At 45.8% G+C, this 56,357-nt stretch carries 62 protein-coding genes (2 of these 62 running past the window's edge); 16 read left to right on the forward strand and 46 right to left on the reverse strand.

Annotation, left to right across the window (positions count from 1 at the left end):
• The 5 genes from QL234_RS00740 to QL234_RS00760 form a co-directional block, all read left to right on the forward strand.
• Positions 1–2,289, forward strand: partial view of a TonB-dependent receptor gene (locus QL234_RS00740; protein WP_281555959.1) — the 3' portion only. The gene continues 327 nt to the left of window position 1, outside the view; only the last 2,289 of its 2,616 coding nucleotides appear in the window; the start codon falls outside the window, past its left edge; it ends in the stop codon at positions 2,287–2,289.
• A 261-nt stretch (positions 2,290–2,550) separates the two neighbouring features.
• A complete protein-coding gene (locus QL234_RS00745) occupies positions 2,551–3,612 on the forward strand; it encodes a helix-turn-helix domain-containing protein (protein ID WP_281555960.1) in 1,062 nt (353 codons plus the stop codon).
• Positions 3,613–3,786: 174 nt separating this feature from the next.
• Positions 3,787–4,446: a c-type cytochrome gene (locus QL234_RS00750; RefSeq protein WP_281555961.1), complete on the forward strand. Its 660-nt coding sequence runs from the start codon at positions 3,787–3,789 to the stop codon at positions 4,444–4,446.
• 24 nt (positions 4,447–4,470) lie between these two features.
• Positions 4,471–5,847: a cytochrome c peroxidase gene (locus QL234_RS00755; RefSeq protein ID WP_281555962.1), complete on the forward strand. Its 1,377-nt coding sequence runs from the start codon at positions 4,471–4,473 to the stop codon at positions 5,845–5,847.
• A gap of 13 nt (positions 5,848–5,860) precedes the next feature.
• The gene (locus QL234_RS00760) at positions 5,861–7,426 is read left to right on the forward strand and encodes a parallel beta-helix domain-containing protein (protein WP_281555963.1); all 1,566 of its coding nucleotides are present in this window, start codon (positions 5,861–5,863) and stop codon (positions 7,424–7,426) included.
• Positions 7,427–7,485: 59 nt separating this feature from the next.
• Here the strand turns inward: QL234_RS00760 and QL234_RS00765 are convergent, their stop codons facing one another.
• Complete coding sequence (locus QL234_RS00765) at positions 7,486–8,103, reverse strand: ankyrin repeat domain-containing protein (RefSeq protein ID WP_281555964.1); 618 nt, start codon at positions 8,101–8,103, stop codon at positions 7,486–7,488.
• Between the two features lie 269 nt (positions 8,104–8,372).
• On the opposite strand from QL234_RS00765, the gene QL234_RS00770 reads away from it, so the two are divergent.
• From QL234_RS00770 to QL234_RS00780, 3 genes are all read left to right on the forward strand, one after another.
• Positions 8,373–9,950 carry an ATP-binding protein gene (locus QL234_RS00770; protein WP_281555965.1) on the forward strand — a complete coding sequence of 526 codons (1,578 nt, stop codon included), beginning with the start codon at positions 8,373–8,375 and terminating at the stop codon, positions 9,948–9,950.
• Positions 9,951–10,155: 205 nt separating this feature from the next.
• Positions 10,156–10,860, forward strand: coding sequence for a TetR family transcriptional regulator (locus QL234_RS00775; protein ID WP_281555966.1), 705 nt, complete (start codon positions 10,156–10,158; stop codon positions 10,858–10,860).
• A 182-nt stretch (positions 10,861–11,042) separates the two neighbouring features.
• The gene (locus tag QL234_RS00780) at positions 11,043–13,052 is read left to right on the forward strand and encodes a neutral/alkaline ceramidase (protein ID WP_281555967.1); all 2,010 of its coding nucleotides are present in this window, start codon (positions 11,043–11,045) and stop codon (positions 13,050–13,052) included.
• Between the two features lie 115 nt (positions 13,053–13,167).
• Here QL234_RS00780 and QL234_RS00785 read toward each other — a convergent pair whose 3' ends face one another.
• From QL234_RS00785 to QL234_RS00810, 6 genes are all read right to left on the reverse strand, one after another.
• Entirely contained in the window at positions 13,168–13,959 is a 792-nt protein-coding gene (locus tag QL234_RS00785; RefSeq protein ID WP_281555968.1) for a PhzF family phenazine biosynthesis protein, read from the reverse strand.
• Positions 13,960–13,985: 26 nt separating this feature from the next.
• On the reverse strand, positions 13,986–14,303 hold the full coding sequence (locus QL234_RS00790; RefSeq protein ID WP_281555969.1) for a hypothetical protein: 318 nt from the start codon (positions 14,301–14,303) through the stop codon (positions 13,986–13,988).
• Between the two features lie 28 nt (positions 14,304–14,331).
• Complete coding sequence (locus tag QL234_RS00795) at positions 14,332–15,084, reverse strand: alpha/beta fold hydrolase (RefSeq protein ID WP_281555970.1); 753 nt, start codon at positions 15,082–15,084, stop codon at positions 14,332–14,334.
• An 8-nt stretch (positions 15,085–15,092) separates the two neighbouring features.
• On the reverse strand, positions 15,093–15,980 hold the full coding sequence (locus QL234_RS00800; RefSeq protein ID WP_281555971.1) for a DMT family transporter: 888 nt from the start codon (positions 15,978–15,980) through the stop codon (positions 15,093–15,095).
• A gap of 61 nt (positions 15,981–16,041) precedes the next feature.
• Positions 16,042–16,482, reverse strand: coding sequence for a GNAT family N-acetyltransferase (locus tag QL234_RS00805; protein WP_281555972.1), 441 nt, complete (start codon positions 16,480–16,482; stop codon positions 16,042–16,044).
• A 92-nt stretch (positions 16,483–16,574) separates the two neighbouring features.
• The gene (locus QL234_RS00810) at positions 16,575–17,066 is read right to left on the reverse strand and encodes a hypothetical protein (RefSeq protein ID WP_281555973.1); all 492 of its coding nucleotides are present in this window, start codon (positions 17,064–17,066) and stop codon (positions 16,575–16,577) included.
• A 187-nt stretch (positions 17,067–17,253) separates the two neighbouring features.
• Here QL234_RS00810 and QL234_RS00815 point away from each other — a divergent pair, with 187 nt between their 5' ends.
• Both QL234_RS00815 and QL234_RS00820 read left to right on the forward strand, forming a co-directional pair.
• Positions 17,254–17,958, forward strand: a complete 705-nt coding sequence (locus QL234_RS00815) for an AraC family transcriptional regulator (protein WP_281555974.1) — start codon at positions 17,254–17,256, stop codon at positions 17,956–17,958.
• Between the two features lie 114 nt (positions 17,959–18,072).
• The gene (locus tag QL234_RS00820) at positions 18,073–19,002 is read left to right on the forward strand and encodes an EamA family transporter (protein ID WP_348650693.1); all 930 of its coding nucleotides are present in this window, start codon (positions 18,073–18,075) and stop codon (positions 19,000–19,002) included.
• Positions 19,003–19,120: 118 nt separating this feature from the next.
• Here QL234_RS00820 and QL234_RS00825 read toward each other — a convergent pair whose 3' ends face one another.
• From QL234_RS00825 to QL234_RS00840, 4 genes are all read right to left on the reverse strand, one after another.
• The gene (locus tag QL234_RS00825; RefSeq protein ID WP_281555975.1) at positions 19,121–21,664 is read right to left on the reverse strand and encodes a carbohydrate-binding protein; all 2,544 of its coding nucleotides are present in this window, start codon (positions 21,662–21,664) and stop codon (positions 19,121–19,123) included.
• A gap of 93 nt (positions 21,665–21,757) precedes the next feature.
• The gene (locus tag QL234_RS00830; RefSeq protein ID WP_281555976.1) at positions 21,758–24,205 is read right to left on the reverse strand and encodes a TonB-dependent receptor; all 2,448 of its coding nucleotides are present in this window, start codon (positions 24,203–24,205) and stop codon (positions 21,758–21,760) included.
• A 243-nt stretch (positions 24,206–24,448) separates the two neighbouring features.
• Positions 24,449–25,744: a sugar MFS transporter gene (locus tag QL234_RS00835; protein ID WP_281555977.1), complete on the reverse strand. Its 1,296-nt coding sequence runs from the start codon at positions 25,742–25,744 to the stop codon at positions 24,449–24,451.
• Between the two features lie 133 nt (positions 25,745–25,877).
• The gene (locus QL234_RS00840) at positions 25,878–28,487 is read right to left on the reverse strand and encodes a glycoside hydrolase family 3 N-terminal domain-containing protein (RefSeq protein WP_281555978.1); all 2,610 of its coding nucleotides are present in this window, start codon (positions 28,485–28,487) and stop codon (positions 25,878–25,880) included.
• A gap of 514 nt (positions 28,488–29,001) precedes the next feature.
• On the opposite strand from QL234_RS00840, the gene QL234_RS00845 reads away from it, so the two are divergent.
• The 3 genes from QL234_RS00845 (at position 29,002) to QL234_RS00855 (ending at position 31,480) form a co-directional block, all read left to right on the forward strand.
• Positions 29,002–29,613, forward strand: a complete 612-nt coding sequence (locus tag QL234_RS00845) for a hypothetical protein (RefSeq protein WP_281555979.1) — start codon at positions 29,002–29,004, stop codon at positions 29,611–29,613.
• 95 nt (positions 29,614–29,708) lie between these two features.
• Positions 29,709–30,767, forward strand: coding sequence for a histidine kinase (locus tag QL234_RS00850; protein WP_281555980.1), 1,059 nt, complete (start codon positions 29,709–29,711; stop codon positions 30,765–30,767).
• Positions 30,764–31,480, forward strand: coding sequence for a LytTR family DNA-binding domain-containing protein (locus QL234_RS00855; RefSeq protein ID WP_281555981.1), 717 nt, complete (start codon positions 30,764–30,766; stop codon positions 31,478–31,480). The genes QL234_RS00850 and QL234_RS00855 overlap by 4 nt, the downstream gene beginning before the upstream one ends.
• On the opposite strand, the gene QL234_RS00860 is transcribed toward QL234_RS00855, so the two are convergent.
• The gene (locus QL234_RS00860; RefSeq protein WP_281555982.1) at positions 31,473–32,699 is read right to left on the reverse strand and encodes a helix-turn-helix domain-containing protein; all 1,227 of its coding nucleotides are present in this window, start codon (positions 32,697–32,699) and stop codon (positions 31,473–31,475) included. The genes QL234_RS00855 and QL234_RS00860 overlap by 8 nt on opposite strands.
• Positions 32,700–32,917: 218 nt before the next feature.
• Positions 32,918–33,547, reverse strand: coding sequence for an OmpA family protein (locus tag QL234_RS00865; protein WP_281555983.1), 630 nt, complete (start codon positions 33,545–33,547; stop codon positions 32,918–32,920).
• A 260-nt stretch (positions 33,548–33,807) separates the two neighbouring features.
• Between QL234_RS00865 and QL234_RS00870 the strand changes: the two genes are divergently transcribed.
• The gene (locus QL234_RS00870; RefSeq protein ID WP_281555984.1) at positions 33,808–34,047 is read left to right on the forward strand and encodes a hypothetical protein; all 240 of its coding nucleotides are present in this window, start codon (positions 33,808–33,810) and stop codon (positions 34,045–34,047) included.
• A gap of 97 nt (positions 34,048–34,144) precedes the next feature.
• On the opposite strand, the gene QL234_RS00875 is transcribed toward QL234_RS00870, so the two are convergent.
• Positions 34,145–34,837, reverse strand: coding sequence for a hypothetical protein (locus QL234_RS00875; protein WP_281555985.1), 693 nt, complete (start codon positions 34,835–34,837; stop codon positions 34,145–34,147).
• A 280-nt stretch (positions 34,838–35,117) separates the two neighbouring features.
• Between QL234_RS00875 and QL234_RS00880 the strand changes: the two genes are divergently transcribed.
• Positions 35,118–35,819 (forward strand): hypothetical protein, encoded by a 702-nt coding sequence (locus QL234_RS00880; RefSeq protein ID WP_281555986.1) that lies wholly within the window; start codon positions 35,118–35,120, stop codon positions 35,817–35,819.
• A gap of 170 nt (positions 35,820–35,989) precedes the next feature.
• Here QL234_RS00880 and QL234_RS00885 read toward each other — a convergent pair whose 3' ends face one another.
• From QL234_RS00885 to QL234_RS00900, 4 genes are all read right to left on the reverse strand, one after another.
• Positions 35,990–36,202: a hypothetical protein gene (locus tag QL234_RS00885; protein WP_281555987.1), complete on the reverse strand. Its 213-nt coding sequence runs from the start codon at positions 36,200–36,202 to the stop codon at positions 35,990–35,992.
• A 320-nt stretch (positions 36,203–36,522) separates the two neighbouring features.
• Positions 36,523–37,365 (reverse strand): hypothetical protein, encoded by an 843-nt coding sequence (locus tag QL234_RS00890; protein ID WP_281555988.1) that lies wholly within the window; start codon positions 37,363–37,365, stop codon positions 36,523–36,525.
• Between the two features lie 191 nt (positions 37,366–37,556).
• Complete coding sequence (locus QL234_RS00895) at positions 37,557–38,048, reverse strand: nuclear transport factor 2 family protein (RefSeq protein ID WP_281555989.1); 492 nt, start codon at positions 38,046–38,048, stop codon at positions 37,557–37,559.
• A 284-nt stretch (positions 38,049–38,332) separates the two neighbouring features.
• Positions 38,333–39,202 carry a LysR family transcriptional regulator gene (locus QL234_RS00900; protein WP_281555990.1) on the reverse strand — a complete coding sequence of 290 codons (870 nt, stop codon included), beginning with the start codon at positions 39,200–39,202 and terminating at the stop codon, positions 38,333–38,335.
• Between the two features lie 113 nt (positions 39,203–39,315).
• Here QL234_RS00900 and QL234_RS00905 point away from each other — a divergent pair, with 113 nt between their 5' ends.
• Positions 39,316–39,681 carry a DoxX family protein gene (locus QL234_RS00905; protein ID WP_281555991.1) on the forward strand — a complete coding sequence of 122 codons (366 nt, stop codon included), beginning with the start codon at positions 39,316–39,318 and terminating at the stop codon, positions 39,679–39,681.
• Between the two features lie 154 nt (positions 39,682–39,835).
• On the opposite strand, the gene QL234_RS00910 is transcribed toward QL234_RS00905, so the two are convergent.
• From QL234_RS00910 to QL234_RS01045, 28 genes are all read right to left on the reverse strand, one after another.
• Entirely contained in the window at positions 39,836–40,213 is a 378-nt protein-coding gene (locus QL234_RS00910; protein ID WP_281555992.1) for a hypothetical protein, read from the reverse strand.
• Positions 40,214–40,250: 37 nt separating this feature from the next.
• Positions 40,251–40,742: a hypothetical protein gene (locus tag QL234_RS00915; RefSeq protein WP_281555993.1), complete on the reverse strand. Its 492-nt coding sequence runs from the start codon at positions 40,740–40,742 to the stop codon at positions 40,251–40,253.
• Between the two features lie 35 nt (positions 40,743–40,777).
• Positions 40,778–41,017: a hypothetical protein gene (locus tag QL234_RS00920; RefSeq protein ID WP_281555994.1), complete on the reverse strand. Its 240-nt coding sequence runs from the start codon at positions 41,015–41,017 to the stop codon at positions 40,778–40,780.
• 395 nt (positions 41,018–41,412) lie between these two features.
• Positions 41,413–41,784, reverse strand: coding sequence for a hypothetical protein (locus tag QL234_RS00925; protein ID WP_281555995.1), 372 nt, complete (start codon positions 41,782–41,784; stop codon positions 41,413–41,415).
• Positions 41,785–41,868: 84 nt separating this feature from the next.
• Positions 41,869–42,222, reverse strand: a complete 354-nt coding sequence (locus QL234_RS00930) for a DUF1428 domain-containing protein (protein ID WP_281555996.1) — start codon at positions 42,220–42,222, stop codon at positions 41,869–41,871.
• Between the two features lie 115 nt (positions 42,223–42,337).
• Positions 42,338–42,880: a GNAT family protein gene (locus tag QL234_RS00935; RefSeq protein WP_281555997.1), complete on the reverse strand. Its 543-nt coding sequence runs from the start codon at positions 42,878–42,880 to the stop codon at positions 42,338–42,340.
• A gap of 317 nt (positions 42,881–43,197) precedes the next feature.
• The gene (locus QL234_RS00940; RefSeq protein WP_281555998.1) at positions 43,198–43,692 is read right to left on the reverse strand and encodes a T6SS effector amidase Tae4 family protein; all 495 of its coding nucleotides are present in this window, start codon (positions 43,690–43,692) and stop codon (positions 43,198–43,200) included.
• Positions 43,693–43,791: 99 nt separating this feature from the next.
• The gene (locus tag QL234_RS00945; RefSeq protein ID WP_281555999.1) at positions 43,792–44,196 is read right to left on the reverse strand and encodes a hypothetical protein; all 405 of its coding nucleotides are present in this window, start codon (positions 44,194–44,196) and stop codon (positions 43,792–43,794) included.
• A gap of 70 nt (positions 44,197–44,266) precedes the next feature.
• Positions 44,267–44,848: a hypothetical protein gene (locus tag QL234_RS00950; RefSeq protein WP_281556000.1), complete on the reverse strand. Its 582-nt coding sequence runs from the start codon at positions 44,846–44,848 to the stop codon at positions 44,267–44,269.
• A 73-nt stretch (positions 44,849–44,921) separates the two neighbouring features.
• The gene (locus tag QL234_RS00955; RefSeq protein WP_281556001.1) at positions 44,922–45,239 is read right to left on the reverse strand and encodes a DUF1493 family protein; all 318 of its coding nucleotides are present in this window, start codon (positions 45,237–45,239) and stop codon (positions 44,922–44,924) included.
• A gap of 77 nt (positions 45,240–45,316) precedes the next feature.
• The gene (locus QL234_RS00960; protein ID WP_281556002.1) at positions 45,317–45,679 is read right to left on the reverse strand and encodes a hypothetical protein; all 363 of its coding nucleotides are present in this window, start codon (positions 45,677–45,679) and stop codon (positions 45,317–45,319) included.
• 58 nt (positions 45,680–45,737) lie between these two features.
• Positions 45,738–46,124 carry a hypothetical protein gene (locus tag QL234_RS00965; RefSeq protein WP_281556003.1) on the reverse strand — a complete coding sequence of 129 codons (387 nt, stop codon included), beginning with the start codon at positions 46,122–46,124 and terminating at the stop codon, positions 45,738–45,740.
• A 488-nt stretch (positions 46,125–46,612) separates the two neighbouring features.
• Complete coding sequence (locus QL234_RS00970) at positions 46,613–46,921, reverse strand: DUF6678 family protein (RefSeq protein ID WP_281556004.1); 309 nt, start codon at positions 46,919–46,921, stop codon at positions 46,613–46,615.
• A gap of 139 nt (positions 46,922–47,060) precedes the next feature.
• Entirely contained in the window at positions 47,061–47,519 is a 459-nt protein-coding gene (locus tag QL234_RS00975; protein WP_281556005.1) for a hypothetical protein, read from the reverse strand.
• A 55-nt stretch (positions 47,520–47,574) separates the two neighbouring features.
• Positions 47,575–47,868, reverse strand: a complete 294-nt coding sequence (locus QL234_RS00980; RefSeq protein WP_281556006.1) for a hypothetical protein — start codon at positions 47,866–47,868, stop codon at positions 47,575–47,577.
• Between the two features lie 131 nt (positions 47,869–47,999).
• A complete protein-coding gene (locus QL234_RS00985) occupies positions 48,000–48,308 on the reverse strand; it encodes a hypothetical protein (RefSeq protein WP_281556007.1) in 309 nt (102 codons plus the stop codon).
• Positions 48,309–48,404: 96 nt separating this feature from the next.
• Positions 48,405–48,686 carry a hypothetical protein gene (locus QL234_RS00990; RefSeq protein ID WP_281556008.1) on the reverse strand — a complete coding sequence of 94 codons (282 nt, stop codon included), beginning with the start codon at positions 48,684–48,686 and terminating at the stop codon, positions 48,405–48,407.
• Between the two features lie 107 nt (positions 48,687–48,793).
• Positions 48,794–49,018: a hypothetical protein gene (locus tag QL234_RS00995; protein WP_281556009.1), complete on the reverse strand. Its 225-nt coding sequence runs from the start codon at positions 49,016–49,018 to the stop codon at positions 48,794–48,796.
• Positions 49,019–49,215: 197 nt separating this feature from the next.
• Positions 49,216–49,815 carry a DUF1629 domain-containing protein gene (locus tag QL234_RS01000; RefSeq protein ID WP_281556010.1) on the reverse strand — a complete coding sequence of 200 codons (600 nt, stop codon included), beginning with the start codon at positions 49,813–49,815 and terminating at the stop codon, positions 49,216–49,218.
• 25 nt (positions 49,816–49,840) lie between these two features.
• Positions 49,841–50,665 carry an AHH domain-containing protein gene (locus tag QL234_RS01005; protein ID WP_281556011.1) on the reverse strand — a complete coding sequence of 275 codons (825 nt, stop codon included), beginning with the start codon at positions 50,663–50,665 and terminating at the stop codon, positions 49,841–49,843.
• A 402-nt stretch (positions 50,666–51,067) separates the two neighbouring features.
• The gene (locus tag QL234_RS01010; protein ID WP_281556012.1) at positions 51,068–51,697 is read right to left on the reverse strand and encodes a hypothetical protein; all 630 of its coding nucleotides are present in this window, start codon (positions 51,695–51,697) and stop codon (positions 51,068–51,070) included.
• Positions 51,698–51,816: 119 nt separating this feature from the next.
• Positions 51,817–52,143 carry a hypothetical protein gene (locus tag QL234_RS01015; protein WP_281556013.1) on the reverse strand — a complete coding sequence of 109 codons (327 nt, stop codon included), beginning with the start codon at positions 52,141–52,143 and terminating at the stop codon, positions 51,817–51,819.
• A gap of 92 nt (positions 52,144–52,235) precedes the next feature.
• Positions 52,236–52,541, reverse strand: a complete 306-nt coding sequence (locus QL234_RS01020; protein WP_281556014.1) for a hypothetical protein — start codon at positions 52,539–52,541, stop codon at positions 52,236–52,238.
• Between the two features lie 72 nt (positions 52,542–52,613).
• Positions 52,614–53,075 (reverse strand): RDD family protein, encoded by a 462-nt coding sequence (locus tag QL234_RS01025; RefSeq protein ID WP_281556015.1) that lies wholly within the window; start codon positions 53,073–53,075, stop codon positions 52,614–52,616.
• Between the two features lie 96 nt (positions 53,076–53,171).
• On the reverse strand, positions 53,172–53,996 hold the full coding sequence (locus QL234_RS01030) for a DUF2971 domain-containing protein (protein WP_281556016.1): 825 nt from the start codon (positions 53,994–53,996) through the stop codon (positions 53,172–53,174).
• Positions 53,997–54,086: 90 nt separating this feature from the next.
• Positions 54,087–54,623, reverse strand: a complete 537-nt coding sequence (locus QL234_RS01035) for a hypothetical protein (protein ID WP_281556017.1) — start codon at positions 54,621–54,623, stop codon at positions 54,087–54,089.
• A 45-nt stretch (positions 54,624–54,668) separates the two neighbouring features.
• On the reverse strand, positions 54,669–55,088 hold the full coding sequence (locus QL234_RS01040; RefSeq protein WP_281556018.1) for a DUF6559 family protein: 420 nt from the start codon (positions 55,086–55,088) through the stop codon (positions 54,669–54,671).
• A 134-nt stretch (positions 55,089–55,222) separates the two neighbouring features.
• A protein-coding gene (locus QL234_RS01045; protein WP_281556019.1) for a Fic family protein crosses the window boundary here: on the reverse strand, positions 55,223–56,357 show its 3' portion. 269 nt of this gene lie beyond the right edge of the window; 1,135 of the gene's 1,404 nt are visible here — the last part of the coding sequence; the start codon falls outside the window, past its right edge; its stop codon occupies positions 55,223–55,225.

Here is a 56,357-nt window from a genome sequence, read left to right on the forward strand (position 1 = left end):
CGCGGTATCAAGAGTATCAACATCAGTGTCGGCGGCGATCCCTCCACCGCGACTTTCTATGATGATGTCTATATGCCCAGGGCTGCGCAAAACGTGATGTTTTCCGATATGGCGCGTATTGAAGTACTCAAAGGCCCCCAGGGCACGTTATTTGGCCGCAATGCCGCCATGGGGGTGGTAAATATGGTGCCTAAGTCGCCGTTTGCCGACTTTGACAGCTTTGTCAAAACCACCTTAGGCACAGATAACCTGCGCCGCTTTGAAGGCATGGTCAATATTCCCTTGAGTGAAAACGTTTATATGCGTGCCAATGCCTTAAGCAACTCACAGGACGGTTTTGTCGATAATCTTGCCCGTCCCGAGTGGAACCAGGATAATAAGGTTTGGGATCTGGGGGCGAAAAACCATGATGCCGCCCGTATCGCTTTTTTATGGCAAATTTCCGAAGTCACCGATTTTCAGCTGTCCTACGACTGGGATGATCTCAAGCAGGCCTCTTCCATGGCCATAGGCACCAGCGAGTATGCCTATAACGGTGGGGAGAACCCCTTTGCCTTCAAGGCGGAAAATGATGTCGAAGACGGCACCGAATCCCGGGATATGTACGGTATTACCGCCAAATTCAATCATGAATTTAACGATCAGCTGTCGATGAAATATGTGCTCAGTTACCGTGACTGGGAGACAGAAAACCGCGAGGATGAAGACGGTACCGCGGATATCACCCGCTACTTCGATACCAATAACCTTGAAGACTCAGATATCCTCTATACCGAACTGCAATTGAATTATGTTGACGATAGAATCAATGCCGTGGCAGGATTTTCTTATTCAAAAGAGAAGGTGAAGCAAACCACTCAGCTGCATATGACAGGCGATACCGCAGCCCGGTTGGTGACGGGGGATTTAAACAACTTTATCCGCCAGGGATTTGCCGAACAAATCGCCGGGGAGATCGGCGGCAGCAGCGATGCCCACGCCGAGGCGGCTTTTGGCCCCGGGGTGACCTTTGACGGTGCGGTAGAAGCTTTCTACCGTGCCAGCGACTTCCCGATGGATCACATGTGGCAGGCGGATGAATGGGCCAATGCCCTCAATACCTTGGGCTACGCCGATGCCATTATGGCCGGCATAGGTATGCCGGGCCAGGCACTGACCGCCGATGTCGTGACGGCCACCGGCGATGTGACCTATGATATCGTGGCCCAGCAGTTGGGCATTGCCGAGATCTTCGGTCCCAGTTATTCCGGCGCCTTCTGGCAGGAGAATATCCACAATACCGGTGATTTTACCAACTGGGGTATATTTGCCGATGTCGACTACAGCATCACCGATGACTGGAATGTGATTGCCGGCCTCAGGTACTCCAAAGATAAAAAAGATTTTACCTGGTTGATCCCGCAAAATTCCTATGCCGCCGATGGCTTGCGCCCCGGGGTCAGCAACCTGATCTTTATGCCGGTGGACATGCGCGCCGATGATGAATGGGACAAGATCACCGGCCGTTTGGTCACCAGTTACCAGCTCAGCGATGATCATATGGTGTTTGCTTCCTATTCTACCGGTTATAAATCCGGCGGCTTTGACTCCCTGACCCCGAGTGAAACCTCGTTTGAACCGGAAGACACCACTAACTATGAATTGGGTTATAAAGGCATTTTATTCAATGCCCTGGTGGCCAATGTCAGCGTTTATTACCTGGAGTTGGATAACCTGCAAAATACCGTCGACTCCAAACAGCCGGGCAGCCCGCAGGCGGTGCCGACCATTATCAATGAAGACAGGGAAATTACCGGGCTGGAATTGGACCTGCGCTGGAGTGTCAGCGACAGCCTGATTTTGGGCATGGTTTCTGAAGTTCGCAGCACGGAGAATATCACCCCGGAATTTTATAACGGCGAAGGGGATCTGATTGCCGCGCAGAAACGCTCCCACGACGCCAGCGCCAACTATACCCTGACCCTGGACTGGATGCCGGACTTTGGTATCGGCACCACCAATTTCCATGTCGATTATGTTTACCTGGAAAATATCAATGACCAGCAGGTGGGTCTGGAAGATTATAAAAAGGCGGTGCCAGAATACTTTAAAGACACCAAGAACTTAAATGCCCGCTTATCCTGGGCCAATGAAGATGATAATTTTGAGTTGGGCCTGTGGGGGAAAAACCTGCTGGATGAGCAGGTTATTACCGACATTGGCGGCCTGACCGCGGATGTGATCGGCACCCCCCATGGCCGTATCAACCGCGGTTTTGAGGCGGGTATCGACATGAAATACAGTTTTTAGCCCGGGAAGCGTCAGTAGCTGCTAAGGCTGATGTATCTTATTGGCGTCAACGGCCGGCATTTTGTCGGCCGTTTTTTTAAGTTTCCTTTCTTGAAATTAGTGTTTAGTATGTTGGAGGAAAATTATTCACCTTGAAGCGTTTTTATACGGCAAAAGCAGAATATTTTTCTCTGGAGTGAGCTGCGGCTTAAGTATTTTTACAAAAGTACTTAAGCCGCAGCTGTGATAGATAATAAAAACTAATCAGCAGAATGGAATTAAATGACTGTTTTTGGAATATTTTTTGCCAGTATCGCCTTTGCGCAACTTATGATGGGCAGTTTGTTACTGACGCCCTTGTGGAAAACCAACCAGTCTATCCGTCTTTATATGCTGCTGATGGTGTGCTGCTGCTGTTATCTGACTAAGGTTATTTTTGCCCCGGTTGCGTTTGGTTCTTTTTTCTGGTGGCTGGAACTTGTCGGCGGTAATGCCCTGCCCGGGGTGTTCTGGCTGGTCAGCCTGAGTGTCTTCGGCGACCATGTCATCTTAAAACGCTGGCAATATGCCTTGGCTTCCCTGACTTTGCTGATCCCTTTTGTCACCACCACCTCGCAAATGCTGTTTTCCTACGATATCAATGACTTTGCCACCCTTGCCGCGACCATTAAATATGGCGGTACCTTGCTGGAGCTGTTGTTTATCGGCCATGCCCTGCTGATTGCCGTCAGCCACTGGCGCGGCGATCTGGTGCAGGAGCGCCGCTATATCCGCGGCGGGGTGATCAGTGTCTCCGCCTTGTATATTATCCTGGTGATCATTAACGATGAAATTTTCAAGTTCCAGTGGCCGGGAGTGGAGCTGCTCAAAAGCGGGGTGATGGCGCTGCTGGTCACGGCCATCAACTTCTTTTTGTTTACCCTTAAAGGTTCAAGTTTATTTGAAACCGTCAAACAGCCGCAGCCCGATACCTGTGTGCCGGATGCAAGCGCGCATGAGTTGCCCCGTATTATCGACGCCATGGAGCAGGATAAACTCTACCGCCAGGAAGGCATGACCATTGCCGGCCTGGCCAAAGCCCTTTCCATTCATGAATACAAGCTGAGAAACTTGATCAACGGTGAAATGAATTACCGTAATTTTAATGACTTTCTCAACCATTACCGCATTCGAGAGGTGACCGAAAAGCTGGCCCAGCCGGCTTTTAGCCAGACGCCGGTATTAACCCTGGCATTGGAAAGCGGCTTTCGCAGTTTAAGCTCTTTTAATAAGGCGTTTAAAAATACCCACCAGCTGACCCCGACCGAATACCGGAAAAAAGTTCTGTCTTCCGCCCCGGTTTAACTTTGTTGCCCGGTGTTAGCCGAATTCGTCAGTATCGGGGGAATTCGTCAGTAAAACCGGCTGAATTTGCAGGAATACGTCAGCTTTTTTTGGAAAATACGTAGGTTTTCCACGCGCGGGAATTCTATATTTTTAGCTCTCAAGTTTTTTATACCAACAAGAGCAGCTAAGACCATGCCGATAATAATACGCCCGACCCGCCTTTTTTGGCTTTGTTCCCTTTTAGTTTTTTCTTTATTGCCGCCTAAACCTGCTGTTGCCAAGGGGACGCTGGCCCCCGGCGATATCAGCACGGCAAAAGCCTTATATCAAAGTTGTCAGGCTTGCCATGGGGAACAGGGACAGGGAAACCCGCTGTTGAAAAGCCCGGCACTGGCAGGTCAGTTCGCCTGGTATATCAAGCGGCAACTTCAGCATTTCCGAGCCGGGCTCAGGGGCAAAGACGGCGACAGCTTAGGCCAGCAAATGGCGGCTATAAGCCGTCAGTTGAAAAGCGAAAAGGATATTGAGCTGCTGGCAGCTTATATTGAAAGCTTGCCCGGCAGTGCCGGGGCCAAAGCGGCCCCGGACGTTAACAATAAAAACGGTTATCGTTATTACCAGGGAAAGTGCGGCGCCTGCCACGGCAGCGAAGGACAGGGTAATGCCGCCTTTAATGCCCCGAAACTGACCGGACAACAGGGGGAATATCTGTTGAGGCAGATGAAAAGTTTTACCCAGGGTAAACGCGGCGCGGATAAACAGGATAAGTTTGGCCGGCAAATGGCGATGATGGCGAAAAGCGTCTCAGCGCAGCAGCTCAGTGATATTGTCAATTACCTGGTAACCCGCTAGGTAAATGCCGGAGGTGCTCAGCTGATGAAAAAAATCACTAAGTCCAGCCTGGTTGTGTTAACTGCCGCACTGACCTTTAGCGGGTGGTTTACGGGAGTTTCGCATGCGGGGGTTTTTGTCTGGGGGGATTCCGGGATTGCAACCCTGGATATGGCATCCGCTGCTACAGCAGCGGCGCTGGATAATACCAGCAGTGAACTCTCCGGGAATGTTGCCGGGCAGAGGCCTTTTATTTTATCTTCAAGTTGCCCTGCCAGTTTCGAATTGACCGGGCGCGGCGATTGCAGCCTGGTGACCCGCTACCAGTTTTACGACTCGGTGCAGCAAAGGGGGGTAGGCGGCACCCAAACCGCTTTGCCAAAGCACAGGTCCGGTTTTACGGCGCAGCAAATTGACTTGGGCCGTTATCTGTTTTTTGATCCTTTACTGTCAAAAGACGGCAGCTTGTCCTGCGCCAGCTGCCATCATCCCGAGCTGGGCTTTAGCGACGGCCTCGGCCGCAGCATAGGCATCACCGAAAAGCCGACGGCCAGGGGAGCGCCGAGTTTATGGAATATGACCTTTTTATCCAGCTTTTTCTGGGATGCCAGGGCAAATACCCTTGAGCAGCAGGCACAAGGGCCTTTATACGATAAAAAGGAAATGGCCAATACCCCGGTGCAGCTGCTCGCCAGTATCCGCAGCAATGCCTATTATCCTGAGATGTTTGCCCAGGCGTTTCCCGGTCTTGACGGACCGACCCTGGAGCAGCTTTATAGCGCACTGGCCGCCTTTCAAAGTTCGCTGATTTCCCTCAACAGCCGTTACGATCAGTATGCCCATGGTTTTCACCAGGCATTAACCGATGATGAAATTGCCGGTTTGAATGTCTTTCGCTCTTTTGTCGCCCGCTGCGCCGAATGCCACCAGCCGCCTTTATTTACCAATAACCAGGTGGCGGTCATAGGCACCCCTGAGCCCGACGGCCTGCCTTTTGACAGCGGCGCCGAAAAAACCTTTAACAGCGCCAAACTCAGGGGCGGCTTTAAGGTGCCCAGCCTGAGAAATATCAGCAAAACTGCACCTTATATGCATTCCGGCAGGTTTGAGCGCTTACGCGATACGGTGGAGTTTTATAACAAGGGACGCGGCCATGCAGTGCCGAAAAACGAGCAATTGCAGCTGCACTGGCATATCTGGGAGCCGAAACTGACGGATGAAGAAATGGATCGCCTGGTGGATTTTCTCGGGGCGTTAACGGATGAAAGCCTGTTGCCGCAGATCCCCCAAGTGTTGCCGTCGGGGTTACAACCGGTTCAGTCGTTGTCCTTGGCGGAAACAACAAGAGAGAAAAAAGCGCTTGCAACAGAGACGGTTGCAACGATAACAACAAGTAATGTAACCATAAATCAGGGAAACTGATAACGGAGGGGATATGAAAATAAGGCGGACTTTCACCACGCTGTTAATCGCCCTGGCGTTTACCGCCGGGATCGTTTGTGCCAAATACCTTAACGGCAGCGGGCACAGTAATCTCCCGGCCACAAGCGGCAGTGAGGGGGCAAGTTATCTCGGTTACCAGCATGGGGGAGCCAAGGGGGATAAGGCAGAAAATAACAAGGCAAATAGCAACAAGGCAAAAAGCAGCAAGGCAAGCGCGGTGTCCCGCCGCAGCCGTGAGGGCAAAGTCCATGTGGTGGAAGACGGCGATTCGATCATGGCGGCGGTAAAGGCGGCGAGCCCCGGGGATACCATACAAATTTTCCCCGGCAATTATCACGAAACCATCTACATAGATAAAGACGATATCCGCTTGATTGGCGTGATAGAGGCAGGTGAACGTGCGACCCTGGACGGCAAAGACTTGCTCAACGATGCTATTTTATATTCAGGCAATAATATCGTGGTGGAGAACTTAAAAATCACCCGTTATAAAGGCAACGGCATTATGGGGCAGGCGGGCAATAATTTTGAGATCCGCAACAACATTATTGTCGATACCGGGGTGTACGGTATTTTCCCCCAGCTGGGCCAAAACGGCATCGTAGAATTTAATGTCATCTCGGGTATCGAAGATGCCGCCATTTATGTCGGCATGAGTGATAATATCCATGTTGCCCATAACGATGTTTTTGACAGCGTTGCCGGGATCGAAATCGAAAACTCCCGCCATGCGATCGTGGAAAACAATTATGTCCACAACAATACCGGCGGCATCCTCGCCTTTATCACCCCGGGGCTGCCGATTAAAACCACCTATGATGTCATCATCCGCAATAATTTTGTCATCGGCAATAACCATAAAAACTTCGGCGCCCCCGGCTCGACCGTTTCCGGGATCCCGGCAGGTACGGGGATTTTGATCATGGCGGCGGATGAAGTTATCGTCGAAGGCAATATTATTTCCGATAACAAAACCGCAGGCATTATCATTACCGACCACGACAATGCCGCCAATATCACCTTAGATCCCGAATCGGATCCCAGCCCGGATAAGGTGATGCTGCTGGACAATACCATGATCAATAACGGTTATGATACCTTGGATGAAGTCAAAGTACTGATGCTGACTGAGTTCAAAAGCGGCAATCCGGATATTGTCAGGGTAGGGCAGAGCCGTGACAGCTGTATCCTTAATCCGCAGCGTTATTTTACCCTGGGGCTGGGCAAGTGGAAAAAATGTGATTTCAGCCATACCGCGGCAATAGATACCTACCTTTTGGATGAGCCGGTACCGGCGCGGGAGATAGACCCGTCGGAGCGGGGCAAGGTGGTTTATCTCGGTATTTGCACCGGCTGCCATACCTACACCGGGCGCATGATAGGGCCGCCGGTGGAAATTATCCAGGCGCTGTATATGGATAATCCCGAGGGACTGGCCAACTGGATTGAACAACCCACCAAGAAACGTGAAGATTATCCGCCGATGCCGCCGCAAAACTACCTGGACAAGGAAACCCGGCTGGCGGTGGCCAGGTATATGTTGAGCGCTACAAATTAACCCGTTAGCCCTCCCCCTGAACAAACGGTTTCAGGGGGATAAAATCCGGATGGGGCTTATTAGCTTTTTGCTCCCATGCCCAACAGGTATTCGCGGATTGCCGGATCTTTTGCAGCGCTTAGCGGGCTCCTCAAGGTGGTGCCGTTTAAGGTCCTGGCCCTGACTGCCAGGTTAACATCGGCGCCGTTTTCCACTAAAAATTTGACCATCGCCAGGTGGCCGTTGCGGGAAGCGGTAATCAAGGCGGTTTCATCGTCGGGAGCCACGGCATTGATGTCGGCGCCGCGGTTATAGAGCAAGGCAGCTGCCGCCACTTGGTTTTCCATGGCGGCAGGGGTTAGTGCCGTACCATCGCTCTTGGTTATTTGATTCACATCCGCCCCCTGCCGTAACAAGGTATTGAGCATTTCCAGCTTGCCCTGCCTGGCGGCGATGATCAAGGCAGTGCCGTCGCCGGGAATCAGTTGGTTAACATCCAAGGTGGAATTAAGCAGTGTCGTTAATGCCTGTTGGTCATTGTTGCTAATGGCTGTTATCAGGCCATCCGCTACGCTGTCGCTGCTACGGACAGGCGATTGGCCTGAAATTGAGTGTGTTGGCTTATCGTGTGAAAAACTGGTGGTGGCAACCAAGGCTAAGCTTAAGGTGAACACGGTAGCCGGGAGTAATATTTTCATTGTTATTATCCTTTTATGTTGCTGGCAAAGCTGCTGTTATAGATAAAGTCGCCGTCAACGGGAATAAAGTTTGAAAATTTCTCTGTTATTTCTTTTTATTGTTTGCCGGTGGCACCGCCGGTAAAAAACATGAGCAAAAAGCAGTAATTCCTTGATTGTGTATAATTAACGCTAATTGGTATTGACTTTCTGTTATTACCTGCCTTAAATGGAACAAGATTAGGCAGGTACCATGGCTTACTTTTATTGAGGTCTATTGAGCTATTTTGATGAGTAAAGCACTGTTTTCCAATAACAAATTAAGTCAGCGGGTATTGGTTTATATTTTGCTTTGCAGCTCTGTGCTATCTTTATGTACTACCTCGGTACAACTTTATGCCGATTATAATGATGATTTATCCGCGTTAAAACAACGCTTTGTCAATATTGAAATCAGTTATATCCCCTCCATTGCCACCAGTCTCTGGGACTTTAACGAACCTTTAGTGCAGCAGCAAATTCAGGGCATAGTACAGCTGCCGGATATCCGTTACGCAAAAATCGTCACCGGCTTAGGTAATATTTATGAGTTCGGGGATCCGGATGTCGTGGCCGAGGACGACATGGAATACCCGGTTTTTTACGGGGATAATGATATCGGTACCTTGAAGGTGTTCGCCGATTACCAGGATATTTACCAGCGCTTGTGGCAAAGGGCCGGCTTTATTATAACCTCAGAATTTATCAAAATTTTTATTGTTGCCCTGTGTATTGTTTTTATCGTTCACTTGCTGATCACCCGCCACCTGTACCGTATCACCCATTATTCGCAGGAGTTAGGCAGCGATAACCTCAATACCGAATTAAGCCTGTCGAACCGCCCGGGTAAAAAAGATGAGTTAGATCTGCTGGTGGATGCCATTAATGATATGCGCCTGACGTTAAAAAGCGATATTCAAAAACGGGAAGTGGCGGAAAATGCCCTGATCCAGCTTAACGGTGAGCTGGAAGTAAAAGTGTTTGACCGCACCGCCAAGTTAGAGCACAGCAATAAACAATTGCAGCAATCGCTGGATGATCTGACCCTGGCAAAAGATCAGCTGGTGCAGTCGGAAAAAATGGCTTCCCTGGGGCAGCTGGTGGCGGGGGTTGCCCATGAAGTCAACACGCCTTTGGGGATTTGTGTCACCTCCATTACCGCCCTCAAAGAAAAAGTCGACGCATTAAAGCGGGCGGTGGACTCGCAGGAACTCACCAAGTCACATTTGTCCACGACCTTAAATGTGCTGACCGAATACCAGTTGATCATTGAGCGCAGTTTGAATAAATCGGTGGAGCTGATCCGCGGTTTTAAATCGGTGGCGGTTGAACAGCATACCGATCCCGAATTGAAGATTAATTTGTCCCGCCAGGTGCATGATATAGTGAACACGGTCAAAACCATGTTTAAGCATAAAAAATATCAAATTCACCTGGATATAGATCCCGAACTTTCCCTGGTGACCTACCCCAGTGCCTGGAACCAGATCTTAACCAACTTTTTAATGAATTCTCATGTCCACGGCTTTGAAGGGCGGGATACCGGCAATATTTCCATCTCTTTCACCGAAGAAGATGGTTACCTGACCTTGCTATATAAAGATGATGGTGTCGGCATCAATAAAGGTATTAAAAAGCAGGTTTTTGATCCCTTTGTGACCACCAAGCGCGGCCAGGGAGGATCCGGCCTCGGGCTTAATATTGTATTTAACCTGGTCGATGCCAAACTTGGCGGTGTTATCAAATGCCTGGATGTCGACAAAGGTTGCTGTTTCCAGGTCCGGGTGCCGATAGTGCATGCCGACTCTAAAAAGCTTGCCGACGCCTAAATTGCCAATCCGTTAGCGATTGCTTCATCCCGCTTTCAGCTGAGTGTTTTATTTTTCTTTCTTGCCACTGCCGTTGTAGTTCCACCTTTATTCTCTTTTGCCGTCAGCAATTGGTTCTTAATTTTTTATGATGAAAAATGTGACAGGTTGTCACTTTTTGGTTACTCTTAAGCTAATTGGACAAAAAGTAGTCAGGTGAGCGGACGTGTCAGCAAGCATAATAAGAATCAATCCAAAGCAGCAGCGCAGCCAAAGCCGGGTCAGCAAGATACTGGAAATCGCCGGTGAGTTATTCGAATGCCGCGGCCTGGATGCGGTGACATTATCGGATATTGCCACTAAGGCGGAGATCACCCGCAGCTCTTTATACCGTTATTTTCCCGACAAGAATGCGGTCATTAAGGCGCTGGCCCAGTTACATATGGATAGACTCAAACAGGAATTTGACCGCCTCTTTTTGCCGGAAAAGCCTGTGCAAGGGGGACTGGAAATAAGTCAGCTTCAGGCGGGCAGTGTTATAGCGAGCGGCGATCACAGTGAGCATCAGCTGGGCCGGCAACAACTGTTGGCAAGCGTTGATAAGATCATAGATGTTTATGCCAACTTTTATTGTCATCAGCCCGGGTTCAGTGCGGTATGGGGGGCCATGGCCAGCATTCCCGAACTGCAGGTGCTTGATGATCAGGAGTTGCATTATCACGGCCTGGTATTCTATCGGCAAACCCGGCAATTATTTCCCAAGGTCAGCGAAGCACAGTTAAGGATCATCAGCACTATGTTGCCCAGGGCGGTGGGGGCGGTGTTACGTCTGGCGATGTCGGCAACACCACAAGAGGCAAAGGCTTATATTGAAGAAGCCAAGCAAATGGCGAAGGCGTATTTATTGAGCATTTTCGAGCAACAGGGGTGATCAGAACCACAGGCGGATAAAACAGATAAAAATACCAGGGAAGAGCGGTAATAAGGGAAGTAAGAGGTACTTATTTTTTCTCTGAAGATTAGCACAGTCTTTCGGGCCGGGAGTCCACCTATAAGACATGCTCCCGACTCCCGTTAGCGGCCGGGAACATGACAAGCTAACAGGAAGAAAAAATGAAAATAATAAGGACGAGCATCAGGAGAATAGTACCTGCGGCATTACTTGCCTGCGTTGGTGTTACCCAGGCGGGGGACTTTCAAATAGGCCGGGGCATACATGATATTACCGGGCCGGCGGCAGAAGTCGGTATGTTGGGGTATGCCGACCTGGAGCAGATCAGCTCAGGTATCCATACCCGGTTGCATGCCCGCGCGTTTATCATTGCCGAGCATGACAATGTCAACCAGCGGGTGGTGATGGTCAGTGCCGATCTCGGTATGCTGACCCAGTCGGTGAAGCAAGGGGTGGTGGCCAAGCTCAGGCAAAAATACGGCGATCTCTATCTCGATGCCAATGTGATGTTATCCCCCACCCATACCCATTCGGGTCCCGGCGGCCTGTCTCATTATGCCCTTACCAACCTGACGTCTTTGGGTTATATCGAACAGAACTATCATGCGGTTGTTGACGGCATAGTCGCGGCGATAGATCAGGCGCACCAGGAGCTGAGCCCGGGGGAAATTAAAATCAACCAGGGCGAGTTGTACAATGTCAGCATAAACCGCAGCGATGAAGCTTACCAGGCCAATCCGGCGGCAGAAAAAAGCCGTTATGACGACAATGTCGAACATACCATGACCCTGCTGAAATTCACTAAAAATAACCAGGATTATGCCCAGTGGAACTGGTTCCCGGTGCACCCTGTGTCTATGAGCAGCAGCAATACCCTGATCTCTGCCGATAACAAGGGTTATGCCTCTTATCTTTTTGAGCGGGACATGGGCCTGGATTATCTGAGCAAGCAAGGTTTTGTCGCCGCTTTTGCCCAGGCCAATGCCGGGGATGTCAGCCCCAACTTAAACCTTGACGGCACCGGTCCCGGCAGCACTGAGCTGGAAAGCACACAAATTATCGGCCAGCGCCAATACGATAAAGCGAAAGCGCTTTATTTAAGCGCCAGCCAAAACCTGGGCGGCGATATCAGCTACCGCCATACCTTTGTTGATTTCTCCAAACTGGCGGTGGCTGCTGAATATTCAGGGGAAAGCGCCAGCAGCACCTGTGATGCCGCCTTAGGTTATGCCTTTGCCGCCGGCACCGAAGACGGTAAGGGGCCGGACTGGTTTCATGAAGGGGATAACAGTGCAAACCCGCTGTTTACTATGGTGACTTCCCTGATTGCCGTGGCCCCGGACTCGCTTCGGGAATGTCACGCGGAAAAAGAAATTCTGCTGGCAACGGGCTTGGTAGAGCCTGTGCCCTGGACCCCGGATGTGTTGCCGTTGCAGCTGCTGAAAATAGGCCGCTTGGCGGTGGTTGCCCTGCCGTCTGAAATCACGACCATGGCGGGACGCAGGTTAATGGCAACGGTAAAAGCCGAGCTGGCGGGCGAGGTTGATCATGTGGTCTTGTCCGGCCTGGCCAATACCTATGCCGGTTATGTCTCCACCCGGGAAGAATATGCCGCCCAGCATTACGAAGGCGGCCATACCATTTTCGGCCCCCATACTTTGGCGGGTTACCAGCAGGAATTTACCAAGCTGGCGCGGGCAATCAAGCAAAATACCCAGGTGGACGCCGGACCGGCGTTAAGGGAGTTGGCGGATCAGCAGCTGACCTTCCAAACCGGTGTGGTCTTGGATAATACCCCGATCTTTACTTCTTTTGGCGATGTTCATCAGCAGGTGAATTCCAATTACGGCAAAGGACAAACGGCTTTTGTCAGCTTCTGGACCGGGCATCCGAAAAATGATTTAAAAACCCAAAGCACTTATCTGGAGGTGCAAAGGAAAGTGGCGGGGAGCTGGCAAAAAGTCGCCGATGACAATGACTGGGAAACCTTTTACCGCTGGAAGCGTATCGATCCCGTGTGGGGCAGCTCGCGTGCGGAAATTTCCTGGAATATCCCTGCAGATGCCCCAAGCGGGGAATACCGCATCTTGCATTACGGCGCCTATAAAAACGGCTGGACCGGCAATATCCACCACTTTACCGGCAAATCCAAATCCTTTAACGTAAACTAGCCGCAAGCCGGCTCAGTAAGTCATATTAAAGCTAAGGTGAACATGCCTTAGCTTTAATTACAGGAAGTAATGTATGTCATGGGCTCAGGACGAGCAGGAATGACGATTTGTAGTATTACAAGTTTATTTCCCCGGCCATATAATCGACGGCGCCGCCGGTTAATAATACCCGATCGCCTTTGAGCTCGCAGGTGAGCTGGCCGGTGCGTTCGGATAACTGTTTAGCGGTTAACAGCTTGCGCTTTAACCGGGCCTGCCAGTAGGGAGCAAGCTGGCAGTGGGCGGAGCCGGTCACCGGATCTTCATTCACGCGATACTTAGGGTAAAAACAGCGGCTGACAAAATCGACATCATTTCCGGGCGCCGTCACTATCACCCCCCTTAAATCCAGGTTATACCAGGCGGCATAATCCGGGGTAAGGCTTTTGACTTCTTCTTCATCATTGAGGACAACCAGGTAATCGGTGCCCGCCAGTACGGCTGTCGGTGTTATTGTTAATCCGGCCAATAATGCCATCGGCGGAGCAACCTCCCTGGATGCAGAGGCGGGAAAGTCCAGGCAATAACCTCCGCTCGCCTTGGTTACCTTCAGCTCGCCGCTTCGGCTTTTAAAGCGGATTTCCGGCTCGTTAAAACCTAAATGTTGATATAACACATGGGCGCTGGCCAGGGTGGCATGACCGCACAGATCTACCTCACCCTTAGGCGTGAACCAGCGAAGCTCGATGCCTTGTTCACCGTTATTTTCACCCGGCACGATAAAAGCGGTTTCCGATAAATTATTGGCTGCGGCGATTTTTTGCAGCAGTTCGTCATCAAGCCAGTGGCCTAACGGACAGACCGCGGCGGGGTTACCTTCGAAGACTTTGGCGGCGAAAGTGTCTACCTGATATATGCTTATTTTCATTTTTTACCTGCTGTTAACTGAAGTGGTTATTCCCGGTACCAAACCGTCACCAGGCCATCTGAGTCGCTTACCGAATGGGAGATGTTGATCAGTTGCTCCGGCTTTAAAGTAGACGCAAATGCACTGGCACTGGTAAATAACTCGTCCCAGTTGGCAAAGGCACCGCGAAAAATTTTATAGGTGACCGAGTGGGGCTTTGAAATATAGAGCTGCGCATTTGGAAATGAATGGCTGGGGTTTTCTTTTGTGGTATTGCTCACACCCTTGGCACAATTGCATTTCCAGCAAACCTCGAAGCTGTCATCTTCGACATCGGTATTGCAGTTTTGACATATCCAGGTCATTTTTCTCTCCATTTAGCTTATGGGGCCGCTACTTTAAGAAAGCTTGAATAACTTGATAATACTTGGGATATTGAGAAATATCATTGTGATCGGCATTTTTTATTAATGCTACCTGAGGTTTCAGGGGGGTATAAGCGGTGACCAGCTTATCGCTGTGCACCCGGGCTATGACCCTGTCATGTTCGGCAATCACCAGCAAGACTTTAGCCTTGATGTCTTTACTTCTGGCGGCAGAATTATATTTGTCTTTTAGCAGATACTTCATCGGATAGATGGGAAACTGTGCCTGGGCGACAGCCTCTATGCTGGCAAAAGGGGTCACCAGCACCAGGTGGGAAATATCCCGCTCGGCTGCCAGGTAGCTGGCGATGCCGCTGCCTAAGCTGCGGCCGATCACGCCAATACTGGTATGTTGCCCGGTAAGCTGATCATAAATGGCCAGGGCATCGCTATAAAGCCCCTGTTCATTCGGGCTGCCGCTGCTGCCGCCGTAGCTGCGGTAATTTACCAGGTAAACACTGTAGTCCGGTAATGCCCGGGTAAAGTCAACGGCGTTAAAGGCTACAGCTTCGGCATTGCCGCCAAAATATAACAGTGCCTTTTTCTGGCCGCCGTTGACCAGGATGGTTTTAATGATCTGTCCCTGGTTGGCAAATTCAAGTTCCGGGTAGCCGTGATCGACGGCGCCGCGCGGGAAATAAATCAAGGTACGCTGCATCACAAACAGCAAGCTGCCCAGGGCGAAATAGATGATCAGTACAGAGCAGAGTAATTTCAGCATAAGTTTTACTATAGCTTATCGGGGATAGCAGCTTGCTGTTTGTCTGTTTGCTGAGGCTTTTGGGCGGCAGGTTTCGCCAAGTTAATTAGGTTGCCCGTTAGCATCAGAGCCGCGCCGACAAAAAGCGATAAACCGACCTCTTCCTGATAGAGCAGGCCGCCGATCAACGCGATTAACGGCAGGCGTAAAAAATCCAGGGTAACCACAGTGGTGACCTCGGTTGACAGCATCGCCCGGGTGATACAGTAATGGGCGCTTAAGGCGGCCAGCCCCATCAGGGCCAGCCACAGCCACTGTATGCCTTGGGGCCATTGCCATTGGGGCAGGGCAAAGCACAAGGCAATAGGCAACTGCAGCAAAGCCATATAAAACAGGATAGCGACCGGTTTTTCCGTGCTGGAAAGGGATTTTACCGCAGTATGGGCAAGGGCGTAACAGATGGCCGCCGCCAGGGCAATTAAGGCGCCGATCTCGAACATGGCAACCCCGGGCTGGACTATTATCAGCACACCTAAAATGCCTAAAGCGATAGCGGCTGATTTGCGTAAGGTGATTTTTTCCTTAAGTACCAGGGCGGCAATCAGGGCGGTCCACAGCGGTACGGTAAATTCCAGCGCAAACACCTCTGCCAGCGGCAGTAGGCCCATGGCTAAAAACCAAAAATATTGTCCGGCAAAGTGAACCAGGTTTCTAAAACCGTGCAGGGGCAGCCGGTTGACCCTGATAAGTGATTTTTCTTTGATAAAAAACAGCACCAGGGTGATAAAGATCAGACTCATCAGGCTGCGGAAAAACAGCATGGGCGTAATAGCCAAGCCATCGCTGAGTTCCCTGCCGCCTATTGCCAACAGGCAAAAGGAAGCGATTGCGCCCGACATCCATAAAAAGGCATGCATTTAATATTACTCCTGATGAAGAAAACTTAGTGGGTAAACGGCATTTAACAATGGCTGCGGCTTAGACAAACTTACACATGCCCAGGCCTAAGGTTTCTCCGCACCTGTCCCGGTAGCCGTAACGGCGGTAAAAGCCTTCCTTTCCTTTAGCGGCGAGCAACCCTATGGTGGCACCTGTTGCTGCTGCGGACAACAGGTAGTCTTCTATCTGTTGCATGACGATATGCCCCAGCCCGCGCTGCTGATAACCGGGGGCAACGATCACATCCTGGATATAGAAAAACATGGCGCCATCGCCGATTACCCGGCCCATGGCGATGAGCCTATCCTGCTCCCTGAGGGTCACATGAAAAAGGGAGTTGGCCAGGCTGATTTCGGCCATCTTTTCATCGGTTTTGCCCCAGCCGATTTTTTCTCTCAACGCGGCAAATTCAGCCACCGAAGGGCTTAAGTGGCTGATGGTGAAATTTTCTGTTTTGCTTTGTATTAAAGTATCGGTCAACGTTTTTCCGGATGCGCTTGCCAAGTCAATGAAAGAAAACTTTTATATCAGATAATATCTGCAGCTTCAATCCGGCTTTGCAGGGCAAAGCTTCACTTCTTGTTATGGCTTGAAGTCTGCCCGGTTTTTCCCGTCAAACCGTCGAGTTTGGCCAGTACGAATTTTTCCGAATAACCGGCAATAATGGACCAGGCGATCATTTTATAAAAATCACCATTTTCTGCCAGGGTGACGCCGCCCCGTAATACCGCCATACCGGATTCGAACTCTCCCTCGATATTGATAAATTTGGGAAAAAGATCGCCGCTGACCATGCCGGATAATAACAGCGACATCAGGATCAGCGCGATAAGGGCACCTACCACAGGTTTAAAGCAGACGATTATGGCGGCATCGCTCAAACGTTTGGTTTTTTCTTCGGGGGAGAGGCCGCGTATTTCGACATGCTCGCGCACCGTAGCCCCTAAGGCGCCAAAGGCCAGGATCAGTATCGGAATGGGGGCATCTTTATCATTATTCACCCAGGCCATGGCAAGGGTTAACAGCAGGATAACAACAATAGTAACATAATGAAGGGCTTTCATAGCGGGCTCCCTTTGCCGGTTATCGGGGGATCTTGGTGCTTTGCCTGAATAAAAGTTTAGTGCTTGTGATAAAGTTTATTGCTCAATCTATTAATTTGTTTACACTTTTGTTTTTTATTAACTTATCTGCGGGCTGTTTATCTTTGGCTGTGAAAGATAAACAGCTCCTAGCATCCGCCGGGTTTATATGGATCATTTTTCAATACGTGCTTACAGCAATGAAATGCGGGGCCATTACCATGAGCACCACCAGCTGGTATTGCCCCTGCATGGTTCCATTTATATTTCGGTAGCGGAGTTTTCCGGCCTGGTCAGCCCGGGAGATTGCGTGGTGATCAAAGCCGGACAAAGGCATGATTTCAGGGCCCCGGAGGAGGCGCGCTTCCTGGTGCTCGATACCGATCGCTTGCCCGCTAAGCTGATGTCATTTGGTGAGGCAAAATTTGCTGTTAATGGTCCGCTGATGTCCTTTATTCATTTTATCGAGCAGCAATTGCAGCACCAGGTGAACCAGGCATTGGAATCGTTAACATATGAACTGTTCCAGCAACTGCTGGCACAGCAAAGCTGCGTCCGGCGGATAGATAAAAGGCTTGAGCAGGTGCTGGATGTTATCAGCCAAGATCTTAGCCGGGCACATTCGTTAACGGCCCTGGCCCAAGTGGCCTGCTTAAGTGTGACTCAGTTTAAAAAGGTCTTTAAAGACAGTTTAGGGGTCAGTTTCCAGGTTTATCTCACCAGGCAACGTATGGAAAAGGCTAAGGCCCTGCTCACCCATACCGATATACCGATAAGCCTGATCGCCGAGCGGGTGGGCTACCAGAATGCCTCGGCGTTTAGCCGCAGGTTCAGGCAGTACTTCGGCAGCAGCCCGAAAACCTTTGCGCACTAGTTTGCTTTAAAGTGCACAGCTGCGTCTTTTGGGTTGGTAAAAGCGTCTTATCTGCACACACAAGTGGAGAAAATTTGTCAACAATATCGCCACGGTAACTTTTATAGAAATTTTATGATGGCGACAATTTATGGTGTCCTGGCAATTGTGATGTGGGGTGCGCTTGCCTTGCTAGGTGTTAATACTAAGGCTATTCCGGCATTTCAATTGCTGTTTCTGTGCTTTTTTATTTCTTCTTTACTGATGTTTGTCAGGCGTTTTTTAATCGGGCTGCCGCTGTTTTTAAAACCGGGGATGACCTTGGTGCAGTGGCTTTTCGGCACGGGGGCGTTATTCGGTTTTCACTTCTGCTATTTTATCGCCCTTAAACACGCTCCGGCGATAGAGGTCAGTTTGATTTGCTACCTGTGGCCGGTATTGCTGGCCATGCTGCTTGCCGGTAAAAACAGCCTGCTCAGGGCTCTAACCGGTGGTGCTTGCGGTTTTGTCGGTATCGCTTTTATTATCCTTGGTGATGCCGGTATGGCCTTTAACCCTGACTATATTTTCGGTTATTTACTGGCGGCAGCCTGTGCCCTGATATGGTCAAGCTATTCCTGGTATCTGTCTAAATCCAGCGGTGAGCTTGATGATATCGGCTGGTTATCCCTTGCTGTTGCCCTGTTGTCTTTGCTGGCCCATTTCTTTTTCGATACCGGGCAGCAGGCAAGCAGTCAGTGGCTGTTTGACCGGGAGCAATGGCTGGGCATTGTTTTATTGGGGCTGGGACCGGTAGGCGGGGCTTTTTATTTGTGGGATCTCGGGTTGAAAAAAGGCAATAAAAAATTATTGGCCTCCTTAAGTTTTGCCAGTCCTTTGCTCTCTTCTGTGCTGCTGGCGCTGGCGGGTTATAATGCCTGGTCTTTGAATATTTTAATTGCCTTAAGCCTGATCTTACTCGGTGCTTATATTTGTAATAAAAAACAGGCCAATCCCAGTCGGGTGGCGTGTCCGACAAACAAACAGGGGCTGTCGGCCGGGCAGGCTGATAGCAGTGGCTTTTGACTTTATTAAAATGGAGACTTGTTACATCAGGCTTGCCGGGATGGGAAGAAAATACAGATAACCGGCAGGAGAAAAACCGGTTATCTGTATTGTGCTTTTGCTGTGCGTTACGCCCGGATTAATTTTTGCTGAATTTAATCCAGTTCAGGTTCCATTCCTGGCCGTTGGAATTTAACCTTATGGTGTGCTCACCTTCAGGCAGGGTTACCGTGGAAGTGACCGTGATATAATCCTGCCAGCCGCCGGTGGCGGGTACGGTTACAGTATCCAGCACTTCATCGCCGATAAGCAGGCTGAACCCATCGCTGCCGGGCACAGTCGCCAAACGGTACTCCACGGTATATTCCCCGGCGCTGTCGATTTTCACGTCATAATCCACCCAGCGGTCTATCTCGAAATGACCGATATTGGAGCCGCCGCCGTTATCGCCGCTGCTTTCCGTCTGTACGCCGGGATGGGCGCTGGTATAGTTTTCCGCTTCGATTAGTCCCGGGATCGAGAAGAAGCTCGGGCCGCTGGCGGCTATTTCGCTGCCGTAACCTAAGTCGATATCATTGAAGGCGGCGACATAATAATAGTAAGTGGTATCGCCGCTGGTGATGGTATCGTTATAGCCGGTGCCTGTGGTTTCACCAATGACTTCAAAACCTGAGCGGGAGGCGGTGCTGCGGTAAACCTTATAACCGTCAACGCTTCCTTCGGATGCGCTCCAGCTTAAGCTGATGGCATCTTCACTTACCGTTAAGGCCAAGTCTGCCGGTTTGCCGGGAATGTTAGTGAAAATTTCCGGTGCCTGCTCGGCGGTCATGGCATCGACGACATAGTCGTTGATGATGTAATCCATAGTGCCGAAGGCGGCAAAATAGCTTTCAATCTCTTCCTTGCTGGAGCTGTTGACATCTATGCTGGCAAGGGAGCGTCCTTGTACGTCTACCCATTCCTGCGGCATATCCGGCACCAGGTATATTTCCGCCCACATATCATTGCCGCCGGCGCCGTTGTCTTTAAACTTGCCGCTCAGGGTATAGGACTGGCCGCCTTCTACCTGCACCGGCTGGTAGATCAGGCTATGGTTACCGGCGGCAGAGGTGATGCGCAGGGCTGCCCCGGTGTCACTGCCGGCAAATGCCCCGGCGTTATAGTTAAAGTCGTAACTGCGGGGATCCCCCCACAGGGATAACTCGGTCCAGCCGCTATTGCTGCCGAAATTCCCGTTGAGCAAGATATCTTCACCGCTGGCATCATGGGTGAGTTTGATATCGTCATAAATCACGTCCGAGCCGTTAAAGGCGCCGGTTTTGATCACCAGGTACATGGTTTTGCTGCCTTCGCCGGAATAAGGCGTGGTGCTTTTTGCCGGGCCGCTACAGGCCTCAGCGAAGGTGCTTTGCCAGTCGTTGCAGGACCAGGTTTCTGCCTTGGCCAGCAGCTGATCGCCGTTATTGGTCACCAGGCCCCATTGGCCGTTGCCTAAACCGCCGGCAGGGGAAGTGGTTTTATAGGACCAGGCGGTTGCCGCCCAGTTGAGATCGTTGAAGGTATCAAAAGTTGCCCGGGTGATGGGGCCGCCAAGCTCTCCCAGTCCGGTCCAGGGCTGTAATTCACCCACCAGCAACGGGGTGTAAACGTCCCGGGCCTGTTTGGCCCAGTCGCATACGCCGGTGGCGCCGTTTTCACCACAGGTAAGCCAGTCGCGGTGCACTTCATAACCGATTTCTCCCCAGCCGAAAATACCCGGGTATTGATGGATTTCAAAGGCGACATTGCTCATGCCTGAATCGAAGGGATCGCCGTAGGCTTCTATGCCGCCGGAGTTATGGCCGGGTAAAATCACGATATGGTTGTTATCTACTTCACGTACCGCCTGGTAGAGTTCAATACTGAAATCTTTTAGGGTTTCGGCATCTGTACCCCAAGGTTCGTTTAACAGGCCGTAACCGGCAATTGCCGCTTCATCTTGGTATTTGGCCGCGATTTGCTGCCATAACCAAACGGTGCGATCCCGGTATTCCTCATTTTCCCATAACTGGTTCTGCCCTTCGCGGCCGGTATGCTGTTCTAAGCCCTGGCGGCCTGCTGCGCCGTGCAGATCTAAAATCACATAAAGTTCGCGTTTTTTGGCTTCAGCAATGGCCCAGTCCAAATAGTACCAGGCATCGGCTTTTAAGGTTTTCGGGTTGTTGTCGTCTTCGAGCAGGCTATAGAGAAACGGGATACGCACCAGGTTAAAGCCGCTGTCCTTAATGACGTCCCAGTCGTTTTCGGTGATCCAGTTATCCCGAAATACCGTCATCAGGCGTTCTTTTTCTGTTTCGCCAAAACGTTCGCTGAGTTTTGCTTCCAAACTGTACTGGTCGGGAATATTTTCCCCCAGCGGGTTATCGCTCATTTCCAGCATCCACATTTCCATTGCCAGCCAGTTACCCAGGTTGATGCCGCGCAGGGAAACCTTTTGATCCTGCTGGTTCATCCAGATGGTGCCGTTTTGTTTTAGCAGGGAATAACTTTCCTGCTGGGCTTGCGGCTGCTCATAGGGGGAAGGGGTGGGGGTGATCGCCCCGGGGGCATCGCTGCCGCAGCCGGATAACGCCGTGATCAGCGTTAAAGCTATTGTTGATAGGGTCAGGTTTTCAGGTGTGATTTTTTTAATACTTTTATTCATCACGTTTTCCTTATATCTGTTTTCTTGTCTGATTTTGTCATAGGGCATAGCCAGGCTGTCGGAACATCTTTGTCCCGACAGCCTGCCAGAGGCTTAGAAAGAAGTGTTAAAGCGGATACCGAAGGTTCTTGGCGGCGCATAGCGGCCGGGGTTGCCGGCGGCAGTGCCGTTATCGAAGGACACGCTGGAGCGGGTCATCTTATCGGTGACATTATTGATATAAAGATCCAGTGACCAGTCGCCTTCGGCCGGGTAGAACTTCATGCCTAAGTTGGCCTTGGTATGGGCTTTTTGTCCGGCGGCATCGTTGCCATAGTAGGTACCGGTTTGCTCGACATCGTTGATCATATTGTTGATGGCGCTGGATACCTGGTTCTGGTCGGTAAAGTAGACATCATCGACATAACGGACATTTAACCTCGGGATATAGTCGCCGTGATCTGTGCTAAAGGCCCAGCTCAGGTTGGCGCTGAACTGCAGCTCGGGTGACTGGGGCAGGGTATTGCCGCTTAAGTCGTATAATCCCGCCTCTGGTCCTTCGGTGATAAGCGCGTTGCCCGGGTTATCGCCGCCGTTGTCGGAGACATAATCGGTATAGCTGGCATCCAAATAGGAGCCGGAAAAGTCCAGGCGCCCCGCTTCACCGAATAACCAGGTGACTTCCGCTTCAATACCCTTGATTTCGGCGGCGGCGACATTGGAGTTCACTATCTGGTTTTTGTCTTCGTCAAAACCTGAGCGGATCAGATCTTCATAGTCGATGAAAAACGCCGCCAGGTTGACCCGGACATCGCCGTATTTTGTGCTGATATCGGATTTGGAGCCGATTTCATAGCTGGTGCTGTTTTCCGGTTTGGTGGACTGACCGCCATCCTGGATCACCCCGGCGCGGTAGCCGGTGCCGACACTGGCATAGACTAAATGATCTTTCATTTGATAATCGGCGCGCAGCAAATAGGTGGTTTTGCTGGACTCATCTTCAATATCGTTGCGCAAGGTGGCGGCACACTGGTTGCGGGTACGCTCCAATCCGGTGTAGTCGTCTAAACCGTCGGCGCCTTCCATGCCTGTGGTATTGTTGAGAAAGTCTTCAAACACCGAAAGCTGGCTACCGCCTAAGGTCGGACGGATAAACTCATTGTTGCAATCCTGAATATTGCGGCCGCCGCGGTCATATTTTAAATCGTCGGTGTAGCGCACCCCACCGGTCAGGGTAAGCTCGTCGGTCAGGCGGTAACCCAGCTGCAGGAAAGCCGCTTTAGATTCTGCGCCGCGGGCGGGCTGGATAAAGGTATTGCCCCCCTGCAACCAGGAACCCTGGCCGTCAAAGTCGAAGCGGATATTGGTTTCTTCCTCAAAATAATATAACCCTGTGGTCCAGCTCAGCGGCCCGCCGTCGGTATTTTGAATTTTAATTTCATGGCTGCTGGCGTCCGAGTACTGGTATTCGGTGCGTCCTTCCTGGAAGCGGGAGGTCACCCCGGCATCCTGATCTACCACCTGATGGCGGTCCAGTTGGCTGAAGCCGGCGATATATTCGATATTGATGCCGTCGGTGATGTCATAGCTCAAAGTTGAACGCCAGACATCTGAGGTTAAATCCAGGGAAACCGGCGAGTCGATAAAGGCGTCGAAGTTATCCTGCTCCACCAGTACCGGGTTTAACAAGATGCCGTGGTTGCCCTGATCGGAAAAGGTCTCAAAGGAGGCGGTCCAGGTCAGATCATCGCTGATATTCCATAAACCGGTCAGGCGGGCGGAGCGGACATCGGTATTGTTAAGCTTGGTATTGGTATCCGCCACCCGGCCGATATCAAAGCCGCTGTAGTTGTGCTCGCTGCCCCTTGGATCTGTGTCTATGGCATTGACCCAGCCGTCATCCCTTTCGATATAACCTGCCAAACGAAATGAAAGGTTACCGCTGACAGGGATGGTGACGCCGCCGGACATTTGCTGGCGGTTGTAATTGCCATAGGTCATCTGAAAATCCCCTTCGAAATCTTCGCCGGGTTTTTTGGTATCGAGCAGCAGGGCGCCGCCGGTATTGTTGCGGCCGAACAGGGTGCCCTGGGGGCCACGCAAGACCTGGATACCTTCAAGATCATACATGAGTGCCAGCGCTCCCTGGGCACGGGCGGCATAGACGCCGTCGACATAAACGCCAACCCCCTGGTCGCCGGTTTCTGTCGGGTTATTGGTGCCGACGCCGCGGATATAGACTTTAATATCCGACTGATCTTCCTGGCCGGAAACCACCAGGCTGGGCACGAAACCTGTCAGGTCGGTGACATCGACAATACTATGCTCGGTTAAGGTTTCCTGGCTCATGGCGGTAACCGCTATCGGCGTGGTTTGCAAATTGCCCACCCGGCGTTCGGCGGTGACTTCAATTACTTCTATTTCACGGGTTTGGTCTGTCTCCGCTTCGGCGGCGTGGACAAGTGCCGGCGTTGCGCAAACACCTGTGATTAAGGCGCAGCGGATGGCTTTAGATAAAAAACTGATGTTATTTAAAGCCCGGCTTATTGAATGCTTACTCATACTACTCTCCCCAGTTAGGTCATTCTTATTGTGCTTACCCGCAATAAAGCCCTATGCCTTTTTCACTGGACATGTGATAAGCATATTGCATTGCGGGCGTTAAACCCAATCCCTGGCTGTTTACGGTGTATTCCAGCCTTAGAGAACACCGCTCAAACTCGTTGGTTTTGAACTTAGTTGTGAACTTCAATGTTCATCTTTTTACTGTTATGGTTTTACAGGTCATCTATTGCCTGTTCCGGCTCAGCTGCTTTTGGCTTTTGAGCCGAACAGGCCGTAGTAGCCGATATAGAGGTAACAAAGCAGCGGCAGGATAAAGGACAGCTGGATGCCGATGTTATCCGCCAGTATGCCTTGCAGCAGCGGCACTATAGCCCCGCCGACAATTGCCAGGCATAAGATGCCCGAGCCCTGGCTGGTGTGGTGTTTTAACCCCCTTAATGCCAGGCTGAAGATGGTGGGGAACATGACGGAGTTAAATAATCCCACCAGTAAAATGGCGTACATGGCGATATGGCCGGACAGGCTCATGGCGATAACCACCATGGCAGTTGCCAGCAGGGCGTTCACCGCCAGCAGCTTACCGGCAGGGACTTTTTGCATGATGATGGCGCCGATAAAACGTCCGACCATAGCGCCGCCCCAGTAATAGGCGATGAGGGCCGCCGCTTCGGCTTCAGCCATGCCGGCGATATTGTCTTCACCGAGGAAGTTGATCAAAAAGCTGCCGATGGAGACTTCCGCACCGACATAAACAAAGATGGCGATAGCTCCCAGCATCAAATGGCGGTGAGACCAGATGCCCGGCACGTTTTTCTGCTGTGTTGTTTGTTGCTGGTGGCTGGCGATCACCGGCAAGTTCAAGCGGGAAAAAATAAAAGCCAGCAGCATCAGGCTAAAAGCCAGCATCAGGTAAGGGCCTTGCACAGCTTGGGCTTCCTGTGCCTTAAACTGGGCTTCGCTAAGTTGTTCCAGCCCTGTGGTCGCAGCCGTTAAGATCAGTACCGCGCCGAACAACGGGGCAACTGTGGTACCCAGGGAGTTAAACGCCTGGGTCATGGTCAGCCGGCCTGAGGCGGTTTCACTGCTGCCCAGGGCAGTGACATACGGGTTGGCGGAAACCTGCAACAGGGTGATGCCCGAGGCCATAATAAACAAGGCGCCGAGAAATACCGGGTAGGCCTGTAAAGCGGCAGCCGGGTAAAACGCCAGGCAACCGACACCTGCGATAATCAAGCCGAACACTATGCCTTTTTGATAACCGATTTTACGCACCAGGCGCCCTGCCGGCAGTGAAACAATAAAATAGGCGCCGAAAAAACAAAACTGGATCAGCATCGCTTGGGTATAGGACAGGGAAAAAACGTTTTTTAAGTGGGGAATAAGGATATCGTTTAAGCTGGTTAAGAAACCCCAGATAAAAAATAAACTGGTTAATGACACCAGGGCAAAGGTATATCCCGTGTGCTGATCATCTTGCCCCTGGCTTGAGGTATTGCCGTCGAGTCTAGCCTCATCGGGTGAAAATGTGCCGGCCATAAGTGCTCCTGCTTGATGGTTGCGCCGCCTGAGCCTTGGCATCAGGCGGCATTGGTCGGCGCTTCCCTTAAGGGAAGCGCTGATTAAGGTTGCTATTAAAAAATCGTTAGTTAAGAAATGAAGACTTCAAGCATCAATTGGCGAACAGGTTGCAGTTTGCCGTTTGCCCGCCTTTGGCGATACGGACATTGGCAATACTGAATTTCACCGCCGTGCTGCTTTGAAAAATCAGCGGTTTAGTCACCTGCTCAGGCTTTAAACCTGTCTGGCTGAAACAGGACATGTCGACTGCCATTTGCTGCCATTGGGTGACCGGCAGTGCCTGTAATTGCTTGCTGATATCGACTTTGGCTGCGCAGTTTTCGCCGCAGGCCATGCCTAAAAATACCGCGGCACCCGGGGCTGAGCTGACTTTGATATCAAACACCAGCCGGCCGTTTGCCAAATCGAGTTGCGTCAAATCTATGTGCTGCTCGCCTTTCAGGTAAACAGAGGCGCTGGCATTGCCCGACCAGGTAAATTCCCGGGTATCTTCCTGTTTTTTCCAGTCGACGGAATCAAAAATCAGGTTATCCGAGCCCGGCGTGGTGGCGTAATTGCCGGTCACCAGCAGCTCAGGGTTGGCGGCATCTGCCAGGTAAAACTCCAGATTGTTTTCCGGGCGGCGGTTAAACAGGCCGTAGCTGTTTTCGCTGTCGGCACTGGCGGTTTGTAAACTGCTTTTTTCGTTAAGATCGTTGTTGACGGTTAACGTATCTTGATAGTTCAGGCCATAGCCGTAACTAAACAGCGGCTGGTAATTTGCCGTTTTACTGTTTACCCCGGAAAAGTTCAGACTGTTCTGGCCGTCAGATGCCGGCCAGGAAAACGGCAGCTTACCGACAAAGTCATAATTGATCTCGCCATTGGCCTTGCTAAAGAGTACCTCGCTTACTCCGCGCCCTTCAGATCCCGGCAACCAGGCGGCGACAAAGGCGTCTGACTGGTTCAGCTCGGCATTGACCCACAGCGGACGGCCGGAGATGAACACAGAGATCACTTTAATGCCCCGGGCTTTTAATGATTTCAACAGCGCCAGATCGGTTTTATTACCTGCCTGGTGTTCAATGGTGGTGATATCGCCGTCATATTCGGCATAGGGCTGCTCGCCAAAGACCACCACGGCGACATCGGGTTTTTGTTTGAAGCTGGCATCTGTGCTTAATTCAACATTGCCGCCGGCTTTGGTTACCTGGGCTTTTATACCGTCAAAGATAGAGCTGCCGCCGGGGAAGTCGCTGTTGCTATTGCCGGTGCCCTGCCAGGAAATGGTCCAGCCGCCGGACTGCATACCGATATTGTCGGCGCCGGAGCCTGTGACCAGGACGTTTTGTTTGGGGGGGAGCGGTAAAATGTTGTCATTGTTTTTCAGCAATACCAGGGACTCTCGTACCGCCTGGCGGGCAATATCCCTGTGAGCCTGTGAGCCGATAATATCATTGCCGTTATCGGCCAGTCGGGTGGCGGGCGATGGATTGTCGAATAAACCGGCGCGCAGTTTCACCCTTAAGATGCGGCGCACGGCGTCGTCTACCCGGGATTGCTGGATAGTGCCGTCGGCCAGCTGTTTCAAGGTATTGTGGTAAAAGGCCTTCCAGTCATCCGGCACCATAATGATATCGACCCCGGCATTGATGGCGAGGGCGCAGCTGTCGTTGCTGCATCCGGGGATCTTGCCGTGGCCGTTCCAGTCGCCGACCACTAAGCCGTCAAAACCCATGTGATCTTTTAATACCCCGGTCAGCAGGCTTTCGTTGCCGTGCATTTTACTGCCGTGCCAGCTGTTGTATGAGGCCATGACGGTTTGTACCCCGGCTTCAAGGGCTGAAAAATAGCCCTGGGCATGCAGGTCGATCAGCTCTTGCTCACTGCTGAGGTTGTTGCCCTGATCTTTACCGTTTTCTGTGCCGCCGTCGCCGAGGAAGTGTTTTACCGTACTGATGACATGTTCGCTGTCAAACTGGGTTTTGCCCTGCCCCTGTAAGCCGGAAACAATCTCTGCGGAGTAACGGCTGACGATATCCGGATATTCGGAATAACTTTCATAGGTACGGCCCCAGCGATCATCCCGGGCAACTGCCACTGTCGGCGCAAAGACCCAGTCGATACCGGTAGCGGCCACTTCGCTGGCGGTAGCGGTGGCGATCTGATGGATTAATCCCGGGTTATTCATGGCCCCCAGGCCGATATTATGGGGGAAGATAGTCGCGCCGATAACATTGTTATGGCCGTGTACGGCGTCTGTGCCCCACATGGTGGGAATGGTGGAGCCGTCCAGGCTGGCGTCGACGGAAGCCTGGTACATGTCTTCTGCCAGTTGTACCCAGTCGGATACTTTGGCGTGTTTGTCATTGCCCGGGAAAGCGCCGCCGCCGTTAAGGTAGGAGCCGAAACCATACTGGCGCATGTCGGCAACCGTCATCGAGCGGATTTCCGGCTGTACCATCTGGGCAATTTTTTGCTCGTTGGACATGGTGGCGATCAGGGTGTCGATGCGGGTTTCCAGCAGCTGACTTTTTTCAACCCGGTGAATATCTTTCGGCCATAATGCCTTGCTGGCGATGCCCTGGCTTTCAAGTGTCGAATCTGCGGCTTGTTGCTGACTGTTCTGCTGCTGGCTGCCGGGTTCTTGCTTAGCAGTTAAACAGGCGGTGACGGTTAATGTGCTCAGCGCAACCACAGTCAATTTGGTGCTGATATTCATGCTTTACTCGACTCCCTTTTTCTCTGTTAGAAATAGTTGTTGTTTTTGCACTTGCGGTTTTTCTATCAGGATTTGATCAACAGCTTTCGTTAAAAGGTTTCTGCTTTTTCAGAAAGCCGTGTATGAACCGGCAAGATAATTTGTTACTGCCAGCATTCTAGGTTTGGCGTGAACAACTTGTCGTTCCAAAAGGGGGAAATACCCTTAATCAGAACGTTCGGGTAAGGATTCGAACGTTTTTGCTTGTTTTATGTTGTTGATATTTAGCTGTTTATTTTTATTGGTAAGGTTGGGGGACTTTACCCCCTGTAAAGGGCTTTTGGCTTGGAAATCGTTTGAAAAAACCTTGCCCGCATGAATATTTTATCTCTTTCGGGTGATGTTTTTATTATTTCGTTAAGGGTTTTTAACCGTTCATCCTGTTCTCTGACCTTTCATCATGTTTCACCCTGAAATGAAAAAAACTCAATTATAGTGCCAGCCATCAAGCAGATATAATTACTTTAGGAACATTATGAAATCTATTCGTTTTACTCTACCACTTGCCGCGGCACTTTTTGCCTTAAACGTGAATGCTCAAGATGCCGCTATTGAACTTGCAAAGCCGGAAGCGGGGCAGTTTTCCCTGGGGGCCGGTGCCGTTAAATTTGATGGTTTTAGCGGCAGCGGCTACCAGTTATCCCTTAACAAAGAAATGTTTACTTTTGGTGATGATGAAGAGTATTTAAACAAGGGCAAGGCTTATCTCCAGGTAAATTATTTATCGACCCATGAAGAACATCGGGGAGGAGATGCTTTTTATAAGCAGACCGAGTTGCTGGTCGGCTTTAAAAAACCACTTAATAGCAGCCATCAGTTGTTTGTCGAGCTCGGGGATATCGAGCAGGATTTTGAGGTAAACCAGGGGGAGCAGTGGCAGCAAAGAGGCGACCTGTACCGGGTGGGGCTGCAAAGTGCGATTACCCCCAAAATCAATGTCCGGTATGCGCTTGAGCACAGAAGCCTGGATGATGAAGATACCGGCTTTAATCTGGAATTTACCGGACTTAACGATACGGTTGCCGTGTTTTACCACAAAGTGGCCGAGTTTGAATCTTACGGGGTTAATTTTAATATCCCTTTTTAATTCAGCAGCATTAATGATATAAAGCAAGCGAATTAACCCCGACCAGATGATGCCCTTGGCATTATCTGGCGCTAAGTTTGATGGATTAAAGGTCAATGAAATCCAGTTTTATATATTATCTGCTGCAACTTGTTACTTTTATACTGCTCATCGTGATGAGTGCCGGTATCATGAATCTGGTGGCACCCGATACCTTACTTGAGCGCAATAATCAGATAAAAATCGTGTTAGAGGCCTTGTTTGTCGTGGTGCTCAGTCATTTTGTTATCCGTTTGGGCTATAAAAAAATTAACTTATGGCTGGGACAAAAAAAGCATGCCTTGCTAACCCTGTTGTTATTGTCTTTTTTCGCCGCCTTGCTTAATTTCGGCGGTCAACGCATAACTTCACCTCTGTTCCCGACTTCCTTGTCGGAAGAGTCAATAAAAGTTGAACTGAAATCGGGGCAGCAAAGAGACTTTGTTGCTAAAAAAGATCAGTATTTGCTGGCTTTTGCCTCGGACTGGGTGGTGTTTATTTTCTGGAGTATCGCTTATTTGGCCTTAACCAATAGTCGCGACAAAAAGTTATTAGGGCAACAATTGCAGAATCAGCAATTGAAAAGCCTGATGAATCAGTTAAATCCCCATTTTTTGTTTAATGCCATGAATACCATACGCGGCATGATATATGAAGATCAGGACAAGGCGGCAGAGCTGTTAACCCAGTTGTCAGAATTATTCCGTTATAACCTCTCCAGCGGGGTCAAGGTTGCCGCCACCCTTAAAGACGAGCTGGAAATCTGTCAGAGTTACCTGGATATTGAGCAATTACGTTTAGGTGAACGGCTGCAAATCAAACAAGAGATAGCCACCAATACCCTGGATGCCCAACTGCCGGGCATGGGTTTGATCACCCTGGTGGAAAACGCGGTCAAACATGGTATTGCCCCTTTACCTGCAGGCGGGGTGCTGGCCATCTCTGCCAGCAAGGAGCAAGAACAAGTGGTGCTGACCATCACCAATCCTTACCAAGAAGATTATCAGGCCAGCGGCACAGGGACCGGGTTGCTCAACCTGACCCAGCGGCTGAACCTGATGTTTGGCCGCCAGGCCCAGCTGCTTAAAACTACTTCAGAAAATGTTTTCCAGGTTCAGTTAAGGTTTCCGGTATGACAATTAACGCAATAATCATTGACGATGAACGGCTGGCGCGCAGTGAACTTAAACGTTTGCTGACGCCCTATCCTCAGGTTGAGGTGATCGGTGAAGCAGAGAATATTATCTCGGGTTATGAGCTGGTAAAAAGTGCCAAGCCTGATGTGATCTTTTTAGATATAGAAATGCCCGGCGGTACCGGTTTGCAATTAGCACAGCAGCTTGACGGCGAATGCGCGATTGTTTTTTGTACCGCTTATGATGAATTTGCCGTCGATGCCTTCTCGTTAAATGCCATCGATTATTTAGTTAAACCCGTTAACCCCAAACGCCTGGTGAAAACCATGGATAAGCTGTCGCCTTCACAGGAGACACAAATCGCCTTATTGCCGGATGACTTTAAGCTCATGGTGAAGTTTAACGACACCATGAAAATTATCCGTTTAGCCGATATTTTTCGCTTCCAATCTATCGGCAACCATGCGGCGCTTTATACCCGCTTTGGTAAAGGTTATATCGAAAGTTCATTGAATAAAATTGAAGCCAGGTTATCGGAACAGGTGTATTTTCGGGTGAGCAGGGGGGAGATATTGCGTCTTGATGCTATTGAAGAGCTTGAACCCGGCATAGGTTATGGCTTAAATGCCCGCCTGGTCAACGGCGATGAAGTGGAGATCTCCCGGCGTCAGGCGAGCAAGCTCAAACAGCAAATGGCGTTTCCTGTTATTTAGTTTTATCTTTTGCCAGGAACTGTTTGCGGTACTGGCTGGGAGTGGTATTAAACTGTTTCTTGAACAGGGTATTGTAAACCGATTTACTGTTAAAGCCCGCCTCATAGAAAATATCGGTAATGCTGCGTTTACTGTCCGCTTCCTGCTCCAGGGTTTGTCTGGCTTCATTGATACGGTAGCCGTTGAGGTACTCGTAAAAATTGACCTGGAAATGCCGGTTGATGGTGCTGGATAAGTCTTTCACCGGGATGGATAATTGCTCCGCCAGCCGCTCCAGCGAGAGATTGGGATTGCGGTAAACATGCTGCTGCGTCATCGCTTTTTCTATGCTGTGTACATAGTCCATATTTACCGGCTCTTTCGGCTTAACTTCTGTTTTATTTTCTTGTGCCCGGGGTTGTGCCTGGCCGGCGGCAGTATTGCTTATGGCTGGTGCGCCAGCTTGTACACTGCCCAGGGTTATTTCCTTAAAGGTTAAGAAAATCAGCATATTGATCAGGGCGAACAAAAAGTAATAATCGGAGATACCGAGGATCTCGAATACCCGGACATTCACCGGTGAAAACAGGCCGTAAACCTTGATTAATGTCAGCAGTGCTTCCCAGGTGATGACCAGGAAAAAAGCGCCGAGCAGGTATTTTATCCAGCTTTTTTCCGGGGGCAACCGAGTCAGCTTTACCTCGTCTGATTTGGCTTTGAGGGCGGAAGATACCAGTTTAAAGGCCAACAGCAGGTAAATGACCCGGCTAAGTTTTGCTATGGTGTCGAACAACAGGTAATGCCAGCTATAGGTAAACTGATAGCTGGTGATTTGCTCGGCTTTCGCCGCCGGCTCCAGGGCATAATAAGCGCCGGAAATGTAAAACAAGAAAATGACCGCGGGCAAGAGGTGCAGCAGTTGTTTTTTCTGCACCGAGAAGTCGGCTTTTACCAGGCTGCAAATGAACAAATACAGCAGCGGGCCGTCAAGAAAATAGGCAAAGTTAACACTGAAGAAAATATTCGGCGACAAGGACAATACCCAGTGGCGGAAAGCGCTGCCCCATAAAATAAGTTCGTGCAGGGCTATCAGGCTATGGCTCAGCAAAAAAGCCGCCAGCAATAAATGCCCTAAGGGTTTGACGTTTTTACTTACCAGCAGAAAAGCGCTAAAGGCCAGACATTCAAACGCCAGCAGCAGTAACACCAGATCATGTAAGTTAAAGAGGGTTTTATCCATTAAGGCTTAATATTCCCGTCAGCAAAACATCTTGGTCGTTTTCAGCTGAATGTGAAAAACCGTGCTCGTAAATGCTGCAAAACTTGGTTGCTTAATCAAACTTGCGGGAAGAATACTATATTGGTTTGATATTATCCATAAAGGGATAAATTAGATAATAATAAAAGCCGGAAAGTGAATTACTTACCGGCTTTTGTCTTTTATTTTAAGCTTACGGCTTATGCCTTATTCGGGATGATTTGAATTTCAACCCGGCGGTTCAGGGCGCGGTTTTGCTCGGTGTCGTTGCTGGCGATGGCATGAGATTCGCCATAACCTGTGGTGTGCAATCTGTCACTGTGGATGCTTTGTTTAACCAGGTAGTATTTTACGCTTTCCGCTCTTTTTTCCGATAAGGTCTGGTTAAAGGCATCGCTGCCGGTGCTGTCGGTATGACCTTCGATGCTCAGCAGGGTTTTGTCATATTTAGTTAATACCTTGGCAATGTCGTTTAACGTGCTATGGAAACCGGCGGTAATATACGACTGCCCGGAAGCAAAGGTAATGTTTGAAGGCATGATCAAACGCAGGTTGTCGCCTTCGCGCACAACATCTATGCCTGAGCCTGCCAGCTCCTGGCGGAACTCCTGCTCCTGCTTGTCCATATAAGTGCCCACGGCGGCACCGGCAATGGCGCCAATGGCTGCGCCCCAAACGGCACGTTTGTTTTTATGGTTGCTGGTGGATTTCCCTAAAACCGCACCGGTAATGGCGCCGATAGCCGCGCCTTTTTCGGCATTGGTGGCTGCACAGCCGGAAAAAATCAAGGAAACAGCAATCACGGGGATAAGAGTTTTTTTTGCTAACATATTAAATTGCCCAAATAAAAGTGGAAAAACAAACTTGTACTACAGCTGGTTTGTATCAATGGAGCGAATGATATCAAAGTTAGCTGAACGAGAGATGAATCAAAGGTAAAAAATTATGAATTGCAGGTGAAAAAGTTTTATTTACCTGAAATTGTTGTGAAGTGCATTGCTAAGCATACCGGGAAACACTAGCTTAATATTGTCCGGGCAAAAAAGTAATCTTTTGTTCGTATGTCAATAATTAACAAGGAAAAATAATAATGAAAAGTAGTGTAATGTTAGGTATGGTTGCGGCCGGTATGATGTTAGGCGGTGCTATGACGAGTGCACCGGCGAATGCGGCAAAAGATCCGAATAGCGTTGTATATCATGTGGCGTGTTATAGTACGGCAGGATCTTTCCTATGGTATGAGTTGGCGGATTATTATGTTGAAGCCAGACAGTATGCCGTTAATTGCACCAGTCAGGGCGGCAAATACCAAATAACCACTTTGCTTTAATTTCTTACCTGAATTAAAGAGTTTTATAAACCTGAGGTGGCTGTTACCTCAGGTTCATCATTAAAGTGCAAGCGAATGAATGTTATTTACTTTCTGGTTAAAAGCTTTCAGAAATGATCACCGTTAAGAAGCCTTCTAATTGCGGGTCTTGATAATTAAACGGTTGTCTTGGTTTAAAGTAAATGCGTAATGAGTCACAACTGCCGGATGTGACCTCGCTTTGTGAAATAGCCAGAGTATCGTCAATATCAATTTCCCTGAACGTACCGCAACGGACACTGAACCAGACCACGGCATTATGGATTTGTCCAAGGACGTCAAAATTTAACAGCTGGCCGTTATCGCCGACAACCGGAACCTGGGCGCTGGCTTCATAAACGGCATTGATATCATATTGCCGCTTTAAATCTTCTAACCGGCAGTCATCATCGGTCCAGTCCCAGGAGTCTGCACAATAACCATCCGTGTTGTAATAGCCGTATCTCATCGGCTCCTCAAGCACATCCGCCAGGGCAGCGACTTCTAAGTCTTTGGCGAGATCAAAGGTAAATTTAGTCCCGACAATAATGGTGGGTAAACTGGTTTGAACCGAAAAGTTGTCATCATGAGTGTTATCAAGATTTTCGGCAGCCAATATGCTTTTACAATCTTGATACTGGGATTGATCGTCCAGATCCCGGGGACAATTTTGATAAAATGCCGTTAAATCTGAGCTCATGGCCTGGTAGCTAAACGCCGAACATAAGATCGTCAGTATGATAATGCTGGGGTATTGAATAATTGTTTTCACGTATTTTCCTTTACATGCTTGTGTTTAAATTCCCTGCAAAATTATTGCACATTAAAGTGTCTATTTGATTAAAAAAATGTAATTAAAATGTTTGTTTTTTTTGCGTTGTTTTGGGGGATTGTTTTTGCGGGAGAGGCAGAGCGGTTTGCTTTGCCGGGTACCAATAAAGGGAGATAAGGGCTATGGTTAAATATAGTGTTGTTTCAGATAGATAGAGCATAGTGTAAAGCTTGTTGGCAGGGGGATGCGGATGAGTCGGGGCAAAATCAGGTAGGATGTTATGAATAAAACATGGAATATTTCGATTGGTTTGCTTGGTGCGATACTGATATTAACTGTCACCTCTTGGCTTATCTTTTTCTCTGATGAGATAGAAACTCCTCGTCCCGGCGATGTTGACAGGGCCGAGCCGGCGCCATCAGTCTCGGTAAAGCGTATTCCAGGCGGAGTCGATCAGGCGCTAAAAGCTATGGTATCGGCCAATATTGCCTTTAATGCACCTTCAGCCCTCAACCTTAATGATGGCTCACAAGTTCATCTGATACTGAGCCTGACACGCACCATAGCTGAGCTAAAAGAAGCGATTGCGGCAGCGGGAGAAAAGCATGGCGCCAGTATTAAAGTGGCTAACCGTATGGAGGCCAAATTAAGCGGTTATCATTTTCAAATTACCCCAATCACTCCCGAGATCCAGGCGGTATCCAGAGAGTTGCCGACCGAGTGGCGCTGGGAAATTCATCCCAAGAAAACCGGTGTGCACAACCTGCATTTAACTTTGACGGCGCACCTGGAAATAGACGGGCAGGCGACCCCCAGGGCGATAACCACTTTTGATAAAAAGATTGCCGTGACAGTAACGGCAATGCAGCAACTTACCCTGTTTTTTACCAGCAACTGGCAGTGGCTGTGGGCGGCAATATTGCTGCCTTTAGTCACCTGGTACTGGCAAAAGAAGGGGCAGGGGAGAAAACAAAGTAAATGAAAATGCTGCTGGAGATATAGCGGAAAATAACGTGAAAGTGTTTTATAGCTCCTAAATTAATAATCAAGGGTTGGTATGTTTTATTTGACGTGGGGAGTCATACCAACGCCTGATTTATACGCATCCCGCAGAAGCCCGTTTTTTGGGCCGGAACGCACTACAGCAGCTTGTTATGTTTCAATAATAGATTCCAGATCTTTAGCACAACGCTCTACCATTTTATTAAATTGTCCTTCAGTAACAAATAGCCTGTGCACAGCAGGGTTAGTTTGACGACCCTTATCCAAATTTTCTTTTTGATCGTAGGCACACTTAGTCACTTTCAATGTGGCTAGGTTTATCTCAATAAAATATCGTGTGTCTTTATCCTGAATCTTACTCATTAAGCCTCCCTATACTTGAACTTTTGTTATGCAGCTCGAACTCATAAAGTAACTTAAAACATAGTGTTGTTGTTTTTAGATTTTTCTGGAACAGGCTGTCCGCCCCCAGTGCTCGACAACCATTCTATCTTTCATTCGAAAAATATGCATTTTATCCATACTTCTCGATACTAATTATGGGTAACTCTGACAGCTAACGCTTTGCTAAGGGACGGCTGCACAGCAGGCGTCCCGCGTAGGGTCGAAGGCCCGGGGTGAACTTAAGCAACTTTGTTATGTGCCCATTGACCTTTGATATTACTTGAAAATTAACGCTTAACCTATGCTGAGACTTTAACAAATTTAAGGGTCATACGATCAGATTCACCAATTTTAGCGTACTTTTCTTTGTCCTTTTCTTTTAGGGCAAAGCTTGGGGGCAATGTCCACACACCTTTTTCATAGTTTTTGGTGTCTTTCGGGTTTGAGTTCATTTCTGAACTAGCTACTAATTTAAACCCAAACGATTCAACTACCTTAATAAGGTCTGACTGCTTCCAGCGGCCGCGCTTAGAAGAGGCTTTTCGATCACCAGTAAAACTTTCATCTTCCCTGTGTTGTACAATCGCTAAAACACCATCGTTCTTCAATATCTGCCACGATTGCTTTAATCCATTTTCCAACCTCCCTTGGTTCTGCCAGTTATGCATCGTACGGGTAATAAAAACAAAATCTAACGAGTTCTCTTCTACAGGCAAACCTTTAATTGCAGGAAGCCAAGTTCCAATTGCGTTACTTCCGTATAGGTCCGGCGTGCTTTTTATCTTTTCAGGGTATGCTGAAAGTTTTTTCGCCCAATCAGGCCATTTTTCATAATAAGCAGGGTTGTGTTGCAAGCCAACATAACGCCCCTTCTCTTTAAGCAGAGGTGCAAGTATGTGGGTATACCAATTGCCTCCTGGCGCTACTTCGCCGACTGCTGAGGTTTCATTAATACCAAAAAAGCGAAGTACTTGCTCTGGGTTTCGATATTTATCCCGTTTAACTTCTTCAACTGTACGATATGGATTATTGTGAACTGCATGCCAAACAGCATCTTTATTAATTGTGTCTGCAAAAACACTTGTTATATTAAGGCTGAATAACACAAGTATTGTACTGACGATTATTCTGGATGTAGCCATTTCCTATTCCTTTATATTAAGTTTGAAATATAGATGTAAGCAGTTTGTGCATATAACGCCAAGTTAGCAGGCACAGCAACCGGGAACGTGGCGCTGTGCAATAATGAGCGAAGCGAATGCACAAAAGCGAAGTGGAGGTTATTGTGTCCTTCTTGAGTTTTTTGTTATGCAGTTCGAACTCATAAAGTAACTTAAAACATTGTATTGTTGTTTTTAGGTTTTTCTGGAACAGGCTGTCCGACCCCCCAGTGCTCGACAACCATTCCATCTTTCATTCGAAAAATATGCATAAGAGCAGCTCCACGAGAGTCCGGTGTGCGTTTTACATGAAGGTGTAACCAAACGAGATCACCTTCGGAAGCGCTGCGTTTAATAGACATTGAAAGCTCTGGGTATTCTTTATATCGACTTAAGAACAAGCGGAATAACCCTTCCCGGCCACCGCTTATATGAGGGGAATGCTCAACAAAGTTATCGGCATAACACTCATTTCTTAATATATTAATCCTTTGCGAAGGTTTAAGGTCGTTTCTATTTTCTAATATTTCCATACAGTATATGGCTTTATCTAGGTTTGACTGTTCTAAAGAGCTGTAGGATTTTTCATTTGCCCGACAAGCCAAAGAAAAGGATAAAACTATAAACCCCATAAAAATTAAATTAAGCACTTTTTGAGTATTCATTTACAACTCCTTTATAAATACATATTTTTTCAGTCAATAATGACAGGCATAACGCCCTGTTAACAGGCTAAATATAGTTGCTAGAATTAGTGACGAAGGAGCAAAAGTCAACTGTATTTGTCCTTGTTAAACAGCTTGTTACAAGTTAATTTTCACAAACCTGAAGACAGGAAAGTCTAGAAGAGGTGTACGGCTTGACAGAGATTGAAGCTGTAATATCAGTTTTAACTGGTTAGATCGCGGCATTAGGGAAAATCAATAATCCTGACCACGCCTGTTGTAAATTACCGGGCTGTATAGCTTTCCATTTTAGTAATTAAGAAATCCCAAAACGCCTTGATACGTGCTGTGTTTCTCAGGTCCTTATTAGCAATAATCCACACAGATGAGTTGTACTTAGCATCCAGTCGATACAGTTCGACAAGATCATATGAATCATCAGTTGGCAACAAAGCGATTCCTTGATCATTAAGGGCAGCGTTCAACGCGGTAGTGATAGCATTACAGTATATAGATTTGGCGTTGTGTTTAATCTGTTTCTGATACCAGTGCACTGCCGGGTTATCTAGATGGATGTAGTCAATTGCTCTCAGGCCTTTAATTTCTGACAACTGAACAGTAGGGCTGTATCCACTGGTCTTGAGAAAGTGCTCAGATGCATAGATACTCAAGCTTACTTCTCTTATTTTGCGTGCAATTAGATTTTCCGGCACGGTATGACTTGCCCTGATTGCAATATCCGCATCGCGATGTTCGATATCTAACGTCTGTTCACTTTCAAGGATCTCAAACTCAACATCGGGGAACTGTCTGCGAAATTCGCTTACCCATTCGGGCAAAGTAATAGTTGCCATTGTTGAGGGCGCGGTAATACGAATTAAACCTTGAACTTTTTCATGTTGCAGCGCACTGTTGATAAGGATGCCATCGGCCAGCGATTCCATTTGCTTAGCACTGTCTAAAACAGTTCGCCCCGCCTCAGTCAGTTGGTAGCCTTGACGATTAACAATAAATAGCTGGGTTGAAAGTTTGCTTTCAAGCTGCTGCACCCGCCTCCAAACAGTGGTTGCATTGACACTTAACTGCTCAGAAGCCGCCTTTAGCGTCCTTTTCTCCGCAAGCGCGATAACCACCTTCAAATCGTTCCAATCCATAATATTACCCCAGCGCTGCATTTATGCAGTGTAAGATTGCATTTTTGCCGATTTAATTGCAATTAAAGAATGCATAAACTGTGCTCGTCATTTAACGAAACAGGTTTACCTCCATGAAAAAAAGCACAATTATCTTTTACCTCGTCTCTTCTTTGTTCGCTTTATTAATGGCGGCTTCAGGCATGGCCAAATTGACGGGGCAGGAAGACTTAGTTCAGGCAACGGCTGAATTAGGCTATCCCGTTTATTTATTGAAAATTTTAGGGGTTGCCTATTTAATTGGCGCCATTTCTATCCTGCAACCCAAGTTTGAAGCGCTTAAACAGTGGGGGTATACAGGTTTTTCAATTGCGCTGATTGGCGCTGCGGCATCACACTTATTGGCGGGACAAGCATTTAGCACCGCTTTACCAGCTATTGTCTTGTTAAGCGTTTTAGCCGTTATTGTATTTTTGAATACAAAACTGGTTCAGCCGTAATTTTCCTTTTGAGGGAGAGCTTAAAAAGCCCTCCCTACTTTAAGGGACAATGTCAGTTATATCATTTGTATATTCAATTAACGCCCTGCGAATGGACTGACGCCGCACTGCAGAGGCTGTTCATGTCAAAGTACCTTGGCCGAGCATTGAGCAGTTAATTGTTTCTACTAATATACTTGAGAACCGATACTATAACTAAACATACAATCCCCACCAGATCGACAATCGCGATTTTAAATATTGATGCATTGTAATCACCGGCTGCCCAAACAAAAAATAGAAAACCCAGCATAGAAATTGCGGCCATGACCATAGCGGCCATTTGGTAAGCAGGCTTAAACACAGAGTAAAGTATAAACCCGCCAATAAGCCCAAAGAGTAAAGCTCGGTGGCGCATTAAGATAATGATATCGTTACCCATGAACTCTACTGAATATGCGCCTGATAATGTTTCTGCTGAAAGTACGCCAATGACAGGCAAAAAATTTATTACACCGACAATTAGCAGAAATATTGAGATTGTTAATTTCATATCCCGCTCCATGATAAAGCAGTTAACGCCTTAATAATTAATTTGTTAGCAGTACGATTTTAATTATCTTATTTTCCTTTCCCACAGGTAAGTAGCTAATTTCAAGACAAGTATCATTTTTCATAGCATTACCAGAGAACTCTTTTTCATAGAAAAATGGTGTATTAGTATAATTGTTGTAGGAAAACTCTATGTCTTCTACTTCAAATGTTGCTGTATGCCCTTTGACATTGTCTAACCTATAGTTTTTGATACAGCCAGATACAACGGCAAACTTTCCGACTTCGATTAGCGCTTTAATATCGCTGTCTCGTTGATATTCTGAGTATGTGACAAATAGTGATATGGCAAAGATCGCGCAATAAGCAGTCAAAAACCATTTTCGAGGGACTTTAATTAAACTAGACACCAAGTCAGTAGCAATCGGGAGCTTAACAAACGCAACAAATAAAAATGCAAATGGAAAAATCCACAAAAAGTAGTCAGCACTTGGCTCAATATTAATTTCGAAATAAGGACTCATACTCATCTAGTACAGCTAATGCCGCTATAAAAGAAGCGATGTCAGGAGCGTCCTTTTGATAGCTTTGTTAGGCAATAGTTGTATGCAAGAACACCAAAAATTGCACCTAAAATAATGAAAATAGGCCATTCAACCAAAACCACCATTGCCACTAATGTATTTTCGTCATCATGGTTATTCACAATAAAATGAGAGTATAAATTTGTGATTGGCAGCATGTTTCCAATTACAAACATCAATACAGCTCCAAGTATACCAGATAAGATCTTTTTCAAATTCATGAAACTCTCCAAAACGAGCATGACGTGCTAGCTTTTTGGCTGGTATTGGGGGATTTATAGAACTATAAACACCAAGAGAGTACCAAGCAAAGTGCCCATGGCAGGAGCTATGATTGCGGCATGTGTCTCTAACTCTAGTTTTTCGTCTTTAGATTTAGACTCCCACCATGAGAAAGCTCTACGCTCTATACTTTTATACCCTATTGTTTCCAACAGATTCATAATACTCTCCTTGAGTTAATACAAATATTGAAATGAGCAGCTTTAAAAATCATATTCTAATTTTTATGTAAGGCCATTCGGAGGAAACTTCAACCCTTACTCGAAAAGCTAGACATAATGACTCTCACGAGGTACGAGCGTTCGACAACGGAGGTGTGAATTGGTGAAATTTGTTATATTTCATATGTTAGCGTGCTACTTATTGCAATAGTGAATAACAATATTAAAGCAGCAATCCCTTTAATAACAGCCCTTATACGTTTGTACGTGAATTCATTATTTCTTTTATCGTAATGATCAATAATTTCAATTAAAAAATACAAAGCACCAAGTAAAAGAGAAGCAAAACCAAAATATACGGCATTACCTTGTAAAGTAACTTCGCCTCTTCCTAGAGGAAGGTAAAGGCTATCGTTATAGACACCATAACTGCCATAGAAAATTAAGAAAAGAATAACTAACTTATTGGTTATTCTCTGTGGGCGGGGAATCTCATTGGGGATATACTTTTCAATATTGTCTGATTTTTCTTTTCTATGACGCATACGATAGCCTTGAAATGAAATATAACGTGCTTGCTAAGCGACGTAAAAAATGTCCCTCTTGAGCAATTGTTAGGTTTAGTTCAACTAAGCCTTCAATACCATATTAAAACCACCGTATATTAGCCGCTTACCATCAAATGGCATTGGGTTATTTTCTGGAGACATTCTGGGATCTTCCATCATTGCTTCCCAACCTGCATCACGGATTTCTTTTGATGGCCAAACGACCCATGAAAATACAACTGTTTCATTCTCAGAGGCTTTTACCGCCATGGGCAGAGAGGTTATTTCACCATCAGGTACATCATCGCCCCAATTCTCTACGATTTCCAACGCTCCAGATTCTTTGAATAATTCTGCGGCGATACTAGCGTGTTCAATATATTTTTCTTTGTTTTCATTAGGTACTGCTGCAACAAAACAATCTACATATGACATGTTTATTTCCTTTTTTGTTGAATTTTACGTACTACGAAATCTTATTTTGATCTAACGCCAAGTTAAGCGGTGTCCGGTGAAAGGGCGTAGCCCTGAAACGAACTTGAACTTTTTGTTATGTGAATTTTGACTCGGAGCATAATAAAGCATACTGATATTCATCTCCCCAAGCGCCTTTAAAGTAAATGTTTTTCACGAAATGAGCTTCACGACGAAATCCTAACTTTTCCAAGAGCTTATATGATGCTACGTTTTCTACATCTGTTGTAGCTATCACACGATGTTTATTTAACACTGTAAAAAGGTAGTTCAGAAAAATTGAAACTGACTCTGTAGCAACTCCTTGGCCTTGATATTCAGGAGCTACAGTAAAACCCAATTCAACTTGGTTTTCATCAATAAAATGAATAGCTAAATCACCAACTAATTCATCGCTTTCAAGCATAGTGATTGCTAGCTGATACCATTCTCCTACCGCACCAAATTTTGAATAATCTGTGCTTTCAAATAAGTCAACGGCCTCTTGATAACTATAATCACTCCAACTCTGATACCTTGCTACACATTCTTGTGCCCTGTAATCCGAAAATCGGTGCAGGTCTTTTCTTCTAAAAGAACGAATTAAGTATTTTTCTGTTTTCAAAATAGGTGGATTCATCAATTACCTCTTCTGTTCACATAACGCCTCGCTCACCAGAATTTTAGGAGCACAGCGAGTAAAATTTTTGCGTGTAGCGATTTGTTAAATACTCTGCTTACGTTTGTAAACAATATAAAATAAGCCCCCGAAAACAAGCAATATTAAAGTTTCTATCACGATAAAGCTATTAAACCAAAGGGATGGATAGTCATCATGACTTATTTCCTTAAAGAGAAAATTTAGTAAACGGTCAAGAAACTTTATCGAAAAAAGCCATCCCCAAAATAAGCATATAAGTAATAAAACCGCTGAGCATAAGTATTTCATTTAACATTTCAAAACCAAATTTCTTTGGATTTTCCATAATTTCCACCAGTATTAAAGGTGGCTGAAATGATGAACCATGTACGCCAGTCAGTTAATCTCGAACCATTCCAGAGGTCAATATGATCACCAGATCTATTACGAAACGTTTCACCTGGTCGCTTCCAAAAGTTCTTACAAAATATAATACCTGTTTTTCCAGAAATTGTTTTTTGATAGGAAAGTGGGTCTACTGAAGCTTTCTTTTCCAGCCCTGATATTGGGTTGCGGTCAAGCCCTCTTGCAAGCTCTTCAGCAGAAAGTACGTGTCCTGATGAAATATTATGATGCCAACAATGTCGATCTTTTGAAACTAAATTTAAGGTGTCAACTCCATTTGAAGCAAGACATGCCCCCATCCTTATGGCACATTGATTTAAAAAATTTTTCTCTCCATTTGTCCTACATGGCGCGTCATCGCCCTGTATGGTAGGGTGCTTATTCCATAACTCCTTAAACTTTAACATAAACTACTCTCCTGTAGTTATTGAACATTTAACGCCTTAAGAATGGGAAAATGGGAGTGTAGCGAGTATTTTTCCCTTGGCTTAACTTGTTATAAGTTTTTATTCCAAGCCCAGAAATATCTTTCTTACTCCTGAAAGATGTTTCATGTAAATCCTCGTACCATCTTGATTCACATGCACTACACGACAAAGTCTTTTAGGTTCTGAGCCTACCCGATCAAAAGCAACATACCAAGAGCTAGGTTTTTGCTCACTCATCCGAACTCCTATTGCTTTAGGCTTTAATGAATTAAAGCGACTTTCCAGTAAAGCTGATCTTTCTGAACTCAACTCTATTGATTCGAGATTAAGTACAGCTTTTATCATACTGTTATCTGACGTATAACCATTTTCTAAGACAAAGTTCTCAGCTAATAAAACAGCTTCCTCTGTAGTCAATTCTTTGGACAAAGAAGAAAAACTGAGTAAAACAAAAAATATTATGAAACTTAAACTACGTATCATACTTTAGAAACTTATAACGCTTGCAGCAGGCGCGCTTTTTTACGTCGCTCTGGCTGCTCTTGTAAAATGGCTACTTACTATCCATCCAGCACTTTTTAAAAACAACATTATCTTGCTTACCGATCGTTAATCGGTGAACAAAATCTAATCCATGAACTGGCGCGGGGTCTTTCCCAATAGTGTACTTTCCATTAGTTTGAGAAACTAAGTTCCCATCAATCTCTACGGCGGCCGTTTTATTCAATAGAGTTCCTTCAAATATTCCTTGGTAGCCAGACATTACATGTATCCCTACATTCAATTCTTCGGGTCCTAGTCCCTCTAAAGAAATTAAAAGGCTTGAGTAATCAATAACTTTAGATTTGTCGACTCTTTTTAGAGAATCGATAATGTGGTACTTTGCTTTTTTCAAAAATGCCTTATGCTCAGACATATTATCTTTTATATACAGAATGGCATCTTTGACAGATACGATAACTCGAGAGTTATTGCTTTTATAAAAAATAGCTGGGGTCGAGTAAGAACTGGCATGATATAAAGTATCTTGCCACTTAATGGGAAAGTTACCTATGTCACATGAGTCGGCTTTAGCCGTAGTAGCAATTAGCCCGAACAAAAATATAATGAATTTACACATGATTCTTCTAGCCATTTAACGCTTGGCACGACAGAAAATTTGGCGCGCAGCGACTAATTTTTCTGGTGATGCCACTTGTTATACGAATTTACCACTTACCATTTTTACATGCATCAATTAGCTGCTTAACAGTAATAGGAATTTTATTTGATGCCAAATGCTCATCACGATATTTAATTTTACGATAAAGATAAACAGGACCTTTCAAGCAAGGCTCACACCTAAAGTATTTATTAAAATCAAAGTCGGATAAATCAAGTTTGAACGTATTGTAACATTGCTCAAATAGGCTCCAGGCATCATCTCCATCAATCTTTAAATCACCCAACAAAGTCGAGTTTTCAGTAATTTGATTTTGAGGTATACCTGTTTCAATTGAAATTATGTGCGTGACTTCATCATCCATAATCGAGATTCGTATAACGCCCGCAACACCGGGCAATTTGAAGCGCAGCGGAAAATTGCTCCGCGTGATTGCGCTTGTTACATGCTAGAGATTTCAGGTTCATACCATACATCCTCATAATCACCAGCAATTAAAAACTTATACCCTGTCGGAAGTGATAAATAAGGCTCAATTTCCGGCAGGTACTTTTGAATATGCCCGACATGCAGTGGTTTAAAGAAGTCAGGATCTTCTGAGAATTCCTCACCGCACCAAATATACCATCCACAAGTGCCATTCTCGGGTTTATGTCTTACCGCATTTATCGGGAGCTTCCCCAAGGTTTCGATCGCAATACCTACTTTGTCATCTTCGGCACATGGCAAAGGATTAGCATCAAATTTGAGGCAGATATCTTCTTGAGTTGGCACTAATGCTCCTTTGACATGTAACGCCGCCATAATTTGCTGCCTGAAGCGCAGCGTAAGGCGGTCAAATTGATGGCCTTGTTAGCCAATATTACCTTGATACGAAATAATATCCTTTAAAAACAGCCTTTCTCTCTGGATTATTTACGATCTGTCTAATTGGTGTGAAAGATATAATATCCTGGGTTGATGAGAAGCTTGATACCACTTTAACAAAGCCATAGTTATAGTTAAATTTCAGTTCTTCATCAGGTGTTAAATTAGTCGGGCCACCACAAAAAAAATTACTTTTATTTCCGTAATTCTTTTCAATGTATTCGTTAATTATATTAAAACTCTGATCCACTTCTTTAGTTTTAAAACTAACTTTTCTATTGAAAGCTTTCCCTAAATCTAATCCAGGTAAGGTTTGATTTATTTCATCTGCTGACACCCAGCAAGAGAATAAATAAAAACAGAGTAATAGGATAGTTTTCATGATATGCATCTTCATGGTTGGCTAACGCCTTACATAATAGGAAAATAATAACTGTTTAGGAGCGAAGCGACTAGTTATTATTTTTCCTTATTTATGAACTTGTTAGGATGATAGCCTCAATAGCTTTGCAAAGTGTTTAGCAACTTTCAATAAGACACTATCAGGGCATTTAGGATCATTAACAAAAAAGTAATAGTCACCAAATTGATCATTAATACTAAATTTGTAACCTTTATAGCTAAAGTCAATCCAGCTCTCAGATATGCTTGGCACAAATGCCGTTGGATATGCTCCGAATAGTGTGAATATGCGAAGGAGCAACCTAATAGATGAAATTTCTCCAGCGGGTAAAAGAATAAAGTTCCTCGAACCGTCGTGCATTTTTTCGGTTAAAAGCTCCACGCTAAATATTCATCCTAACGCCGCCAACACCTGAAAATTAGGAGCGTAGCGAATAATTTTTCAGAGTGCTTGGCCTTGTTATAGTGCTATATATAATCAATTGCCGCGCCATCCCTAATGTAACCATATACCTTAAAGCCATGCTCGGTTTCATGACCAGGTACATGAATTTTTTTTAACACTGACCTTACAATAGATCGTTGTTTATCATCTGTAGTCTGTATTTCTACCCATTCTATGGTTTCAAAACCACCAGCATAGAAATGATGGATCCAATCTCCATCCCAATTTGGCGTTTCATACCCATTATCTACACACCGAGTTCGCCAAAACGGTATGTTTGGTTTGAGTTCATACATGGCCGTTTGAAGTTCACGCCATTTTGTATCATTCATAACTGGATGCAACAGAGAACCTCTAGGTACTATAACGCCTGCATATGAGGCGCATTGTAGTTAGCGCGTAGCGCGTTAATGCGTCCTGTGGCGAAGCCACGAACATGATGCACTTGTTATGTTTTTTTACTAATTTCATTTAGGGATTCTTGCTGATTTTAACGAACTTAGCCGCATGTGACTTGTTAATGGTACTTTTTATTTCAAATACATTAGCCTCAGTCACTGTCTTAAACTCTGGAAAGAACAGAGCACAATTGAGGGTTTGGGCAGCTTTAACTACTTTGTTGATGATTTCATTTAGATTCTGATTCAGATCTAACCGAATGTGTATGCCATCAATTGTTTCATTCTCGTACCAAACCTGAATGTCATGCTCCTTTTCATTACCCCAAATCAGTAATTCTTCGTGCCACGGCTTTGACGAAGGGAGAATTTCACCAAGTACAGCCTTAAACCTAGATTCAGGCTGCCTATCTTTCCAAGCACACTCGGTATCGTAGTAGCCTTCCTCATCATAAAGTGATAATGAGCTATAGCTATTTTCCTCAGCCCAAGAGGCAGGAATGAATACTATTGAAAATTGCCAAGTAGCCATGACTCTCCTAAAACATAACGCCTGAAGCAGCGGTGAGTTTACGAATCCGCTGGCTTTACTTGTTATGTTTTTTTACTCTTATTTTAAACGCCTGCCAAAAAAAACCAACAGCACAAAGCAAAAACATTATTAACATAATATTGAAAAGAATAGGTCCATCAGCCAAAGAAAATTGCTTTATAAAAAAGAAAGATTCATCTTCATATCCCATATAGGCTTTATTTATAAAATGACATGAAAGGACAAAAAATATAATTCTGAATGGCCATAACCAGTTTTTACTAACTTCTATAGCCTTAGGCGTATGAAACAAAGGCCTTTTGTCCTTTGCTTTATGATCATCTTTCAAAAAATATCCTCAATTAAAAATGGTGTCCACTAATTGTGGGTAACTCTGAAACATAACGCTTTGCTAAGGGGCGGCTGCGTAGCAGGCGTCCCACGGAGGGCCGAAGGCCCGGAGTGAACTTGAGCAATTTGTTAGTTGTTGATAATACTTATGATTGTACCATAACCCATAATTTGATTTACTTCACAAATATGCCAAGTAAAACCCGTTACAAATTTACTCTGATCTTGCGCAGGTATTAAGAATCTAAACCTTGCCTTACAAGTTTCACCTGGATGTAACCAATCACGGTCTTCGAAATCTATTTGCCCCATAAATGTATATTCTCGTCCGGGAATCCAATGGTTAGGACGAATCCCAGTGCCATACCCTTTGCGATCTTTCATACATTCTTTATGTAGCCCAACTTTAATAATTGCTTCTAATTCGACAGTTTCCATAAGACTCTCAAAAACAACTAACGCCGCAATAACCGGCGCGAGGTAGGAGCGTCCGGCGCCGTAGGCGCGTAGTTAATTGCCTTGTTATGTGTTTTGCTAAACATTGCGTTGCCTTATTTCTTCAAAACAACCTTCGCATATAGTCATGACTTGAGCAAAAGCCTCTGATATATCATTCCAACCACCTTGCTCGATGGCAACAGCTTCGCATTCCGAACACCATGCATTTTTGAATGGCCAATCAGGTTCGGGAGCATCTTCAGGCTCAAAGAAGCCAACCTGTTCACCATGCTGGAGATGCTTGCAGATAAATGCAGGACTACGAAGGCCATGCCTGCTGCACTCCATTTTTGAATCTTTATTTAGAGGATTACTCATATGCCCTCATGACACATAACGCTCTAAACACCGGGCGATTTGTAGTTGCGAAGCAACGGAAAATTGCTCCGAGTGATTTTGCTTGTTAAATGCATATGTTTCCACAATTAAATAACCTCAAAGAGCATTTCATCGGGAGTTACAGCCAGTAGCCAGATAGTTATTCCATCCCCATCACTGCACTCTAAATCATAAGCAAGACAGGGATCACTATAAATTTCAACGATCGTAGCAATATCACCCACTTGTGGTGCTCTCTGATTAAAGCTATCCACCTTGAAAGTAGGAAGGCTAATAATTTCTTTGATTCTGACTACATCGTATTGATTCATGATTGCTATGACATTTAACGCTCCGCTAATTGGCGGAAAAACCCGGTACGCAGCGAAGCGAAGTACCGAGTTGTGGAGTCCGATTGAGCGGCTGGTTATGCGACTTTACTCCCAATCCCAATCAAACTCTACCACACTGTGCCCCTAACCTTCGTTTTTCAGGACTTTGAATTATGGGATGTCTTTGATACAGCATTCTATAATGCCACTTTTTCAGGTTCATAAAAGGCCAAATCATCAAAACCTTTACCAATAAGGTAGTTCTTAACTTGCTCATGAACAATGATTGCATTAGTTGATTCTGCAAGCCGAAAAAGCAATGCTCCATTTGTTTTAGTTTCATCAATTGTTAAGCCATCAAAATCAACATCTATTAACGGTGGTCCATTAGGATGGATGGTAGCATTTGATTTTTCCATGTCTGCTGCTGCAATTAAACCTATGATATTAACTGCTTTGTAGTTCTTATAGACATTTCCATTATCAGGATCAGCAATCTCGCATTCATGGGTATCTAGGTTATCTATGCCACACTCTTTTAAACTTTGAATCAGCGCATCAGAAAATAGTGGTATTGCTGCTTTTAAATAAGATGGCATATGAGGACCATGATCAGAAGCATGAGGGCTCTGAGGTTTTAAGGTGAATGTAACGGGGTTGGGTATCTGTATTGTCTTTGGGATAAATGCGCCTTTTCTCCATAGAGACCACTTTACCCGAGGGGTATTTGTACCTTGCCGTGTACCAATCCACCTTCCTGGTTTTGTGTTACGTGCGAGAAGATAATAGTTAGGCATGAATTATTCCTTAATTTGATGAATTCTATTTATCTGATTGGTGCTCTTTTTCAAGCATATAACTTTGAGCAAAAGCTGATGTCCAAACATTACTTTTCCAGGAAAAAGTTGGAAACGTAAGCATTTTTTTCATTCTTGCTGACACAGTATTTAAACGTCCAACAATTTGAAACATTTGGGTTGGCTCATCTTTATTTTTTTTCTTTTGTTCAGGGCACCATATATTTTTGTTGTTATCTAATTTGTCTGCTATTTTATCTAGCACATCTGCAACAAATGTACTGTAATCTTCATGTGCATCATGAAACTGGCACCCCCAAGCTTCCATTGCAGAAAATGCAAAATCTTTGGCTGTAATTGGCTCTCCAGTATATCCAGAGTCTTTACAATGCTTTGCACACTCGGCAACAAAAGCTGCTCCTTTTGTGCCCCAAGGACGTACGCCATAATTACCTGGCGACCAGACACCATTTGTTTTGGCATTGACGTTATATCCAATATTTCCAACAGCTTTACCATCTACATGAAGCCATTCCATGATTGCACTTTCTTTTAGTGATGCATTACCTGGAATCAGATGGTGAGCGGCTACGGCTGCGTCATAAGGCTTACCAGCTAAGATAACTTTTCTAGGTTCTGGTTTTCCACCCAAAGCCCTACCAAGTTTGCCTGATCTATTTTTAAACTTATATTCGCCTAGTGAATCTTCCATTTCGGCAGCATCTTCATCAGGCTCATCTATAAGATCATTGGTCTCTGTTGTTGGGCTTTCTTTTGCATTACAGAAATAACAATCCTTATCGTGGTTATCACTGGTAACAGCATCCGCACTTGCTTCATTTACCTCCATATATACCTCAATTCAAAATAAAAAAGACAGTATTCAATTATTGATTTTGATAATACCAGAATCAGAATAGATGCAGATGCAAAGGGTTTGCAACTTTCTAATGGTCTATTTTCAGCCTGCTAAAAGTGCATCATTGAAGGAGCAATTTCTAATACACCAACCCCTGCCCCCAAATAGCCCTATACATAACCCAAAAACTGTTCCATTTTCCATCTCAAGAAACAAAAACTCGAAAACACATTAATTTCCCCGATTATTGAGGCAATCTTAGTGAACCTACAACGTCGGAGGCTCTACAAAGGCGCATAACGCCGCGCTAAACGGCCGTAGTGGAGGGGCGAAGCTCCGGAACGGAGGTCCAAGCACAGCTTGCTGTGCTGATGTTTGAGCGCTTTGTTATGCTTATTTTATTAACCCTTTGCTAAGAACGTAATCTAAACCTTTGCTTTTCAGTGCGTAGCCTTCCACTTTTTTACCTTTATTTGAAACGTAGTAAAACAGAAGTTCGTTGGCTATTCCAGTTTCTAAACATGAACGTACTTTTGCGGGATGAATGCTGACTCTTTGAACAATATCTTTGAAACTAAATGCTGTCTTTGGCGCATTGGCTAAGACAACCAATACTTCGTCTAGTTCATCTAAACTAAAGTAACTTCCTGGAACCTCCACTTCGACTTTTTTTACTTCTTGTTCTGTACTTCCAGTGAAGTATATATTTAGAATTTTATCTATGTAGGGTTTCATACACTGCCTCATTTCTGAGGCTTGATTTGCACTATGCTTGTTTATTTCGTTTGTTAAGCCTTCAATTTTTTCACGACTGAACTCAACACTTACGCTAGCGCCGCTATTTTTTAGTTTTTTAATACTTAGAGAGCCGCCAGCTCCTGCATCTATACTAAGCTTCTCTCCGGAAAGTACGCATGCAGTTTTTAGAAAATCTATGGCTTTGTCCACATCTGTTTGAGGAGCACTCCATGAGGCCATTGGCAAGCTTAGTAAAATGTAAAAGATAATTGAACGTCTGATCACAAATATTATCCCTTGTACGTGATTTAAAAAATTAGTTATGTAATGCACAGCTACTTTTAAAGCATAACGCCTTACATAATAGGAAAATAATAACTGTTTAGGAGCGCAGCGACTAGTTATTATTTTTCCTTGTTTATGAAATTGTTAGGTGCTGATTCCTCCAGCTTGGCGCCACACTCTTTACAGTTTTTAGGGGGATCTATAAAACCGCCTTCTGGCTCTGAAGATAGGAATGGATTACTGCACTTAGGGCACTTATAAATATTTAGAGCACCTAGATTGAAAACTAAAAAGGCTAAAACTGAAAAGTAAAACCAAGCACTTTCCATTAACTCTAAAGCCTGAATAGCAAGGCCCAAAATAACCAAAGCTAAGCTGCATAATTTAATCAATAGATACTTACGCTTGACTACTTTGAACTGTGCGATTATTTGCTGATCATTCATAAACTTGCAATGGCACCTAACGCCTCAAACACAGGCCGGAGCACGCAGTGCGTAGGTCCAGCCAGCTTTGCTGGCGATTGTGGTTTGACTTGTTATACGCTTTTTGACCATTTTAGTATTTTATTACAAGCACTTACTACATCTGCTCTGTAGAACTCTCTGATTTCAGCTAACTCTTTATCCGATTTCATAAGGAATTCCGCGGAACAATTAACTCTCACATGTTTTAACGGTAAATGATCCGTATCTGATTCAATTACCCCAAATATATGAAAATCAGTGTCCCAACACTGGCCATAAAGCTTATTTCCAAGTTTCCATAACTTGATGACGTTATCTAGATAATCGTCATCGCTTTCCAGTAATTGATTTGCAATTTTAATTGCTTCATCAGACATTTAATTTACTCAAAACTCTAGAACGTATAACGGCTGGGCTCACGGGCACGCAGTGTCCCTTGGAGCCCTTTGTTAGCCACTAAATGTAACTGATTTAGGTTCCCGGTTCTTCTTCCTTACAACTACTGTCCCAGCAAGTTTATCATGCCAGCCTTGCTTACGTTCATCAAAAGCAATCCAAATGAATCCAAGACCAAGCGGTATCAATGATAAATAGTACGCAAAGTAACGCCCGATCAGCTGACCCGTGCTTGCAGCATTGCCTGTTTTTGCATCAACAATTTTTGCGGAAACGGCCATTTTCCCTGGAGTAGCTTGTTTTGCTACCCAAAACAGAATCACTGCAACGGCAGGAAATATCCAAGATAGCAAAAAATCCATTGGGCCCTGGACGAAGCTTCCACTTGTCCAATATGATTCACCATAAAATGCAGTCAAGATCGGCCATATTATAACTCCCAGCAAAATAGTGTCGATCAAAGAAGCACCAACACGTGGCCAAAATCCTACATATTCTAATTCATCAGATTGCATCTTCTTCTCCTATGTTTCTTGTGGCTAACGCTTTGCTCACCGGAAAATAAGGAGCGTAGCGAGTAATTTTCCGCGTGCAGCAACTTGTTATAAGGTTTATGCGCGGAACGGTATTACTGATTTTTTAACTGTAAGTTCATATTCGATATTTCCTGAGTCGACCTGCCAGATCCTTTCAATGCTATGTACAAATTCTGACATAGATGCGTACGACATCGCTTGATTCTGCACGGGACCTACTGTAATTGATTTTATGCAATCAAGTGTAATTGGCACTTCGATGTAAGGAATTAAAACATCCCCTCTTGGACGATATTTCACATTACTTGGGTATTCAGAATTATTCGATGGTAATACAATCCTTGACTCCTTTTCTTCAGAAAACCCACTGTGTTTAAATGTGGCAGCATCATAACTGAGAGATATTACAGCTTCTAACGCATCTACACCAAGACAACCATTATTTTTGGCCATGTCATTGCTGATGGCTGTTATTGCATCTCTGGCATGCAACCTAGCTTTTTCATTTTTTTGAGGATCGAGATATAGGCAATCGAGCAACTTGGATACTTCAGAAGTCAGGATCTCCTTATCGAATTCTATAGCATACGCTCCATAGGCTCTCCATTGGCTTAGGCAATCTGCTTCAGAACTTAGTGAAAATAAAAACAAAGGATCTTCTGAGACACCATATGTTTTTAAACCTGTAAGTGAGTCAATTATGTATTCCCTAGCCTTTTCATAATACTCAAAATTAGCAAAAACATCAGGTGATGGAGTTTTCATCCCTTCTATTAAAAAAGCTATACCGTCATGTAACTCTTGAGAGTCGTTCAAGTAACGAATGTCAGTCAACCAAAGCTTATTATTCTTAAGAATTGAATAGACAGCTTCTAAATCTGTGTAATGGTATAGCGACATATTCATCCTTTGCCTTATAACGCCCGCAACACCGGGCAGTTTGGAGCGCAGCGGAAAATTGCTCCGTTTGATTGCGCTTGTTAGCAGTTTTTACTCTGCTTTTGACAATGTTATTTCTCGATCTAGTACTGAGAAATCCCAAGAACCAAAGTTCTCTCGGAATTTGAACCCGTCTAAATCTTCTTCCCACACTACATTAGAATTCCTTTCAGACCAAGTAACACCATATTGCAAAGCATTACCTTCAGGTGTACAGATTAGTTTTTTTTCAGCTCCACTATTAAAAGTCTTTGAGGTTGTTATAGTACTGTTCGCCTTACAATCAACTATAAAATATGCATAAGCTCCAAGACTATAATCTTCATGTTTATATGCATAGATAACATATTTATCTTTTACATAAGTCTTGCGAAGATAGGTTTTATTAGTTTTTTCATCATATCTTATTTGAATACGATCATATTTGTCATACCACTCCCAATCAGCTGAAGTCCCATATTTCAGTTCTGCTTTTAATTTCTCTGCTCTTTCATATTGCTCATAACCTAAATACGAACCTGTTCCTACAATCATTAATAGAGCAAGCCACCCTATAAATTTTAATATTTTAATTAATACTGACTTCATGAACTCTGAGTACTCTGAAACTGCTAACAGCTTATTAAATGGCGATTAATCACCACCACCACCGCCATCTCCTCCACCGAAGCCACCACTGTCTCCACTTCCAAAACCACCAACAGATCCTGAAGCTGAGTTAGATGACTCAACTAAAAGTGTTGAGAATGAAAAGTCTGTGGCTCCGTTAAATAATGTATCGGAAATATCGCTACGCATTGCACCATAATCACAGTTTTCACCAGCACTATCGTGAATTCCCCTAAATTCTTCTGGGGAGCAATACATAGCATATGCGTAGCAATTGTCAGTTACGACAACGGCACCGCTGTTTCCTATTTTCTTACGTTTAATTGCGGCATCAACCTGCGCTTTGGAATAATATTGCTTATATCCATATTTAGCTTTCAAGTCCTGAGGCAACTTACTAGCATATTTTTTAATCTTTCGTTTTTTAAAGAAACTTTGGAACATATGCGAAACTCCTTGAGCCATTTAACGCTTTGCTCACCAGAATTTTGGGAGCGCAGCGAGTAAAATTTCTGTGTGTAGCGATTTGTTGTAAGTCTTACGATTGCTATGAACCAATCTTAAATCAAGTCGTTATGCTACTTTCCTCTTGGGAATAACTGTTCTTGTAACTTAGCAGGAGCAAAATATGTGTATTTATTTCCAACAGATTTATATTTGAGTAAAAGACCAAGCTTGTATAGTTTATCTAAATAGCCTCTTGCCGCAGTGGCACTTACATTATTATCTTGCTCTACTTCTTTCACCGAAAACTCCCTACCAGGATTTTTTAAAGCTTTTGAAATAATATCTATATGTTGACGCTGAAAATGTCCATATAAAGGGGATTCCGAAAGCTTTTCAACCATGTGTCTATTTTCATCTATTTTCTTTTGGATATAAGTAGAGAAATCACCCAATGCACCTATTATTATTTCTAGATTGAATTGAAGGAAGTATGTTAAATCCAGTTCATCTGTTTCTGTTTTTATATACGCACGTCCATAATCATTCGCTTTCTTTTTTATCAGTGCGGAAATAGATATATATTGAAAATTTTCATACCCATGTTTAATTGCATACCAATAAAATAATGCTCTTGCTGTTCTACCGTTCCCATCTAAAAAAGGGTGGATATAACCAATCATAAAATGTATAACTATGGCTTTAATTACAGGATGGATATAATTCATGTTCTCATGAATAGTATTTGCATACGAACACAAATCTTGAAGTAATTTCTCAACCATCTCTGCGTCAGGGGCGGTATGTGTAATTTCTCCTTCTGCATTATTTTTTGCAACTTCTATTTTTTTTTCCCTTAATACCCCTGGAACATGCTCATTCTCACAAACTTTCTCTGTGGCTATATGATTAAACTCTTGGATCAAGTCAATACTCAACTCTCTATCAAGATTATCAAGTGCAAACTGCATTAAATTCCAGTTACTCAAAATCATATTTTCGGAATCATCACTAGGAGCACGTCCAGACGAAAGCATTTCCTTTGCTACAGCTCTTGTAGTTGCCGCTCCTTCAAGCTGTGCACTAGTAATGGCCTCCTCCATAATTAGGCTCTTTACTAACATGTGCCTTTTCTGATCTCCAGTTAGCCCAGTATGTTCAAACCTATAAGCTTTCTCAATCATTGGGGGATAGTGATTCAGAGCTATAGGGCTCCAACAAAACTCAGAGTTATCCTCTGAAACCAAAGAATCATGTTGTTCCAACATT

The organism is Thalassomonas sp. RHCl1, assembly GCF_947387555.1.
Taxonomy (GTDB): domain Bacteria; phylum Pseudomonadota; class Gammaproteobacteria; order Enterobacterales; family Alteromonadaceae; genus Thalassomonas.

What these genes read in the sequence shown, in the direction of transcription:
- QL234_RS00835 (WP_281555977.1), bottom strand. Translation starts at nt 25,744, where the DNA reads ATGGCCGGCACATTTTCACCCGATGAGGCTAGACTCGACGGCAATACC.
- QL234_RS01025 (WP_281556015.1), bottom strand. Translation starts at nt 53,075, where the DNA reads ATGCAATCTGATGAATTAGAATATGTAGGATTTTGGCCACGTGTTGGT.
- QL234_RS00935 (WP_281555997.1), bottom strand. Translation starts at nt 42,880, where the DNA reads ATGAATCCACCTATTTTGAAAACAGAAAAATACTTAATTCGTTCTTTT.
- QL234_RS00930 (WP_281555996.1), bottom strand. Translation starts at nt 42,222, where the DNA reads ATGTCATATGTAGATTGTTTTGTTGCAGCAGTACCTAATGAAAACAAA.
- QL234_RS00820 (WP_348650693.1), top strand. Translation starts at nt 18,073, where the DNA reads ATGATGGCGACAATTTATGGTGTCCTGGCAATTGTGATGTGGGGTGCG.
- QL234_RS00795 (WP_281555970.1), bottom strand. Translation starts at nt 15,084, where the DNA reads ATGCTGAAATTACTCTGCTCTGTACTGATCATCTATTTCGCCCTGGGC.
- QL234_RS00890 (WP_281555988.1), bottom strand. Translation starts at nt 37,365, where the DNA reads ATGGCTACATCCAGAATAATCGTCAGTACAATACTTGTGTTATTCAGC.
- QL234_RS00925 (WP_281555995.1), bottom strand. Translation starts at nt 41,784, where the DNA reads ATGCGTCATAGAAAAGAAAAATCAGACAATATTGAAAAGTATATCCCC.
- QL234_RS00970 (WP_281556004.1), bottom strand. Translation starts at nt 46,921, where the DNA reads ATGAATGATACAAAATGGCGTGAACTTCAAACGGCCATGTATGAACTC.
- QL234_RS00770 (WP_281555965.1), top strand. Translation starts at nt 8,373, where the DNA reads ATGAGTAAAGCACTGTTTTCCAATAACAAATTAAGTCAGCGGGTATTG.
- QL234_RS00960 (WP_281556002.1), bottom strand. Translation starts at nt 45,679, where the DNA reads ATGGCGGCGTTACATGTCAAAGGAGCATTAGTGCCAACTCAAGAAGAT.
- QL234_RS01035 (WP_281556017.1), bottom strand. Translation starts at nt 54,623, where the DNA reads ATGAAGTCAGTATTAATTAAAATATTAAAATTTATAGGGTGGCTTGCT.
- QL234_RS00910 (WP_281555992.1), bottom strand. Translation starts at nt 40,213, where the DNA reads ATGAAATTAACAATCTCAATATTTCTGCTAATTGTCGGTGTAATAAAT.
- QL234_RS00940 (WP_281555998.1), bottom strand. Translation starts at nt 43,692, where the DNA reads ATGTTAAAGTTTAAGGAGTTATGGAATAAGCACCCTACCATACAGGGC.
- QL234_RS01040 (WP_281556018.1), bottom strand. Translation starts at nt 55,088, where the DNA reads ATGTTCCAAAGTTTCTTTAAAAAACGAAAGATTAAAAAATATGCTAGT.
- QL234_RS00870 (WP_281555984.1), top strand. Translation starts at nt 33,808, where the DNA reads ATGAAAAGTAGTGTAATGTTAGGTATGGTTGCGGCCGGTATGATGTTA.
- QL234_RS01020 (WP_281556014.1), bottom strand. Translation starts at nt 52,541, where the DNA reads ATGTCTGATGAAGCAATTAAAATTGCAAATCAATTACTGGAAAGCGAT.
- QL234_RS00985 (WP_281556007.1), bottom strand. Translation starts at nt 48,308, where the DNA reads ATGGAAACTGTCGAATTAGAAGCAATTATTAAAGTTGGGCTACATAAA.
- QL234_RS00905 (WP_281555991.1), top strand. Translation starts at nt 39,316, where the DNA reads ATGAAAAAAAGCACAATTATCTTTTACCTCGTCTCTTCTTTGTTCGCT.
- QL234_RS01015 (WP_281556013.1), bottom strand. Translation starts at nt 52,143, where the DNA reads ATGAATGATCAGCAAATAATCGCACAGTTCAAAGTAGTCAAGCGTAAG.
- QL234_RS00780 (WP_281555967.1), top strand. Translation starts at nt 11,043, where the DNA reads ATGAAAATAATAAGGACGAGCATCAGGAGAATAGTACCTGCGGCATTA.
- QL234_RS00840 (WP_281555978.1), bottom strand. Translation starts at nt 28,487, where the DNA reads ATGAATATCAGCACCAAATTGACTGTGGTTGCGCTGAGCACATTAACC.
- QL234_RS00885 (WP_281555987.1), bottom strand. Translation starts at nt 36,202, where the DNA reads ATGAGTAAGATTCAGGATAAAGACACACGATATTTTATTGAGATAAAC.
- QL234_RS01000 (WP_281556010.1), bottom strand. Translation starts at nt 49,815, where the DNA reads ATGCCTAACTATTATCTTCTCGCACGTAACACAAAACCAGGAAGGTGG.
- QL234_RS01005 (WP_281556011.1), bottom strand. Translation starts at nt 50,665, where the DNA reads ATGGAGGTAAATGAAGCAAGTGCGGATGCTGTTACCAGTGATAACCAC.
- QL234_RS00900 (WP_281555990.1), bottom strand. Translation starts at nt 39,202, where the DNA reads ATGGATTGGAACGATTTGAAGGTGGTTATCGCGCTTGCGGAGAAAAGG.
- QL234_RS00950 (WP_281556000.1), bottom strand. Translation starts at nt 44,848, where the DNA reads ATGGCTAGAAGAATCATGTGTAAATTCATTATATTTTTGTTCGGGCTA.
- QL234_RS00785 (WP_281555968.1), bottom strand. Translation starts at nt 13,959, where the DNA reads ATGAAAATAAGCATATATCAGGTAGACACTTTCGCCGCCAAAGTCTTC.
- QL234_RS00765 (WP_281555964.1), bottom strand. Translation starts at nt 8,103, where the DNA reads ATGAAAATATTACTCCCGGCTACCGTGTTCACCTTAAGCTTAGCCTTG.
- QL234_RS00865 (WP_281555983.1), bottom strand. Translation starts at nt 33,547, where the DNA reads ATGTTAGCAAAAAAAACTCTTATCCCCGTGATTGCTGTTTCCTTGATT.
- QL234_RS00990 (WP_281556008.1), bottom strand. Translation starts at nt 48,686, where the DNA reads ATGAGTAATCCTCTAAATAAAGATTCAAAAATGGAGTGCAGCAGGCAT.
- QL234_RS00995 (WP_281556009.1), bottom strand. Translation starts at nt 49,018, where the DNA reads ATGAATCAATACGATGTAGTCAGAATCAAAGAAATTATTAGCCTTCCT.
- QL234_RS00845 (WP_281555979.1), top strand. Translation starts at nt 29,002, where the DNA reads ATGAAATCTATTCGTTTTACTCTACCACTTGCCGCGGCACTTTTTGCC.
- QL234_RS00850 (WP_281555980.1), top strand. Translation starts at nt 29,709, where the DNA reads ATGAAATCCAGTTTTATATATTATCTGCTGCAACTTGTTACTTTTATA.
- QL234_RS00830 (WP_281555976.1), bottom strand. Translation starts at nt 24,205, where the DNA reads ATGAGTAAGCATTCAATAAGCCGGGCTTTAAATAACATCAGTTTTTTA.
- QL234_RS00800 (WP_281555971.1), bottom strand. Translation starts at nt 15,980, where the DNA reads ATGCATGCCTTTTTATGGATGTCGGGCGCAATCGCTTCCTTTTGCCTG.
- QL234_RS00790 (WP_281555969.1), bottom strand. Translation starts at nt 14,303, where the DNA reads ATGACCTGGATATGTCAAAACTGCAATACCGATGTCGAAGATGACAGC.
- QL234_RS00755 (WP_281555962.1), top strand. Translation starts at nt 4,471, where the DNA reads ATGAAAAAAATCACTAAGTCCAGCCTGGTTGTGTTAACTGCCGCACTG.
- QL234_RS00745 (WP_281555960.1), top strand. Translation starts at nt 2,551, where the DNA reads ATGACTGTTTTTGGAATATTTTTTGCCAGTATCGCCTTTGCGCAACTT.
- QL234_RS00810 (WP_281555973.1), bottom strand. Translation starts at nt 17,066, where the DNA reads ATGAAAGCCCTTCATTATGTTACTATTGTTGTTATCCTGCTGTTAACC.
- QL234_RS00920 (WP_281555994.1), bottom strand. Translation starts at nt 41,017, where the DNA reads ATGAATTTGAAAAAGATCTTATCTGGTATACTTGGAGCTGTATTGATG.
- QL234_RS00945 (WP_281555999.1), bottom strand. Translation starts at nt 44,196, where the DNA reads ATGATACGTAGTTTAAGTTTCATAATATTTTTTGTTTTACTCAGTTTT.
- QL234_RS00895 (WP_281555989.1), bottom strand. Translation starts at nt 38,048, where the DNA reads ATGAATACTCAAAAAGTGCTTAATTTAATTTTTATGGGGTTTATAGTT.
- QL234_RS00915 (WP_281555993.1), bottom strand. Translation starts at nt 40,742, where the DNA reads ATGAGTATGAGTCCTTATTTCGAAATTAATATTGAGCCAAGTGCTGAC.
- QL234_RS00975 (WP_281556005.1), bottom strand. Translation starts at nt 47,519, where the DNA reads ATGGCTACTTGGCAATTTTCAATAGTATTCATTCCTGCCTCTTGGGCT.
- QL234_RS01030 (WP_281556016.1), bottom strand. Translation starts at nt 53,996, where the DNA reads ATGTCGCTATACCATTACACAGATTTAGAAGCTGTCTATTCAATTCTT.
- QL234_RS00750 (WP_281555961.1), top strand. Translation starts at nt 3,787, where the DNA reads ATGCCGATAATAATACGCCCGACCCGCCTTTTTTGGCTTTGTTCCCTT.
- QL234_RS00965 (WP_281556003.1), bottom strand. Translation starts at nt 46,124, where the DNA reads ATGAAAACTATCCTATTACTCTGTTTTTATTTATTCTCTTGCTGGGTG.
- QL234_RS00815 (WP_281555974.1), top strand. Translation starts at nt 17,254, where the DNA reads ATGGATCATTTTTCAATACGTGCTTACAGCAATGAAATGCGGGGCCAT.
- QL234_RS00955 (WP_281556001.1), bottom strand. Translation starts at nt 45,239, where the DNA reads ATGGATGATGAAGTCACGCACATAATTTCAATTGAAACAGGTATACCT.
- QL234_RS00860 (WP_281555982.1), bottom strand. Translation starts at nt 32,699, where the DNA reads ATGGATAAAACCCTCTTTAACTTACATGATCTGGTGTTACTGCTGCTG.
- QL234_RS00760 (WP_281555963.1), top strand. Translation starts at nt 5,861, where the DNA reads ATGAAAATAAGGCGGACTTTCACCACGCTGTTAATCGCCCTGGCGTTT.
- QL234_RS00825 (WP_281555975.1), bottom strand. Translation starts at nt 21,664, where the DNA reads ATGAATAAAAGTATTAAAAAAATCACACCTGAAAACCTGACCCTATCA.
- QL234_RS00880 (WP_281555986.1), top strand. Translation starts at nt 35,118, where the DNA reads ATGAATAAAACATGGAATATTTCGATTGGTTTGCTTGGTGCGATACTG.
- QL234_RS00855 (WP_281555981.1), top strand. Translation starts at nt 30,764, where the DNA reads ATGACAATTAACGCAATAATCATTGACGATGAACGGCTGGCGCGCAGT.